A 57,671-nucleotide genomic window follows, 5' to 3' on the forward strand; every position below is an offset into this window, starting at 1 on the left:
CACGCCGCTCGCTTTCAGGATGTCGTCGACCGGATAGTTTTCGAACACGATGATGCTGTCGAACAATGCCTGCCCGCCTTCCATTCCTGCCCAGCGCTGAATATCGTAAAGCGCGACGTGTTCATGCTCGCGAGCGGCGACGCCCTGTCCCTGCACGCGTTCGAGCCACGCGGATACGGTGATCGACGGGTCCGGCAGGCCGATCACCGGGATCGTGTTGATGAACAGGCCCAGCGTACGATCCGCGCCCGGCAGCGATTCCGGACGGCCCGCGACCGTCGCGCCGAAGGCGACGGCGCGCTGGCCGGTATAGCGTTGCAACAACACGAGCCACGCGGCCTGCACGAGCGTATTCGGCGTCACGCGCCGGGACCTGGCGAAGCGGCTGAACGCGGCCGCGCGTTCGGCATCCCATGTCAGCGACCACGACCCGTTCGCGGCGGCGCGGGACGCATCGGCCGTTCGTGGCGGCTGCACGGCGTGGGCTAGCAAAGTCGGGCCATCGAGCATCGACAAGTGCTCGCGCCACCAGCTTTCGCTCGCGGCTTGCGACCGCGTGCCGAGCCACGCGATGAAATCGCGATAGCGCCCCGGCGCGTGATCGGCGGAACGCCCTTCATATGAGGCCAGCACCTCGGCCAGCAAACGCGCGGCGCTCCAGCCATCGAGCAGCGCGTGATGAAAGGTCCAGACGAAGTGATGACGCGCCGCACCGGTACGCAGCACATCGACGCGCCACAGCGGCGCACGCGTGAGATCGAAGCCTTGCGCGACCAACGCGGCGGCGTGCCGATCGAGACGCGCGTCGAGTTCCGCGCCGGCATGCGGTCCGGCATGCCAGTCCTCGACAACGAACGGCGTCGGGACGCTGCGCGCGACCCACTGACGCGGACCGTCGTCGAACGATAGAAAGCCGGTGCGAAGCACGTCGTGACGGATCGCCGCGGCCGTCCATGCCGCTTCGAATCGCGCACAATCCAGACCGTCGATATCCACGCGCATCTGGTTCACATACGCGCCGGGCTGCTGCCCGAGCAGACTATGAAACACGATGCCCGTCTGCATCGGCGCGAGCGGATAGAGATCCGCGACATCGGCCGCGCGCATCGGCAAGCGATCTAGCCGCGCCTGACCAACGCCGGCCAGCGGCACGTCCGACGGCGTCAGCCCCGACGCGCCGCTTTCGCAATGATCCAGCGCGGCGAGCAGTTCGCGGCGCACGCTGTCGGCGAGCGCGTCGAGCACGGCGTGGCCGTAGCGGTCGCCATTCGCATGCAGCAATGCGACCGACAGCGCGCCATCGTGAATCTGCGCGGCGATCTCCAGTGCGTGCGTCGCGCGATTCAGCGCGCCCGTCGCGCGGCCGCCCGATTCCGTCGCGAGCCGCCAGCCGTCGCCGTCTCCGACATGAGCGGTAGCGTCGAACTGGCCGAGATAGTTGAACAGCACGTCCGCGTGGCCAATGCCCGCGAGCGACGCGCGTTGCGACGGCGTGCCGAGATACTTCGCCATGCCGAAACTGATGCCGTCGTGCGGCACCGCGCGGCGCGCTTCCTTCACGCGCTTGAGCGCCGCGCCGGGTTCGCCGGTCGGCGCGAGTTCGAACGGATAGATGCTCGTGAACCAGCCGACCGTGCGGCTCAGATCCGCCGCGCCGAACGGTGTTTCGCGGCCATGAGCTTCGAGATCGATGCGCAACGCATCGCGCCCGGCGAAGGCGCACAACGCGCGGCCCGTGGCGAGCAGCAGTAGATCGACGAGTTGTGTGCGATACGCGACGCAGGCGTCCTGTTGCAAACGTCGCGTGGCGGCGCGATCGAACTGCACGACGGCACGGACGGCTTCGCCTGCGGCATGCGGCGAACCCGACGAACCCTCGGGCAGCGCGGCGGGGACATCGGCGAGAGGCTGCCAGTGCGTCATCGCGCGTTCGACTTCTGCTCCGCGCGCCGCTTCCTGCAACTGTCGGCCGAAGGCTTGATAGGACGTCGTCGGCTCCGGCAACGACACAGGTTCGCCCGCGCGGCGTCGCGCATAGGCGTGTTGCAAGTCGTCGAGCAGAATGCGCCACGACACGGTATCCACGGCCAGATGATGGATCGCGATGAAAACGCGCCAGGTGCCATCGTCGATGCCGAGCGCGAGCGCCCGGATCAGCGGTCCGCGTTCGATATCGAGGCTAGCTTGAAGGGCGTCGCATCGGGCTTCGATATCGGCCGCAGGAACTTGCGACACGACTTGCAGCGGCGACGCCGTCTCTGCCGCCGCGTAACGTTGACGCCAGCTATCGGTGAAATCGAAGCGCAGGCGCAACGCATCGTGATGCGCAATCGTTGCATGCAGCGCGTCTTGCAGCGCACCGGTATCGAGCGTGTGTCCGACGTTCAGCAATACCGCCTGATTCCAGTGGTTGCGCACGGGAAACGGTTCGGAGAAAAACCACGCCTGGATCGGCAGCAAGGGCACGGGTGCGTGCACATCGATACCGGCGATCGGCGTGACCGTGGCAGGCGATGTTTCATCGAGCGAGACGGAGACGGCGACGGCTGCGAGTTGCGCGACGGTCTGCTGCTCGAAAATCTGCCGCGCGCTCAGACCGACACCCGCGCGACGCGCCAGCGCGACGATCTGCAAGCCCATGATCGAGTCGCCGCCCAGCTCGAAGAAATTCTCGTGGCGGCCGATACGCTCGCGCTTCAACAACTGCGCCCAGATCGCGGCCAGCGCCGTTTCGACTTCCCCCTGCGGCGCTTCGAACGATGACGACGCGGGTTCTTCCGGCGCGGGCAGCGCGCGGCGATCGATCTTGCCGTTCGGCGTCAACGGCATCGCGTCCAGCACGATCAGCATGCCCGGCACCATGTAGTCGGGCAGCGTCGCGGCGAGTTGCGCCCGTAACGTCGCCCTATCGATACGATGTCCCGCCGACGCCGTCACGTAACCCGCCAGACGCGCGCCGTTCGGGCCGTCGAGCGCAACGACGACCGCGTCCGCGACGCCCGTCTGTTCGCGCAGCCGAGCTTCGATTTCGCCCGGCTCGATGCGAAAGCCGCGCACTTTCACCTGTTCGTCGAGGCGGCCCAGAAACGCGAGCTGGCCATCGGCGCGCCAGCGCACGAGATCGCCGGTGCAGTAGAGGCGCGCACCTGGCGTGCCGGAAAACGGGTCCGGCACGAAACGGGACGCGCTCAGTCCGGGCTGGCCGAGATAGCCGCGCGCCAGTCCCGCGCCACCCAGATGCAGTTCGCCGGGCACGCCGGGCGGCACCGGGCGCTTGCGGGCATCGAGCACCCACGCCGTGCGCGGTCCGATGCAGCGGCCGATGGGCGCATAGGGGCCATCGAACGCGGCTTCGTCGGCTTGCCAGACGGTAGGCGTGATGACGGCCTCCGACGGTCCGTAAGCGTTGAAGATGCGCTGCGGCGCGAGTTGCGCGCGTACCGCGTCGAAGCCCGCGCGCGACCACGCCTCGCCGCCGACGATGCACGTCCGCACGCGCACCGCTCCGGCCGCCGTCTGACGCGCGAAGGCATCGATATAAGTGGGCGGAAGATCGAGCGCGGTGATGCCGTGGGCGCCGATTTCATCGACGAGCCGCTCGGCGGACCACACGTCGTCGTCGCGCAGAAGGATCGCGGCCCCGCGCGTGAGCGGCATCAGCAATTGCTCGGCGGCGGCATCGAAGCTGATCGACGCGAAATGCAGGCACCGATCCGTTTCGTCGATGCCGTAGCGCGCGCCGATCGCCTCGCAATGCGCTGCCAGCGCGCCATGCGCGACAGCAACGCCCTTGGGCCGCCCGGTCGATCCCGATGTGTAGACCACGTAAGCGAGGTTGTGCGCGTGCAGCGCAGGATCGGGATCGGCGCCATGCGCGTCGGGCAGCGCGCAGGTATCGAGGTTCAGCATGGGCATGGCGCATGCCTGGCGCGCGCGCGCTTCGGACGAAGCATCCACCAGCAGCAAGCCAATGCCGCTGTCGGTCGTCATATGAGCAAGACGGTCGGCCGGATACGCCGGATCGAGCGGCACATACGCGCCGCCCGCCTTGAGGATGCCGAGCAACGCAGCGACCAGGCCGGCGGAACGCGACATCGCGAGACCGACGCGACCTTCCGGCCCGATGCCCTCGCGCACGAGAAGCGCCGCGATCCGGTTCGCCTGCTCGTTCAGTTCACGATAGGTCATGCGCGCGGCGTCGCCGATCAGCGCGGGCGCATCGGGCGTGGCGCGCGCACGCGCTGCGAAGCGCCGATGAACGAAGTCATGCGCGTCGGCCGAACCTTCGAGCGCGCCGCTCCATTCGTGCAATTGCCGCCGCTGCGCCGCGTCGAGCAATGCAACATCGTCGATGCGTTGCGACGGCTCCTCGGTCAGCGCGCGCAACATGTTCAGATAGTGACCGCCGATTCGCGCGATGCTCGCCGCGTCGAACAATTCGGCCGCGTAGATCAATTCGGCGTCCATCGCGCCGTCCGCGTGTTCGTCGATGTTCAGCGTCAGTTCGAACAACGCCGACTCGTCGGGCAAGTCATAGCGTTCGGCCGTCAAGCCGGGCAACGATTCCGTGATGCGCCAGTCGCTGCGTTGATGATTGAACATGACCTGAAACAGCGGCGTATGACTGAGGCTGCGCTCGGGACGCAGCGCGTCGACCAGTGCATCGAACGGCACATCCTGATGCGCCTGCGCGCCGAGCGTGGCCTGACGCGTCTGTTCGAGCAACGCATCGAGCGTCGTGCCGCTATCGATGCGCGCGCGCAGCACCTGCGTATTCACGAAGAAGCCGATCAACGGCTCCGTCTCCATCCGGTGACGATTCGCCACCGGCACGCCGACGCGAATATCGTCTTGTCCCGTGTAGCGATGCAACAGCGCCTCGAACGCCGTGAGCAACACCATGAACGGCGTCGTCGATGTCGCTTGCGCGCGCGCCTTCAGCGCTTGCGCGAGCGTGTCCGGCAAGCGCACACGATGACGCGCCGCGCGATACGCGGCCTGCGCCTGACGCGGTGCATCGGTGGGTAGCGCGAGCACGGCTTGCGCGTCGCCCAGCGCCTCGCGCCAGTACACGAGTTGCTTGTCCCGTTCGCCCGCATCCAGCCATTCGCGTTGCCACGCGGCGTAGTCCGCGTATTGCACATCGAGCGCGGGCAGCGTCAGCGGCTCGTTCAGCACGGCGGCGCGGTAATGCGCCACCAACTCTTCGAGCAGCACGCGCACCGACCAGCCGTCCGAGACGATGTGATGCATCGCCAGCACGAACAGGCTGCGCCCTTCTTGACCGTGATAGAGCGCCGCGCGCAGCAGCGGACCTTGCGCGAGATCGAACGGACGATTCGCCAGCGCACGCGCGGCGTCGTCGATCTCACTTGCCGCCAGCGTGGCCTCTTGCCAGTCGAGCGCGGCGTGCGCGTCGATCCATTGTTCGACCTGCCCCGCTTCATCGGCGATGAAGCGTGTGCGCAGCACTTCGTGACGCGCGACGATCGCTTCGACGCTCGCACGCAAGGCTGACGCATTCACCGCGCCATTCAGCCACAATCCGCCCGCGACGTGATACGCGCTGCTCGCAGGCGACAACTGCCACATGAACCATTGACGCTGCTGTGCATACGATGCCACGACGTGCGGCGCGCCACTGCGCGTGCGCGCGAGAATCGGAAACTGTGCGGGACTGACGCCCTGCTCGTTCATCTTTTGCCAGAAAAGCCTGCGCTTGTCGGGCGTCAACTCGCTGAAGCGTTCGGCGATGCGCCGCGCCGCGTCCTTGTCCATTGCCATGCTCAAAGCGTATCCATGAAGAGATCCAGGCCGCGAAGCGCGTCGTCCGATGGCTGCGCGGCGCGCATTTGCGCCACGGCCGCCGCCTGCGCCGCGAGCGTCGGCGCATTGAACAGCGTCGCGAGCGGCAGGCTCGTGCCCAGTTCGAGCCCGATGCGCGCGTTCAACTGCACCGCGAGCAGCGAATGGCCGCCCAGATCGAAGAATTTGTCGTGTCTGCCGATGCGCTCGATGCCGAGCAGCGTCGCCCAGATCGACGCGAGTTCGCTTTCGATGCCGTCGCGCGGCGCTTCCCACGGCGTGTCGCCGGTCGCGCGATCGAGAGCCGGTTGCGGCAGCGCGTGACGATCGACCTTGCCGTTGGCGTTGAGCGGCATCGCGGAAAGCGGCACGATGCGCCACGGCACCATGTAGTCCGGCAGCGTTCGCGCGAGGGCTGCGCGCAGATCGTCCGGGTCGAGCGCGTCGCCCGTCACCCACGCAACGAGCCGCTCGTCGCGCGCCATCACGACGGCTTCGCGCACGCCGCGCCCGATCAGCGCCGCCTCGATCTCGCCGAGTTCGATCCGCAAGCCGCGCAGCTTCACCTGATGGTCGACGCGGCCCAGACAGTCGAGCGCGCCGTCATCGCGCCAGCGCACGACATCGCCGGTGCGGTACAGACGTGCACCCGGCTCGGTCGCGAACGGGTCCGGCACGAAACGTTCGGCGGTCAGCGCCGCGCGGCCGAGATAGCCGCGCGCGAGTCCCGCGCCGCCGAGATACAACTCGCCTGGCACGCCCGCCGCCACCGGCGTCATGCGCGCATCGAGCACCCGGGTTTGCGTCGCGGCGATCGGCCGGCCGATGGGTACGGCGCGCGCGGCTTCGTCCACGCAGGTCCACGCGGTCACGTCGATGGCTGCTTCGGTCGGTCCATACAGGTTGTGCAACGCGACCGCAGGCAAAGCAGCGGCGACGCGCTGGCGCAAGTCGGCGGACAACGCTTCGCCGCTACAGACGATGCGCGTGAGCGCCTCGCCGCAGCCGGACGCCGCGCCGCTCGCGACGAACGCTTGCAGCATCGACGGCACGAAATGCAGCGTGGTGACTGCATGGCGGCGCATGGTCGCGGCCAGCACGGCGGGATCGCGATGCGCTTCCGGCGCGGCAATGGCCAGACGCGCGCCGACCATCAGCGGCCAGAAAAACTCCCAGACCGAGACGTCGAAGCTGAACGGCGTTTTTTGCAGCACGGTTTCGCCGCGACGCAGTGTGTACTCGCGCTGCATCCATTCGAGCCGATTCCACAACGCGTCGTGACGATTGCCGACGCCCTTCGGTTTGCCGGTGGAGCCTGACGTATAGATCACATACGCCAGATTCGCGCCGTGAAGCGGGACATCGAGATCGGCAGTGTCGAAGCCGCGCGTGTCGATGTCTTCCAGTGCGAAGCACGGCACGCCATCGACCGAAGGAAGCGCGACTTCGCGCTGACGCAACACCACATCCGGCCGGCTGTCCTCGATCATGAAGGCCAGCCGCTCGTCGGGATATGACGGATCGAGCGGCAGATAGGCCGCGCCTGCCTTGACGATCGCATACAGCGCGATCAGCAAGTCGAAGGAGCGCAACGCGGCGATACCCACGCGCGATTCCACGCCGACGCCTTGCGCCCGCAACCAGCGGGCAAGACGATTCGCGCGCGCGTTCAGTTCGCCGTAGCGCATCGTTTCGTCGCCGAACAGCAGCGCCGCGTCGTCCGGATGCAGGGCCGCGTGACGCTCGAACGCGCGGAACACGGGCGCGTAACCCTCGTAGCGCGTCGGGTTCACGCTCCAGCGCGACAGCGTTTCCGCTTCGATATCGTCGATCAACGCGATCTCGCCGATTCGCACGCTGGCCGCCGTATCCTGCGCGAACGCCGCGAGAATGCGTTGGTAATGCCGTGCGAGACGCGCGATGGTCGCCTCGTTGAACAACTCGCGCGCGTAAGTCACTTCCAGCGAGATGGCGCCGTCGGCGTCCTCGCGAGTATCGAGCGACAGTTCGAATTGAGCCATCGGCGCGGGCAGGCCGTAAGGTTCGATGGCAAGTCCGGGAAGTTGCTCCAGCACGCGCCAGTCGCTGCGTTGATGATTGAACATGACCTGAAACAGCGGCGTATGACTGAGGCTGCGCTCGGGACGCAGCGCGTCGACCAGTGCATCGAACGGCACATCCTGATGCGCCTGCGCGCCGAGCGTGGCCTGACGCGTCTGTTCGAGCAACGCATCGAGCGTCGTGCCGCTATCGATGCGCGCGCGCAGCACCTGCGTATTCACGAAGAAGCCGATCAACGGCTCCGTCTCCATCCGGTGACGATTCGCCACCGGCACGCCGACGCGAATATCGTCTTGTCCCGTGTAGCGATGCAACAGCGCCTCGAACGCCGTGAGCAACACCATGAACGGCGTCGTCGATGTCGCTTGCGCGCGCGCCTTCAGCGCTTGCGCGAGCGTGTCCGGCAAGCGCACACGATGACGCGCCGCGCGATACGCGGCCTGCGCCTGACGCGGTGCATCGGTGGGTAGCGCGAGCACGGCTTGCGCGTCGCCCAGCGCCTCGCGCCAGTACACGAGTTGCTTGTCCCGTTCGCCCGCATCCAGCCATTCGCGTTGCCACGCGGCGTAGTCCGCGTATTGCACATCGAGCGCGGGCAGCGTCAGCGGCTCGTTCAGCACGGCGGCGCGGTAATGCGCCACCAACTCTTCGAGCAGCACGCGCACCGACCAGCCGTCCGAGACGATGTGATGCATCGCCAGCACGAACAGGCTGCGCCCTTCTTGACCGTGATAGAGCGCCGCGCGCAGCAGCGGACCTTGCGCGAGATCGAACGGACGATTCGCCAGCGCACGCGCGGCGTCGTCGATCTCACTTGCCGCCAGCGTGGCCTCTTGCCAGTCGAGCGCGGCGTGCGCGTCGATCCATTGTTCGACCTGCCCCGCTTCATCGGCGATGAAGCGTGTGCGCAGCACTTCGTGACGCGCGACGATCGCTTCGACGCTCGCACGCAAGGCTGACGCATTCACCGCGCCATTCAGCCACAATCCGCCCGCGACGTGATACGCGCTGCTCGCAGGCGACAACTGCCACATGAACCATTGACGCTGCTGTGCATACGATGCCCGCGTCCGCCCGCGCGATGCATCGGGCAAGCGCGGAATCGTGGTTTGCCGACGCACCGGTGTATCCGCTGCTGTGGACGCTTCGTCGAGCCGCTGCGCGAGTTGCGCCAGCGTGAGTCGTTGAAACAGCAGCTTCGGCGTGAGCGACACATTCGCCTTGCGCGCTTTCGCCACGACCTTGAGGCCGAGAATCGAGTCGCCGCCCGCCTCGAAGAAATTGCATCGGCGATCGATTGCGTTCGCTTCCAGTCCGATCACATCCGCCCAAAGTCGCGCGAGCAGGATTTCGGTCGCGCCGCGCGGTGCGTCGAGATCGGCGGGCGCGGCGGCTGACGACACCGCAGGCAACCATGCCTGCAATGCGGCGCGGTCAAGCTTACCGTTCGCGTTCAGCGGCAACGCATCGACGATCACGATATCGGCCGGGACCATATAGTCCGGCAGCCATGCCGATATGCTGCTGCGCACCGCATCCGCCGAAACGTCGCCCGCGACGAACGCCACGAGCCGCGTACCGCTTTCCGCGTCGTGTGCCAGCACCGCGCCGCCGCGAACGCCGTCGACACGTTGCAGCGCGCGTTCCACTTCCGCAGGCTCGACGCGATATCCGCGCACCTTCACCTGATCGTCCACGCGGCCGAGATACTCGAGCAAGCCGTCAGCACCGATGCGCGCGCGATCGCCGGTTCGGTACAGACGCGCGCCCAGCGCGAACGGATCCGGCACGAAACGCTCGGCGCTCAGACCCGCGCGGCCGTGATAACCGCGCGCGACACCGGGTCCGCCCACGTAGAGTTCGCCCACCGCGCCCGGCTCGACCACTTGCATCGCTGCATCGAGAACATGAATGCGCGTATTCGGCAGCGCCGCGCCGAGCGGCAGATCGCGTTGCCTGTCCATGATGGCCTGCCATTCGTGCATCGCGACCCCCACGGTGGTTTCGGTCGGGCCATAGTGGTTGAAAATTCGGCACACGGGCTGAAGCGCGCGCAGACGTTCGAGTAACGCGGCAGACGTTGCCTCGCCGCCGACGATCAGCGCTTGCGTCGGCAGCACGTCACGCGGTCGCGCGGCACTCAGCAACGCGGACAAATGACTCGGCACGATCTTCAGTATGCCGATGCAATGTTCGGACATGTAGCGCGCGAATCTATCGGGATCGAATGCCAGTTCAGGCGCGAGCAGATGCAGCGTGCGCCCCGAGCACAATGCGCCGAACAAAACCGTGTGGCCGAGATCGGCCGCAGGCGTCGACACCATCGCGAAAGACGCGTGACCATCGATATTCAACGTCGACAGCATGCCTTGAACGTAATTGCCGAGCGCGCGATGCGTGACGATCACGCCTTTCGGTTCGCCCGTCGAGCCCGACGTGTAGATCATGTACGCGGCGCGATCGGGATGCGCCAAAACGGCTGATGGCGCGTGCGTCGCCCGGTCAGTGTGCGCGTCGAAGCATATCGGTAGCGCTGTCGTGTTCGTTGCGCTTAATCCGGCCGGCAAAGGCGCCGCATGCAACAGCAGTTTCGCGCCACAATCGCGCAACTGCGACGCCAGTCGTGCAACGGGCGCTCGCGCGTCGAGCGGCACCCATGTAGCGCCCGCTTTCAGTGAGGCGAGCATGCCCATCACATGTTCGATGGAACGCTCGGCCAGCACACCCACGCGCGCTTCGAGGGTGATATCGCGTGCGACGAATTGCGCCGCAAGCGCATTGGCGGCGGCATCGAGCTCGGCGAAAGTCGCACTGCGATCGCCGTCGCGCAGCGCGACCCTGTCGCCATGTCGCGCGACACTCGTGTTCCACAGGCTCAACACATCGGTTTCGGTATCGAAGCGTGATTGTGCCGGTGCGTGCTCGTTCGGAAGACGTCCGATCGGAACATCGGGCGCATCGAGCAGACGCTGTGCCGATCGCACGAACGTATTCGTCAAATGCGAGACGAAAGCGGCGTCGAACACGGCATCGTCGTAAGCGACGAGAAAATCGATTTGGCCGCCCGTATCGGTGAAGTCGAGCGCGAGATCGAAGTGCGGCGCATCGTTCGGCAAGACACGCACGGAGGCATCGAGAGGCGCGAACAGATGTTCCGCGAACGGACGCTGTTCGGTGAGCTTGACCTGGAACAGCACATCGCCGGCTTGCGCGCGTCGGGGCAACAAGGCGCTTACGAGCCGATCGAACGGCACGTCCCGGTTCTCATGCGCGCCGAGCACGGTATCGCGCGCGGCTTCGACGAGCGAGCCGAAATGCAGATCCGGCGTGATGTGCGTGCGCAAGACCTGCACATTGATGAAGTAGCCGACGATGTCCTGCGCTTCGGGCCGCAAGCGCCGCGACACCGGCGCGCCGACGCGGATATCGTCCTTGCCGCTCGATTCATGCAGCACGACGTTGAGGATCGCGAGCACAGCCATAAACAGCGACGCACGATGCTCGCCCGCAAAGTCGCGCAAGCGTGCGGCCAAATCGGACGGCAGCGCGAACGAGGTGTGGCGCTGACGACCGGCGAGCGTACCGTCCGCAGCCGGAAACAGACGTGCGGCGGCCGCCGGATCGCCGTCGGACGCGAGTTGCGCCCGCCAGTAATCGAGTTGCGCGGCCAGCGCGGCGGCACCGGTGTTGGCGCGATCCCACGCAACGTAGTCCGCGAATTGCAGACGCTGCGGCGCGTGGTCGAAGCGTCCGTGGTAGGCATCGGCGAGCGATGCCAGCAACACGTTCACCGACCAGCCATCCGCGATGACATGATGCATCGCCAGCAGCAGACGATGCTCGCGCGGACTCACGCTCACCAGATGCGCGCGGACAAGCGGCCCGCGTTCGAGATCGAACGGCGCGCGCGCGATCGTCCTCGTGATCGCGTCGAGGTTGTCGCCGGACAGCGTATGGTCCAGTCTCACGACGAGCGAGTCGTCGATCAGTTGCAACGGCTCGCCATCGTCATCGATCTCGAAGCGCGCGCGCAAGATGTCGTGCCGCTGCACGACTGCATCGAAGGCGCGTTGCAGCGCGGGCACATCGAGTTCGCCGTTCAGACGCAGTTCGCCGCTCATGTTGTACGCCGCGCTCGACGGATCGTGGTGCCATGTCAGCCACAGACCGCGCTGCGCGTCGGACGCACGCGAGCTTGCACGCTGCTTGCCGGAGAGGTGCGGAATCGGCGCGAGCGTGGCCGTGACACCTTGCGCGCGAAGCGCGTTCACGCGGATCGCGGCATCGCGTAACACAGGCGCGGAGAAAACGTCGCGCGGCGTGAAGGCGATCGACCAGTGTGCGCTCGCCGAAGCCGCGATCTGCACCGCTGCCAGCGAGTTGCCGCCTAGCGCGAAGAAACTCGCATCGGCGTTCGCCGGGTTCGATCCGGGCAGCGCGTCGGCCCACAGCGCGGCGAGTGCGTGCTCCGTTTCAGATAACGATGTATCCGCGCTCGGCGACGCTTCGTCGTTATCGATGCGTCCGCCTTGCACAAACCACGCATACGCATCGAGCGAACGTTGCGTCCAGCCGAGCGCGCAGGCCGCACGCTGCACCTTGCCGCTCGACGTTTTCGGCAGGCCGCCCGGACTGAGGAGCGCGATCGCGCTCGCGGGTTCGCCGCAAGCGAGCGCAACGGCTTCGGTCAAGGCCGCCGCGAGGTCCGCCGGCGCGACCAGCTTGCGCATCTTCGGCGACACTTCCGCCGCGATGCCGATGGCCGCACGCCCGTCGATATCGACGGAAAACGCCGCGATGCGCCCGCGCCGCACGATGTCCACATCGCGCTCGATCGCGAGTTCGAGATCTTGCGGAAACAGGTTGCGCCCGCGCACGATCAAAACATCCTTGATGCGCCCCGCGATATACAACTCGCCTTCGTGCATGAAGCCGAGGTCGCCGGTGCGCAGCCACGTCGCGCCATCGCGCTGCACGAAGGTGGCGGCGCTCGCGTCCGCGCGACGCCAGTATCCCGCCGCGACGCTCGGCCCGTTCACGCAGATCTCGCCGATCTCACCGGCCTGTAACGGCTCGCCGCGCTCGGCATCGACGATGGCGATCGCATGTCCGCTCGCGGGCCGCCCGCATGACACGATGGCGCTCGCGCGCGCGCCGCCCACGCCCACGCGCGCGCGCCTTTGCGCCACCGCCGCATCGTCGAACGACGGCGCACGCGCGCCCGTGCGACGCGCGACGCCGGTCACGTACAGCGTCGCTTCGGCGAGCCCATAGCAGGGAAACAGCGCATCGGCGTCGAAGCGTGCGGGCGAGAAGCGCGCGACGAAAGCATCGAGCGTCGGCTTGCGCACCGGCTCCGAACCGGAAAACGCCACGCGCCAGCTCGACAGATCGAGCGCATCGCGCTGGGCGTCGTTCACGCGATCCGCGCACAGACGATAGGCGAAATCGGGACCCCCGGAAATCGTGCCGCGATGCCGCGCGATGGCATCGAGCCAGCGCACCGGACGCTCGAGAAAGTATTGCGGCGACATCAGCACGAGCGGAATGCCGCTGAACACCGGTTGCGACAGCGTGCCGATCAGTCCCATGTCGTGGTACAGCGGCAGCCAGGATACGAAGACATCGTCGCGGGTCACACCCAGCCCTTCGCGGATCGCCGACTCGTTGGCCCAGAGGCTGCCGTGCGTGACCATCACGCCCTTGGGCGTCGACGTGGAACCCGACGTGTATTGCAGAAACGCGATATCCGATGCCGCCGCGCGATACGGCTCGAACGAATACGCATCGCGTTCGATATCGAGTGCGTCCATCGTCAGGCGTGCCGCGCTCGGGGCGATGGCGGCGAACGCATCGCCGAGCCTCGCCTCCAGTGCGCGCGTGGTTACGATGAACGCCGCATCCGCGTCCGCCGCGATGGCCGAAAGACGCGTCAGATGCTGCCCGCGCAAGGATTCCGGGGGATAGGCCGGCACCGCGATCGCACCGGCGTACAGGCAACCGAAAAACGCGGCCACGTAGTCGAGGCCGCTATCCATCATCAACAGCACGCGGACGCCGTTCGTCCAGCCGTGCGCGTCGCGCAGACAGCGTGCGAGCGCCGTGGCGCGGCGATCCAGCGCCGCATAGTCGTAACGCGTGTCGCCGGTCGCGTCGACGGTCACGAGCGCCGTGTGGTTCGCGCGCGAGACGGCCAGCGTCCGCAACTGCTCAATCATGTTCTCAGCCATTTCACCATCTCGTTTGCGCGTGGGCGTGTGCAAAGCAGTGACGCAATCAGTCTTCGTCGTGTTCGTGAAAGTCTCGTTCGCGATGCGGCGCGCGACGATGTTCCACCGAGTGAAGGACCGGACGCAGCGGGTACAGTGGGTTGGCCGCCGTGCTCGGACGCTGCCACCATGTCGGACGCGCGGCGGGCTTCGCGGGCGGCGGTTCCGCCGCTTCCACCTTGGCCTGGCGCTGCCGTTTCAGGAATGGACAACGGTCGTCGGCCGGCGTATTGCCGTCGTCGAGAAAGTACTGCTTCCATTCGAGGTTGCCCGGATCGCCGAAGAAGCCCAGGTCGGGGTGGGCCGGAATCTCGTCCCACGTTTCGAGGCGTTTGCGCACCTGATTGCGCGCCTCGCGGCCGATGACCTTGTTCGTGATCGTGTCGACGAATACGCTGCGCGGCTGAAACAGCAGCACCATGCCCGGGCCGAGATTGCGGCTATGACGCGCGCGGAACGACGGGCACGCGCACACGACGAAAGTCTCCACGCCCGCGAACGAAAACTCCCAGTCTTCGCTTGACGGCTCGGGTTGCGCATCCGCGTTCGGATCGGGATCGACATCGTGCAGGTGCTGAAGGATCTTCCAGAACAACGCGTGATACGCATCGTGCGACAGCGGTTCGGCATCCGGCTCGAAGAACACGGCAATATTGTTCTTGCGATACTGCGGCAGCGATACCAGTTCCGCGAAGGTCTGCATGGTCGCGGCAAGCTGGCCGATGTCCTTGCCGTTCACGTACGAATAAAACATCTCGCCGCGCTTTTCCGCCATCGTGCCGAAGAAGCACGGATAGGCCGGGTCCATCACCTGCGTGCGCAGCGTTGCATAGGATGCATCGAGCCAGGCGGGCCGTCGCACATCCGCGCCCGTCGCGCGGCCCGCGATGATGCGGCTCGTCCAGTCGCCCGGATCGAATCCCTCGGCCACCGGAGGGGCTGCCTGCGCGGTTGTCTGCGCAGCTGCCTGCGTCATCCCGGCGTCGGCGTTCGCTGCCTGATCGTCCACTTTGTCCTCTTCCCTTCGCATTGTAGATATCCTCGTTCTTCACGTGTCCGCCTGCGTCGTGCGCGGGCGAACGCCTGCGAGCCACAGGCGCTGCGGCTCGCCGATGAAAGCGTGTCCATGCGGGGAACAGGCGCCCTGTGCCGGGCGCTCTGAAATCAGCGGATCGCGGCGCGGGTGTGAGCGCGCCTGGCGTGCTTGATCAGGTCGAAGCCTTGGCGTCGAGTTCGGCGACCAGCGCCTGGACCCATTCGTCGGGAATGATCGGCTGGTGATACGTGCATTCGCCCGACACCACCGTCGACCCATGAAGCCGGCCATCGGGAATCAACACCATGTCGCCTTCGTTCATCTTGTGCTGCATGCCGACATTGCCCCAGAAGAGCATCTCGCCTTCCTGGATCGTCACGAGCCGATGATCGTTGTGGACATGGGTCGTCGAGCACATTTCATGCGGCTCGATAAACGTCTCGCGATCGATGTCCGGACACTCCGCGTCGATACGCGTGCTGATCCGGTGCGCGAACGCGACGTAATGACGAATCGACGAAAGCCACAGCAGTTGCTCGCCCAAGTCCCAGCGCGCGCGTTCGCACAGCCGCTCCGCCGCGCCGATGCCTTGCGCGGCCATCGCTTGCGCGCTTGCGCCGTAGGCCGTGCCGATCGATTGCAACGCGTGCGATGCGCGTTCCAGCAATTCGGCCTGGCGCGCTTGCGCATCGGCCGCGCCGCCCGCACCACGATTGGCGGACGTCAGATGGGCGCACGCGCGTTCCAGCGCAAGACTGAAAGCGAGCGCTTCGGCTTCGGCGGCGAACGCCGCGCCGACCAGACCGAACGCGCGATCCGGCCTGCGCGCGAGTGCATACAGCAGATTGCATTTCGCCATGCTGGTCGGCAGATAGAATTGCCAGTACGCGTGCTGCTGGCGCGTCACACCGCATGAAGCGGCGACTTTTTCGTGCAGCGCGGCATCGGCGGGAAGGTTGTCGAGCGCGGGGCGCAGTTCGACCGGCAGCATGTCGAACAAACCGCTGGCGGCCGCTCGCGCGAGCGCACGCTGCTTCGACGGCGCCAGCGACCAGCGTTGGACCATGATGAAGCGCAATCCCTCTTCCAGATAATCGTTGCGCATGAGACGGGCAAACGTTTGATCCCAGAACAGCGATTCTGCTTCGAGAATGCGCGCCAGTCCGGCTGCATCGGCCGACGGCGTCTGATCCCGCGACAGGAACTCGAACGCGTAGGCTTCGAGAAACGGCGCGATCTGCGCGCCGAGCACTTGCGCGTCGTCGCTATAGAACTGCACGAAGCGGTTCCATTCCGCTTCGTTCGCGTTGCGCGGCAACCGCGCCGTACCGAGTTCGTAGATCGACAGCAAGGTCCGGTTCGACGCCAACGCCGGCAAGCGGCTCACGTTGTGCGGGCGTACAGGTTTGGCGAACTTCAGGAACTCAAAATCTTCCGGACGCAGCGGACGGCGATGATAATCGTCGTCCAGCACCAGTTCGCTGACTTCCGCGCTGCGAAACGGCTGCGCGGCGGCGAATTGCTTGATGAGATCGACATAGCGTTCGCTCTGGCCGGCGAAAGGCGAGAAATCAAACAGCGAAGACGAGGCGTGGGTCATGGCGGTTTTCCTGCGGCTGACTCTGGGAGACGGGCGAGGCCCTGAAGGTCCTGATGGTGCGAAAGGCCCGGAATGTCGTGGTGCGTGGCGAACGATACGGCGGCATGTCAGCCGCGCGCCTCGACGATGACGAATGACGCAATCGCGTACGTGATGAGTGTGTTCATGAAACATTCAGCTATCCGAATGACATGTCGTCACACCCCCGACATACACCTGCGATACGCGCTCTAACGTAAATGAGAATTATTGGCAACTCGAAACAAATTAAAGTGCTGGGTATCGGCTGTCAAGTCTTTCCGGGGCCGCGATACATCCCCGAAACAATGCAATACGGCGACCCGCTTTCGCGGGCCTCGGCCGAGTGTCGAAGCGGCATAACTTGCTTCGACAGTAAAATCAGAAGTCCGAACGGACCGTCAGCATGACATTACGGCGCTGACCGAATTCACTGTAAAAATTGCCCGGCGGACGAATGTAGTAATCGCGATTGAAAATATTGTTCAGATTGACCGATGCCTGCAGATGCTTGTTGAACCGATAACCGACCTGCGCGTTGAAAATCGCATATGCGCCCTGTTCCACGCCGCGCAAAATGCGCGTCTGCGCGAGCATGCCGCCGCCGACCGAGATACCGCGCAACGTGCCTTGTGTGAACAGGTAGTTCGTCCACAGCTTGAACAGATGCTTCGGATCAGTGCCGGTCGTCAGATCGGGCTGATCGTTGTCGTAGTTGACGTTGAGATAGGTGTAGCCCGCGTAGACATTCCAGTTTTCGACGGGCTGACCCGCCACTTCGAACTCGAATCCCTCGTCCGTGGACTTGCCGCCCGCAATCGATCCGGTCGGGTTGTCGGGATCGGTGATCGCGCGGTTGTTGTCGTTGATGTGAAACACCGCCGCGGTGGTCGTCAGGCGGTTGTTCAGGAAGCTGCTCTTGAGACCGACTTCGTATTGCTCTCCCGAGCGCGGCGGCAGCAAGCCGCCTGTATAAGTGAGCGCGGTCTGCGCGGTCAGAAAGCGTGAATAACTTGCATAAGCAGTCAGCGAGCGCGTGATGTCGTAGACCAGACCGACGTTCGGCAGGAAACGATGATTCACCTGCGCCTGCGTCGCCCAGTCCTCGACCGCCGGAATGGTCGACTGCGACGTTTCCTGCAGGAATGCCTCGCGTGCGCCGAGTACCAGCGTGAGCGGCGTGAGCAGCTTGATTCGCGCCTGCGCATAGATGCCGTACTGCTCGGTGCGATTGTTCGAGCCGAAGGAGAACGGCACATCGGTCTTCGTGACCGCGTTCGGATCGAAGAGACTGAACGTTTGGCCGTTGAACGGGCCGTTGAGCGCGACGAAGCCCGATTCCGCCGTTCCAGTCTGGAGCGAGTAATTCGCACCGATCGTCAGCGTGTGGATCTGGCCGAACGCGCGGATCGGTCCGCTCACGTTGGTGTCCGCGCCCCACCAGTTGTATGTGTTGCGCTGGCGTTGCTCGCCGAAGTAGGACAGACCGTCGGCGGTAGCGCCGGGGCCCGCGTAGGCGTAGTCGGCTTTCGTGAGTTCGTGGCGATAGAACAGGGTCGTCTGCGATTTCCAGCCGTTCTCGAAACGATGCACGAGATTACCGTTGACTTCTTCGAGCGACGTGTACGAGTAGTTCCAACTCGGGCTGAAGTTCTGCGTGTACGAGCTTTGCAGACGTCCGAGCAGATTGCCGTCCGGATCGGTGACGCCGCTCGCGCCGTAGTCGATGCCGTTGATCGGATTGATCTGGTAGCCCGCCGACAACGACAACGTGGTCCGCGGATCGAAGTCGTAGTCGAGCGCGCCGTAGGCCATCACTTCTTTCTGACGCGTGCGATCGATCGACTGCAACGCATCGCTGCCGACGATCACCGCGCGGCCGCGCAATGAGCCATCCTTGTTGAGCGGGCCGGTCACGTCGATCATCTGACGGAAGCTGCCGAACGAACCGACCTGCGTTTCCGTCGCAACATGAAAGGTGTCCTGCGGGCGCTTGCGCACGAGGTTCACCGTGCCGCCCGGATCGGTGATGCCGTCCATCACGCCCGAAGGACCGCGCAGCACTTCGATGCGGTCGTACATCGCGAGATCGAACTGTTGCAGATACTGAAGGCCGCTCACGATGGAAATGCCATCGAACTGCACGCCCAGAAAGTTGCCGCGCGCCTTGTAGTAAGCCGTGCCGTCGCCGTAATCGACCGACTGCACGCCCGTCACGTACTTGAGCGCGTCCTGAATCGTCGTCAGATTCTGGTCGTCCATGCGTTGTCGCGTCAGCACGGACACCGATGCGGGAATCTCCTTGATGGACTGCTCCGTCTTGCCCGCGACCGTCGCCGTGCGGCCCGAATAGGAACCGCTGCCTTCGGTCGTCGCGTCCGGTGTCGCGTTCACTTCCACGGAAGGCAAGGTCGCGGCGGACGGCGACGTGCCTGTGTCCTGCTGCGCCAGCGCCGGGCTCCCCCAGATGGCGACGAGCGCCAAAGCAAAAGGCGTCAGGCCAGACCGTATCGATACCCGCTTGTCGTGCCGCGTCGAGCGGCGCAAGTCCCTATTCTTATTCATCTCTAATGTAAGTATCCGCGTGAAGTCGAAAGCCCGCACTGTCCACATTCAAAGGACACGTTTAGGTATGCTGAATGGATCGCCTGGAAAAACGGCGAAGCTACCAGGCGCGAGGAAACGGCATGGCATTCCTATTACGGTCAGGAACCGCATCCCGCATCACGGAACCAGATGGACGGATCGACGCGCGATTCGAGCGTTCCTGTTTCGAGAGCATCACTATACGATAATGATTCGCATTTGCACACTTAGCCGGAACAAATAATTTGCTTTCAAAAACCTGACGTGATACGCGCTGACCGATGCCCTTCTCAGGTCGACGAAACAGATTTGCGCAGCGTCAGCGCGATCAGATACGGACCGCCGATCAGCGTCGCGACGAGTCCGGCGGGCATCTCCTCGGGAAACATGATCTGCCGTCCGAGCCACTCCGCCAGACCCATCAGCAGCGCGCCGAACACCGCCGCGACGCACATTTGCATGGCGGGGCGTCTCGCGCCGGAATAGCGCGCCACATGCGGCGCGATCAGGCCGACGAAGGACAACGGACCGACGATCAGGGTCGATGCCGCCGTCAGCACGGACGCCAAGATCAAGATCGCGAAGCGCGCGCGCACGACCGGCACGCCGAGACCATCGGCGATGGTCGTGCCCAGACCCAGCGCTTCGAGCCAGCGCGACATCAGCGGCGCGAGCGCAAGCCCCGCTATCGCGATGGCGGCGGCCGAGTACGCCGCAGACGGTTCGACGTAGTAAGTCGAGCCGATGACGAAGTTCATCAGCAGGCCGCCGCGCGGATCGCCGCTAGCGAGCAACGCGCCGACCACGGCCTGAAACAGCGCGCTGATGGCCACGCCGATCAGCAACAGCCGTTCGGGCGCGAACGAGGCGCGCGCGCCGAGCCACAACAGCAGCGCCAGCGTCACGATCGCGCCGGCGAGGCATCCGCCGAACAGCGCGCCGGGCGTCGACGTCAAACCGGCGAACAGGACGACCACGATGCCCAGCGCGCCGCCCGAACTCACGCCGAGCAAGTCGGGGCTCGCCATCGGATTGGCGGTGACACGCTGGATCAGCGTGCCCGCGATGGCGAGCAACACGCCCGCCGCGAGCGCCGCGACGGTATGCGGCAGACGCCAGAACATCAGCGCGGCGATTTCATTTTTATCGGCGACGAACCCGCCATCCAGCCCGCGCGATACGCAAAAGCACAACGTCAGCACCACCGCCAGCGCGACGAACGCCCACGGCAGACGCCGGGCGAGCTTCGCGGGCGGCGCATGCGCGATGGCGACCGTATGCAGGTCGGGCTGCGTGCGCAGGCGCGGCAGTAACGCGAGCAGAAGCGGCACGCCCAAGAGCGACGTCACCGTGCCGGTGGGCACCAGATGGGCGGAGAACAGCTCGCCTGCGGCGATCAGCCGGACGATTTCATCGGTACACCAGAGCAGCACCGCGCCGAGGCACGGCGCCCACACCAAGCGCTGACGCAGCCGCCGCGCGCCCGCGAGCCGCGCGAGCGTGGGCGCAGCCAGCCCGACGAAGCCGATCACGCCCACCGCCGACACCACGCACGCGGTCAGCACCACCGCGATCAGCAACGCCGCGAAGCGCGTGCGCTGCAACGCGATGCCCAGACCTTGCACGGTCGAATCGCCTGCCTCGAACACGCCGAGCGGACGCACCATGAAGACGGTCGCCGCGAAGCACGCGAGCACGCTCAGGAACAAGTGCGCGCTGTCCTGCCAGGCGGTCTGGTCGAGCGCGCCGCCGCCCCAGATCATCAGCCCGCACATCAGATCGAAGTGCGCGAGCGTGATGCCGAGCGCGATCGCACCGCAATACAAGTTGACGATCATGCCGGAGAGGATCACCGCGAGCGACGACATGCGCTGCCGCCAGGCGAGCGCGAAGACGAGCGTCATCGCGAGCGCGCCGCCGCCGAGCGCCACCGCCGTGCGTCCGTCGGCAAGCAGCGACGGCGCCCACAATTCGGCGAGCATCAGCGCGAGATACGCGCCGGGAAAGATGCCGAGCGTCATCGGTTCCGCGAGCGGATTGCGGAGCACCTGCTGCGCGAGCGTGCCGGCCAGCGCCAATGCGCTTCCGCACAACAGCGTCATCGCGATGCGCGGCAACATGCTGTCGCGCACCAGCACCTGACGCAGATCGGTACGATCGGGCGCCAGGACGGTCGACCAGAACGACGCGCCGCCCAGTTCCGCGTGGATGCCCGCAATCGACAACCCGAGCGCCACCAGCCCGAGCACCCCGACCAGCGCCAGCCGATAGTCGCGCGGCGGCTGTGCGCCGGGCAATGCAGTCAGATCACGCGACACCGCCGCCTCCTTGCGCGATCAGACCGAGCGCATTGTCGATGGCGTGCGCGAAGCGTTGCATCGACACGAGTCCGCCGTAAGGCGCGATCACCGGCAGCCTGGCGACGCGTCGCGCGCGCACGGCCAGCAACGCCTGCCAGATCGCGTTGTAGCGGAGTTGCGCGACGACCGGCGCGGCGACCGGTGCCACCAGCAGCAAACTGGCCTGCTGCACGTCGACGAGCCGTTGCAGCGGCACGAGCGCCGCGCCCGCTTGCGTGGCCCACACGCGCCCACCCGACGATGGATTGACTGCGTTGCGCACGCCGAGCTTCGCGAGCATCGCGTCGAACAGGCTGCCTCGCCCGTAGACGCGCAGATGCCGGTCATCGACCAGATCCGCGACGATCACGGGCGATGCGCTCAGTTCCGGCCGCGCGGCGATCCGGGCGCGCACGGCCTCGGTCGTGCGCGATGCGTCCGCGATCAGCGCCGATGCGCGCGCCGGACGTTGCAGCCGCGCGGCCAGCCGCGCGGTATCGTCGCATAGCGCCGCATACGGCGTATCGCTCGACATATATCCGCCCAGCGTGATGGTCGGCGCGAGCCTTTCGAGCGACGGCCGCGCGGGCGCGTGCTCTGCCGTGATGACGAACAGATCGGGCGCGAGCATGCGCAGCACGTCGAAGTTCGGCTGATACAGCAAGCCGATATCGGCCACGCCCGCCGGCAGCGGCGGCTCGACGATGGTCGTGCGATACCAGTCCGGCAGCGACGTGCCCACCGGCGCCACGCCCAGCGCGAGCAGCGTTTCGGTGAGTTCCCAGTTCATCGTGACGATGCGGCGTGCGGTTGCGGCGGCGGGCGCTGGCGCGGCGAATGCGCCGGGCGCGGCGCTAACGGCGGCGACAGCGGCGAGCGTCGCGCCGAGCCAGCGGCGACGCATCGCATCGGGCGATGCCACGGCGGCGGGAACGGAACGGCGCATCATCGCGGATACCCGATCAGATGGCCGCTCAGCGAATCGGTCATGACGCCCATCGGCACACCGTAGATCGCCTGCAACACGTCGGCGCGCATGGTTCCGGCGGGATCGGTCTGCATCAGCAGCTTGCCGCCGCGCAGGGAGATGAGTTGCGTGCAGAAGCGCGTCGCCATGTTGACATCGTGCAGCACGATCACCGCGGTCATGCCGTGCTCGTCGCACAGCTTGCGCACGAGACCGAGCACGCCGAGCTGATGTCCGATATCGAGCGCCGAAGTCGGCTCGTCGAGCAACACGCAGCGGCTGTCCTGCGCGATCAGCATCGCGAGCCAGACGCGCTGCCGCTCGCCGCCCGAAAGACTGTCGACCGGACGGTCCGCGTAATGCGCGACATCGGTCCAAGCCATCGCCTCGTCGACGCGACGGCGGTCGTCCGCCGTGAAGCGGCCGAGCGCGCCATGCCACGGATAGCGGCCGAGCGCCACGAGTTCGCGCACCAGCAGCCCGTCGGTCGCGGGCGTGGTTTGCGGCAGATGCGCGACCTGCTGCGCGAAGCGCCGGTGCGGCAGGCTCGCAAGCGGCTGGCCATCGAACTCGATCGTGCCGCGCGTCGGTTGATGCAGGCGCGCGAGCAGCCGGATCAGCGAGGTCTTGCCCGAGCCGTTGTGGCCGATCAGGCCGACCACTTCACCCGCGCCGATATCGAGCGAGATATCGTGCAGCAACGGCTTGCCGCCGATTTCAAAATCGACGTGAGACAGTCTGTAGAGCGGATGACCGCCGGTTTCCTGCATGACGAATCGTTGCCTTGTGAATTGATTGGGGGAAGCGGTTCTGATGTCCGCCTGTCATCCGTCGATCAGCGCGCGCAGCCGTTCGATCACGCCCGCATGCGCCGCCGGGTGATGCACGATGCCGCTGTGCGTCGCGTCGATGCCGATCTCGTGCACCGCTGCGCTCGTCCACGGCTGCCAGTCGCGTTCGCGTTGCGCCGACGTGTCGCGTGTCGCGCGCCAGAAGCTCAGCGGCACGTCGATGCGAGGCAACGCGTGCGCGACGCGCAGCCGGTAATGCATCTCGTCGATCGACGTCGTGCGTTCGAATAGCGCGCGCAGGCGTGCGCCGTCCGCTTGTGCGTCGAGCCACGCGGACAGCGCGTCGTCGGCCGCGGACGTGGCTTCCGGCATGTCGCCGGTGTGCGTCGCGGTATCGAGCAGGCCCAGAAAGTCGACCTCGAAACCGCGCGCGCGCAACCGTGCGGCCACGGCGAACGCGAGCCTGCCGCCGAGCGACCAGCCGAGCAGCCGGAACGGTCCGCTCGATTGCACATCGAGCACCTGCCCCACGCAGATTTCGGCGAGCGCGTCGAACGAATCGGCGTGAACGCGCGCATCGCCGGCGAAGGCGGGCGAGCGCAGCGCGATCACCGACGCCACGCCCTGCAAGGCGGCGGCCAAAAAGCGGTACTCGCCGACCATCCCGAAGCCCGGGTAAAAGCAGAACAGGTTCAGCGGCGCGCCGCTCGCGTTGAGCGGCTGCACGCAGGCATCTATCGACGGACAAAGCATCGCCTCGGTGATGAAGCGCTGACGCCAGACCTCGAAGGCCCGATGCGTGTCGTCGTCGTCCGATGTGACGACGGGCGCGGCGCGCATGAGGCCGTCGAACAGCGCCAAGCCGGATGCGCGCGGCTTCGCCTCCGTCACCGCGTGCGTGTCGAGGACCTGCGCGCGCACGTGCGTATCGAACGTGGCGATGAGGCGGCCGAGCCGTTGCGCGTCGATCGTCGACGCCGCCGCGCTCCAGTCCACCTTGAGGCAACCGCCCGCGATCAGACCGTTCAGATCGAGCACGTGACGCGGCCCCGCAGCGACGCTATCGCGCGTGCCGTTGCCGCTGTCTTCCGCCGCGAATGCGAAGCGCCCTTCGCTCAGCCGCTCTTCGAAACGGCCGAGATAGTTGAAGCCGAGCGTCGTCGGCGGGAGCGCGGCCAGCGTCGCGCGCGTGGCAGGCGTCCCGGCGAAGCGGAACAGGTTGTAGTGCAGCCCGGCGGCAGGCACCGTCTGCAACGCCGTGGAGATCGCGCGGCGCGTCGCGTGCGGATCGTCCAGCGCGTTCAGCCGCAGCGGAAACTGCGTCGTGAACCAGCCGATCGTGCGGCTCAGATCGAGATCCGCGACGCGATCCGTCCGGCCATGTCCTTCCATTTCGACGACCGCGGGCATCTCCGGCAGATGTTCGGCGCACGCATGCGCGAGCGCGGCAAGCAGCACTTCGTCGATCCGCGCGCCCGACTCCGTCAGACGGCGCGTGGCCGATAAGTCGAGTGTCCAGTCGGTTGCGAGCGTCGCGTCGCCCAGCGGCTTTGCGAACGGCGCGGCGTGGCCCAGTTGCGCCTGCCACCACGCCAATTCGCCTAGATGCTCGGGCAAGCGCGCGTAGTGCGCGAGCGACGTCGTCCATTGCGCCCACGTCGTGGCGGGCGCCGGCAACGCGACGCGCGCGCCGGGCGTGCGCGCCGCTTCGTAGGCGGTCATCAGGTCGTCGAGCAGGATGCGCCACGACACGCCGTCGATCACCAGATGATGAACCGCGACCAGCAGCCGCGACCCTTCCGGCGTCGCGAGACACGCGGCGCGCAGCAGCGGGCCGTCCGCCAGATCGAGACTGCCGTGCACGCGCTCCGCGATCGCCTCGATGCGCGCGGCGGCATCGGCGGGGCCGGCGGCAGCGCGCATTTCCTCGACGAGCAGCGCATCCTCCGCCATTGCGCGCGCCGCCGACGGCGGCGCGATGGTCTGCGTCCACTCGTCGTGAATCGCGTCGTGGCGAAAGCGCGCGCGCAACGCGTCGTGCGTGGCGAGCAGCGCGGCGAGCGCCGTGCGCAAGGCGCCGACATCGAGCGTGTCGGCGCAACGCAGCAGCACCGCCTGATTCCAGCGCGACGGCGCGGCCGGGAAGCGTTCGAAGAACCAGTGCTGCATCGGCGCGAGCGGCGCATCGACCGGCCCGGACAACGTCACGCTCGACGCGGCTTGCGCGTCGGCTGCGCGCGCCACGCGGGCCAATGCGCGCACGGTCGGATGTTCGAATACCTGCCGCGCCGTGACGGTCCATCCCGCGCCGCGCGTCTGGGCGATCACGCGCAGGCTGGAAATCGAATCGCCGCCGAGTTCAAAAAAATTATCCGTGACGCCGATATCCTGCCGGCCCAGCACGGTACGCCATACCGCGAGCAGCGCGCTCTCCCGCGCGCCGTCCGGCGCATCGGAACCAGTCTCCAACAGCCCATCGGGATCGGGCAGCGCGCGGCGGTCGAGCTTGCCGTTGTGCAGCGTCGGCAACGCATCGAGCCGCATGCAGACGGACGGCACATGCGAGGCAGGCAACGCGCCTGCGAGCGTGGCGCGTACGCGATCCGGCGGCGCATCGCCCGTGAAATACGCGACCAGCCGCTTGCGATCGCCCTCGCCGCGCACGTCGGCAATCGCTTCGCGCACGCCATCGACACGACGCAGCGCGACTTCGATTTCACCCAGTTCGATGCGATGCCCGCGCAGCTTCACTTGCTGATCGATCCGCCCCAGAAAGTCGATGACGCCGTCCGTGCGCGCGCGGCACAGATCGCCGCTGCGATACGTCCGCGAACCGGGTTCGCCGTACGGATCCGGCACGAAGCGTTCGGCGGTGAGCGCGGCGCGGCCGAGATAGCCTTGCGCCAGCGTCGCGCCACCGATGCACAGTTCGCCGGGCGCGCCATCGGGCGCGCGATTGCCGTCGGCATCCGCCACATACGCGTGGCGCGACGGATAGCATTGCCCGATCGCGACGATCGCGTGCCCCGTGTCGCCGTGCGTCACCGGATGATGCAGCGCCGCGACCGTGGTTTCCGTCGGCCCATAGAGATTGTCGATGGCCACGTGCGCGAGCGGGCCTTCGAACCAGCGCTGCAACGCGTCGCCCGGCAGGCCTTCGCCGCCGACGGTGATCTGGCGCAGCGCGATCTCGGCGGCCGGCGGCAGCGCGATGCGCCATTGCTGCCACAGCGCGGTCGGGATACGCGCGAAGCTCACGCGCTCGTCGATCAGCGTGCGGTTCAGCGTCTCCAGTTCCCACGCGCGCGGGCCGCGCATCACGACGCGGCCGCCCGCGATCAGCGCGGGCAACAGCTCATGCAGCGCGACGTCGAAATTGATGGTCGACGATTGCAGCACGACGTCCGTCTCCGCGATGCGGTGATCGTGCAGAAAATCTTCCAGATGCAGCGCGAGCGAGCGATGCGAAATGGCGACGCCCTTCGGCGTGCCCGTCGAGCCGGAGGTGTAGATCACGTAGGCGAGCGCGTCCGGCCAGAGGGTCCATGCGCGGTCGTCGCGCGCCGACAGGTTCGTCGCCGTGCGCGCGGCGGGCGCGGATATCGGCCGCAGCGGCGCGAGCAGGTCGCGCCAGCGTTCGCGCGTCGTCTCGTCGACGACGATGCGGGTCACGCGGGCGTCGTCGATCATCGCGCGCAGACGCGCTTCCGGATACTCGGGATCGAGCGGCACGAACGCGCCGCCTGCTTCAAGCACGCCGAGCAACGCCGCCGGCAGCGCGAGCGAGCGTTCGAGCATCAGACCGATGCGCTCGCCCGGCGCGATGCCATCCGCGCGCAACGTCAGCGCGATGCGCCCTCCCCAGCCGGCCAGTTCCGCATACGTGAGCGACGCGCCTTCGCAGCGCAACGCGATGCGCGCCGGACACAGCCGCGCTCGTTGCGCGACACGCACATGCGCGGGCGTCGTGCTGCGCGCGAGCGAATCGGCGCGGCGCGGCGGCATCCCGCGCGCGGCCAGATCGCCGATGCGCCGCGCGGGTTGCGCCGCGATCTGTTCGAGCAACGCGGCGTAGTCGTCGAGCATGCGCTGCGCGGTCGACGCGACGAAGCGGTCTTGCGCATACGTCAACGCCAGATCGATACCGCGTCCCGCGCCGCGATCGCGCGCGTTCAAGGCCAGATCGAAGCGCGCGGTGACGGCCTTGTCGCCGATCGATTCGACCCGCAAACCGGGCACGCTTTCCGGCTCGGCGGAATCCGGCGCATCGACGGCGAGATCGAACATCACCTGAAACAGCGGCGAGCTATCGAGATGGCGTTCCACGCCCAGCGCCTCGACCAGCTTCGCGAACGGCACATCCTGATGCGCCTGCGCGTCGAGCACGCGTTCGTGCAGACGCGTGAGCATCGCGTCGAAGGCGTGCGCGCCGTCGAGATCGGCGCGCACGATCAGCGTGTTGACGAAGAATCCGACGACCTGCTCCAGTTCCGAGCGCGCCCGCCCGGCCGTCGGCACGCCGACCACGACCGTTCGTTGCCCGGAATATCGATACAGCAGCACGTCGAACACGGCGAGCAGCACGGTAAACAACGTCGTGCGCCGCTCACGCGCGATGCGGCGCGCCACGTCGGCAAACGCGGGCGGCAAGTGCACGCGCGCGAGTCCGCCATCGTGCGAACGTGTCGCGCGCGGCGGCACGTCGCGCGGCAAGGTGAGCGCAGCGGGCGCGCCGTCGAGCCGTTCGCGCCAATGGACGATCTGCTCCGCGAGCCGTTCGTCCGCGCCCCACTCGCGTTGCCAGAGCGCGTAGTCGGCCAGTTGCACCGGCAGCGGCGGCAAGGCGCACGCAGCGCGTTCGATGCCTTCATCGCGTTCAGCGCGATAGAGCGTGAGGAGATCGCGGAACAGGACGTCCATCGACCACGCATCCGCGACGATGTGATGCACGACGAACTGAAGCACATGCCGATCGCGGCTCGTCTCGAACAACGCGACGCGAAGCAGCGGCCCGTGCTGGAGATCGAACGGCGCGCAGGCGAACGCGCGCAACGCGTCGTCGAGCGACGCGCCTTCGTCCGCGACACGCGTCTGCTCGAAGCGATAGTGGGCGTCGCCGGTCACGGTTTGCACCGGCACGCCGTCTTGCGCCTCGAAGCGCAATCTCAACGCCTCGTGACGCCGCACCAGTTGCGCGAGCGCGCGCTGCAATGCCGCGATATCCAGGCGACCGGTGAGCCGCAGCGTATGCGCGATGTGATAACCCGCGTGATGCGGATCGAGACACCAGAGAAACCACAGGCGTTCCTGCGCGGGCAGCAACGGAAAACGCGCCGGGCGTGGCGCGAGCGGCACGACCGGCAGCGCGCCCGCATCCAGTTGTTGCGCACGGGCGCGGGCGCGGAACAGCGCGCGTTTGTCCTCGGCAAGCGACGCGTACTGGCGCGCGAGATGCATGGCGTCGGGACGGCGCGACGCGGCGTCGGCGCGCGGCGAGCGGGAGATCGTGTCGGTCATAGCGAGTCCAGCAAATCCTGCAATGCGTCGAGCGTGTGAGGGCCGGCGGCGTCGCCGGATGCGGGCGCGTCGCGGTCGAGTCGTTCGGCCAGATCGGCGAGTACCGGATGCTCGAACAACGACGTCAATTCGATCTTGCGGCCCAGCGCCTCGCCCATCCGCGCCGCCACGCGCACAGCGAGCAGCGAGTGACCGCCGAGCACGAAGAAATCGTCGTCGATTCCGACGCGATCCACGGCCAGCACGTCCGCCCAGACGTCGCACAAGAGCGTCTGCGTCGGCGTGACCGGCGGCTGATAGTCGTGCGACGCGCGCGAGGTCAGCATCGGCAGCGCGCGGCGGTCGAGCTTGCCGTTCGAGGTCAGCGGCAAGGCATCCAGCCGCACGATCTGCGCGGGCACCTGCTGCGGCGGCAGACGGCTCGCGAGCCATGCACGCAGCGTGGCCGGGTCCGGCCGCCCGGCATCGCCCGTCACGAACGCGACGAGGCGGCGCGCCGTGCCTTCGCCCTGAATCTGACAAGCGGCATCGTCCACGCCGTCGAGCGCGCGCAACGCGGCCTCGGTCTCGCCCAGTTCGATGCGAAAGCCCCGCAGTTTGGTTTGCTGATCGGCGCGGCCGAGATAGTCGAGCGCGCCGCCACGGCGCACGCGACACAAATCGCCCGTGCGATAAAGACGCGCGCCCGGCGCGCCGTGCGGATCCGGCATGAAGCGCTCGGCGGTGAGTCCGGGCCGACGTGTATATCCGCGCGCGAGATTGTCTCCGCCGATGCACAACTCGCCGATGCCGTTCTCCGGCACCGGATTGCCGTCGGCGTCGAGCACCATCAGCGTCGTGTGTTCGAGCGGCGCGCCGAGCGTGATCGATGCACCGGCTTCGAGTCGCGCGGCGCTCGACCAGATGGTCGTTTCAGTCGGCCCGTACAGGTTCCACAGTTGCACGCCGCGCGCATGGAGCGCGTCGGCAAGATCGGCGGGCAACGCTTCGCCGCCGCACAGCGCACGCATCGCACGCGACGGATTCGACGGCATGGCGGCGGCGCGCCGATTCGTCCAGCCGCCGTCGAGCAGGACGCGCCAGCCCATCGGCGTCGCCTGCATGACGCTCGCATTCGAGCGTTCGATCAGCGTCGCCAGACGACGGCCATCCGCGATCGTTTCGCGCGTCGCCAGTTCGATCGTGCCGCCCGTCAGCAGAGGCAGATACAGTTCCAGCGCGGCGATGTCGAAGGACAGCGTCGTCACGGCGAGCCACACGTCGTCGGCGTGCAATTGCAGGCGCGCCTGCATGCTGTCGAGAAAACGCGTGAGTGCGCCGTGCGATACAGCGACGCCTTTCGGCTTGCCGGTCGAGCCGGACGTGTAGATCACGTAGGCCGACTGCGCTGCGTATATTGGTGCAAACGTCGGCGCAAGCGGGGCATCGTCCGCGGGCTCGTCCCGCTCGACGTCGACGAGCACATGAGCGCCCGCGATTTCCGCCAGACGGTCGCGGCCGGCGGCATCGGCGAGCGTGCAGACGAGTCGCGCATCTTCGGCCATGCCCGCGAGATGCGCGACCGGATAGCCCGGATCGAGCGGCACGTAGGCCGCGCCGGTTTTCATGACGGCGAGCGTCGCGACCAGCATCAGCGGCGAACGCGCGATGCAGACGCCCACTTGCGTTTCCGCCGTCACGCCCAGGCGTCGCAGACGATGTGCGAGGCGGGTCGCCCGCGCGTCCAGTTCGGCGTAACCGAGCGCCGCGCCGTCGCATCGCACGGCGATGGCATCCGGAGTGCGGCGCGCCTGCTCCGCCACGCGCGCGTGAACCGGCACGAACGGCACGAACGGCACAAGCGGCACGAGCGGCACGAGCGGCAAATCCGCGCTCGCGCCGCGTTGCGCGACCGCTTGCGCCTCCAGTTGGAAATCGCGCAGACGCGGCGCATCCGACCGCACGATATGCCGCAACACGCCGACATAATCGCGCAGCACGCGTTCGACCGTCGCCCGGTCGAACAGATCGGCCGCATAGCTGAACGACAGCCCGATGCGCGCGCCGACCGTGACGTTGAGCGTCAGATCGAATTGCGCGGCCTTCCGCCCGGCTTCCAGCGCGGACCAGCGCAGACCCGTGCCTGGCATGCCGTTCGAGCGGCGCGGCCGGCACGTCGAGATTGAACATCGCCTGGAACAGCGGCGTATGGCTCGCCACGCGCGCGGGTTGCAACGCATCCACGATCCGGGCGAACGGCACGTCCTGATTTGCGTGCGCGTCGAGGACGTGTTGCCGCACTTCCGCCAGCAAATCGTCGAACGCGACGCCACCCGACATGTCCGCGCGCACCACGGCCGTGTTGACGAAGAAACCGATCAGCGGTTCCGTCTCGATCGGCTCGCGCCCGCCGAGCGGAATGCCCACGCGGATATCGCGCTGGCCGCCGTAGCGATGCAGCAGCGCGTGGAACGCCGCCAGCAGCGTCATGAACAAGGTCGCATCGTGAGCGCGCGCGTAGGCTTGCAGCGCATCGGCGAGCGACGGATCCAGCGGCGCGTCGACCTCGCCGCCATGCGCATCGCGCCGGGCGGGACGCGGCCGGTCCGACGGCAGTTCCAGCACCGGTTGTTCGTCGCCCAGACGCACACGCCAGTAGTCGAGCTGCCGGGCGAGCGCCGCGCGGTCCACTGACTCGCGCTGCCAGACGGCGAAATCCGTGTATTGAACCGGCAGCGGCGCGAGCGCGGGCGCAGCGCCGTGACGCAGCGACGCATACGCCGTGAGCAGTTCGTCGATCAGCAGATTCATCGACCAGCCATCCGCCGCGATGTGATGCACCGTCAGGCCGAATACGTGGGAGTCGTCGCGCAGTCGCGCGAGTTGCGCGCGCAGCAGCGGGCCGCGCGCCAGATCGAAGGGCCGCGTCGCGCCGTCGTGCAGCCAGGCCGCGAGCGCGGGATGCGGGTCGGCGGCGCTGGTCGCATCGGTCGCATCGGTCGCGTCGGTCGCGGCCGTGGGGAAAGTCGCCTCCGACCACTCGCCGCCGAGCGTTTCGTCGACGATCAGCCACGGCGCGCCGTCGCGTTCCTCGAATCGGCTGTGCAGCATTTCGTGACGTTCGATCACCGCATCGAACGCGGCATGCAGCGCGCAAGCGTCGAGCGCGCCGTCGAGCGTCACGGCGAAGTTCAGATGGTAGGCCGGGTTGTCGGGCGTCAGACGCCACAGGAACCACAGACGCTCCTGGCCGTGCGTCGCGTGCACTTCACGTCGATGCAGACGGCGCAACGGCTCGCGGCGAGGCGCATCGGCCCGAGGCACGGGCGGCTGTTCGAGCGCGGCGGCGAGCGCATTCAGCAGCGGATGATCGAATAGCAGGCGCAGCGCAATCTCGCGGCCGAGCGTGCGTTGCAGTCGTGCCGCCACTTGCAGCGCGAGCAGCGAATGGCCGCCGAGCGCGAAGAAGTCGTCGCGGGCGCCGACGCGCGCGACGCCGAGCACCGTTTGCCAGATCTCCGCAACGGTGGACTCGATGCCCGCCGCCGGCGCGACATAGGCGCGGTGATCCGTATCGATGTCCGGCAAGGCGCGGCGATCGAGCTTGCCGTTGGGCAGCGTCGGCAGCGCGTCGAGCACGGCGATGGCCGACGGCACCATATACGATGGCAGCACGCCCGCGAGCGCTTCCAGCAACGCCGCTTGCTCGACGCTTGCGCCGGCTTCGCGCACGACATAGCCCAGCAAGCGCCGCGCTTCCTGTTCGCCGCGCACGATCACGACGGCTTCGACCACGCCGGGCCGCGCGCGCAATGCCCGCTCGACCTCGCCCGGTTCGATGCGATAACCGCGCACTTTGACCTGCTCGTCGATCCGGCCGAGGAACGCCACGCTGCCGTCCGCGTGCCAGCGGCACAGGTCGCCCGTGCGATAGAGGCGCGCGCCCGGCGCGCCCGCCGGATCGGGGATGAAGCGCTCGGCGGTCTGCGCGGCGCGGCCGAGATAGCCGCGCGCGAGCGTCGCCCCGCCGATGCAGAGTTCGCCGAGCCCGCCCTCGGGCACCGGCTCGCCGTCCGCATCGACGATGCAATAGTGACGCGACGCCCACGGCCGGCCGATCGATACCGAAACGCTACGTGCGTCCGCGACGCCCACGCGTTGCCCCGAGGTCGTCACGCTGGCTTCGGTCGGGCCGTAGGTGTTGACGAGCGTGCAGTCCGCAAGCGGTCCCGCGAACCAGCCCGCGAGCGCCGCGCCCGGCAGCGCTTCGCCGCCGACAGTGACGCGGCGCAGCGCGAGATCCGCCGTATCGGCCGGTAGTTGTTGCGCCCACTGCTTCCAGTAGCCGGTCGGCAGATCCGCGATCGTGATGCGGCGCTCGCGCAGCACGCGGGTGAATTCGTCACCGGTCCACAACACCGGACCGCGCACTTCCAGCGACGCGCCCACCGCGAGCGTCGCGAAGACATGTTCCACCGCGCCGTCGAAATTGATGGTCGCGAACTGCAGCGCGCGATCGTCCGCGCTCAGACCGTTCTCCGCGATGAAATCGTCCAGATGCAGACTCAGCGCGCCGTGGCCGATGCCGACGCCCTTGGGCTTGCCCGTCGAGCCGGAGGTGTAGATCACGTAGGCAAGCTGCGCCGGATGCAACGTGCATGCGCGAGCGGTGTCCGGCACGCCTTCGGTCTCATCGACCCGGATGCGCGCAACGTCCAGTTCCACGTGCTTCGCATGCGTGCTCGCGTCGGTGAGCAGGGCGGCGAGTCCCGCGTCGTCGACCATGTCGCGAAGCCGTTCGCGCGGATATGCGGGATCGAGCGGCACATACGCGCCGCCCGCCTTCATCGCGCCGATCAGCGCCGCGATCATCGCGGCGGAGCGTTCGACGAACACGCCGACGCGCGCTTCATGCCCGACGCCCGCCGCCGCGAGCCGATGCGCGATGCGATTGGCCCATGCATTGAGTTCGCGATACGTCAGCGTCACGCCATCGCAATGGACGGCAGGCGCGTCGGGCCGCGCGCACACTTGCGCATCGAAACGCGCGACGAACGGCCGGTAGGCGTGCGCTTCCCCGCCGTCCGCCTTGCCGCGCACCGCTTCGCGGCCCGGTACGCGAAGCGTGCCGAGCGGCCTCGCGTGCGCCGCGCCATCGGCCAGTTGCCGCAGCAGCGCCGCATACGCGTGCCGCACGATATCGAGCGTCGCATCCGGCAGACGCCGCGCATCCCAGCTCCATTCGAGCGCAATGCATTCACCCGGCACGATGCCGAGCGTCAACGGGTAATGCGTCCGCTCGAACGATGCCGACGCGCTCACGCTCAGGCCGAGCGAACCATCGTCGAGCGCCGGATCGACCGGAAAGTTTTCGAACACCAGCAGGGAATCGAACAGCGCGCCGAAGCCCTGCCCCGCCCATCGCTGAATCGACGACAGCGGCGTGTGGCCCGACTGACGCAGTTCGACATTGGCGCGCTGCAAATCGCGCAGCCAGTCAGCCACGCTCTGGCCGGACGGCACGTCGACCCAAAGCGGCAAGCTGTTGATGAACAAACCCTGAATGGCTTCCGCGCGCGGGAGGTCCGCCGGACGCCCCGCCACCGTCACCCCGAACGCCGCCTGACGACGATTGCCGAAGCGCGCGAGCAGCAGCGCCCACGCGCCCTGAATCAAAGTATTGAGCGTCACGCCGCAGCTCTGCGCGGCATGGGCGAGCGCGGCACCGAGCGCCGCATCGAGCGATTCGTCGCGATGATGAAACTCGCCGGACACGTCCGCCGCATGCACGGCCGGCACGCTGTCGAGCAACAGCGCCGGACGATCGGCGCGCGCCAGCCGAGCGCGCCAGCCATCTTCCGAATCGGGCTGTGCGCGCAGCCATTCGATATAGGACCGATACGGCACGACCGGGTCGAGCGCGGGCGATTCGCCCCGGCTCAGCGCACGGTAGGCGCGGGCCAGTTCGCTCAGCAATTGCGCGCTGCTCCAGCCGTCGGCGAGCGCGTGATGATTGATCCACGCGAGATCGTGCGCGCCGTCGGGGCGCCTGAACAACGCGACGTGCAGCAAAGGCGCGGCGTTCAGATCGATCAGCGCCGGCGCGCGCTGGCCGAACCAGTCGGCGAAGGCCGATGCGTAGTCGTCGCGATTGCGCCAGTCGTGGACGGCGAAGAATTCAGGCACGCGCGTCTGCACGATTTGCAGCATCTCGCCGCCATGCGCGCGAGCGAAACGCGTGCGCAACACCGCATGCCGCGCGACGACGATGTCCCACGCCGCGCGCATCGCGTCGATGTCGAGCGCGCCGTGCAAGGTCAGACGCTTGCGGTTCACATACGCGCCGGGGTGCATCAGGCTGTGGAACACGAGCCCTTGCTGCAACGGCGTCGCCGGATAGATATCCTCGATGCCGCTCGCCGGCAAATCGAGCGCGTCGAACGCGTCCTGCGCGATGCCGGCCAGCGGGAAATCGCTGGCGGTCGGGCGCGGGCTCGCGTGCGCGCAGTGCTCGACGAGCCGCGCCACTTCGGCGTCGAACGCCTGCATCAATGCGTGAACCTGCGTCTGCGGCAAGACGGCGAGATCGTAACGCCAGCCGAACGACAGGCATCCGTCGACGATCATGCCGTTCAGGTCCAGCGCATAGACGAGCGCTTCATGATCCGGTTGTGGATCACCCGCGTTTTCGTGGGCGAAGCCGAACGCGCCGTCGGCGGCGAGGTTTTGATCGAACTGGCCGAGGTAGTTGAAGCTGATGCGCGGCGCGGGCAAGCGGCCCAGCGCGTCGCGTGCGGCTTCGTCGCCCCAGGCGTGCAGCCAGCCCCACGACGCGCCATCGTCGGGCAGCGTGCGCAAGCGTTCCTTGGTCGCGACGAGCGTCGCGGCATCGTCGGAAAAAGCGCGCAGCCAGACCGGATAGCGCGTCGTGAACCAGCCGACGGTCCGGCTCACGTCGATGGCCTGAGCGGCTTGCGTATCGCGTCCGTGTCCTTCCAGCGCGAGCAATGCGCCCGTGCCGCCGAACGTGGCAGCGACGGCGCGCGTCAGCGCGGCCAGCAGCAGTTCGTCGATGCCGAGCCGATACGCACGCGGCGCGGCGTGGCGCAATCGCTCGGTTGCCGCCGCGTCGAGCCGCCAGTCGAGCACGCGGCTGGTGGCGGTCGTGCCGCGCGCGGATTCGAGCGTCGGCTGCGCGTCTTGCAAGGCCTCGCGCCACGCGGGCAGCGCCGCGTGTAAACGCTCGTCCGTCACTGCCGCGCGCTGCGCGACCACCCACGCGCCCCACGGCGTCGCCGCATCGAGCGCGGGGGCGCGGCCCTCGCCCAGGGCGAGCATGGCGGCCTCGATATCGCCCAGCAGAATGCGCCACGACACGCCATCTACCGCGAGGTGATGAATCACGAGCAGCAGCCGGCCGCGCGCGGCGCCCTCTTCGTGAGCGGGAATGTTGAAGTAGACGGCCTGTAGCAGGCGGCCCGCCTGCAGGTCCAGTCGGCGTTGCGCGCGCTGGCCCTGCGCGGTCAGCGCCGCGATCCATTCGTCACCGCGATCTCGCAGATCGCTCACGGTCATCAGATCGTCCGGCACGTCGCGGCTCACCTGCTGCCGCCAGCCGTCGGCGCGGCGCTCGAAGCGCAGACGCAGCGCGTCGTGACGGGCGACGACCGTATGCAGCGCGCGTTCGAGCGCGTTCGTATCCATGTCGCCGCGCACGTCGAGCAGCACCGACTGGTTCCAGTGTGGCTCGCCTTCGGGATAGCGCGAGAAGAACCATGTCTGTATCGGCGTGAGCGGTAACGGCTCCAACACTTCGGCCATCGCGCGATGCGACTCCAGCGGCTGCATCACCGCCGCCAGACGGGCGATGGTCGGCTGCTCGAAAACCTGTCGCGGCGTGAGCAGCCAGCCCTGCGCCCGCGCCCGCGCGATCAGTTGCAGGCTCAGGATCGAATCGCCGCCGACGGCGAAGAAATTGTCGTCGATGCTCAGTTCGTCGCGGCCCAGCACCGACGTCCACAGCGAGAGCATGATGCGCTCCGGCTCGTTGCGCGGCGCGATGCGCTCGTCCGTCGTGACGATGCCGACCGCAGGCAAGGCCGCGCGGTCGACCTTGCCGTTTTGCATGACCGGCAATGCGTCGAGCACGGCGAACGCCGCGGGCACCATATGCGCCGGAAGTTCCTGCGCGAGCGCCCGTTGCAGCGCCGCCCCGTCGAGCGCGACAGTTTCGTTTCCCCGACGCTTTCCGACGACATACGCGACCAGACGCGGCGTGCCCGAATCGGTGGCGAGTACGACGACCGCAGTCGCGACGCCGGGCTGGCGACGCAATGCCGCCTCGATCTCGCCCGGTTCGATACGGATGCCGCGCAGCTTGATCTGCTGATCGAGCCGCCCCAGAAAATCGATCGCGCCATCCGCGCGACGCCGGCACAGATCGCCGGTGCGATACAGCCGCGCGCCGGGTGCGGACCGATCCGGCACGAAGCGGTCGGCCGTCAGCGCGGGCCGGTCGAGATAGCCGCGCGCGAGCGTATGCCCGCCAATGCACAACTCGCCCAGCGCGCCGACGGGCGCATCGTTGCCATTGTGGTCGAGCACCCGTGCCGTGCGCGATGCATACGGCACGCCGATCGACACGATCGCATGCGTGACATCGTCGGCGGTCGTCGCGCGAAACATGCAGGCGACGGTGGTCTCCGTCGGGCCATAGAGATTAGCGAGACCGATATGCCCGAGCGGCCCGTTGCGCCATTGCGCGAGCGCGTCGCCCGGCAAACCTTCGCCGCCGACGGTGATCTGCCGCAACGCCGCCAGCGACCCGGCAGGCGGCGGCGAGCGCAGCCACTGCTGCCAATAGGCGGTCGGCAGGCGCGAGAACGTGACGCGCGCGTCGATCAGATGGCGGCTGGTCGTGTCGATGTCCCACGGCTGCTGGCCGCGCATCTCGACCTTGCCGCCTTGCAGCAGCGCGGGCAGCAATTCGTGCAGCGCCACGTCGAAATTGATGGTGGAGGATTGCAGCACGGTATCGTCCGCGCCGATCCGGTGCGCCGCCATGAAGTCATCGAGATGCGAGGCGAACGCGCCGTGGCTGATCGCCACGCCCTTGGGCCGCCCGGTCGAGCCCGACGTGTAGATGACATAGGCGAGTTGTTCGGGATGCGGCGTGTGCGTGGGCGCGGGCGCGTCCGACGTTTGCGCGCCGGGCGCGCCTATGTCGAGCGCCGTGCGGCCTTCGAACAGCGCGCCGCATAGCGCGAGCGCGCTGGCATCGGTCAGCACGACGCGTACACCGGCGTCGTCCATCATCATCGCGAGACGCTCAGCCGGATACGCGGGATCGAGCGGCACGAACGCGCCGGGCGAACGCAGCGTGCCGAGCAGCGCGGCGACCATCGCGACGGAGCGCGTCATGCAGATGCCGACGCGATCGTCGCCGCGCACACCCGCCCGCACGAGCCGCCGCGCGATGTGCGCGGCCCACGCGTCGAGTTCGGCGTAGGTCACGCGCTCGCCTTCGCAGTGCACGGCGAGCGGATCCGGTTGGCGCGCGACGCTCTGCGCGAAGCGCGCGGACACCGGCACGAAGGCCTTCTTCGGCGGCAACGCGGCATGCTCGCGCGTCAGTTCGAATGCGCCGAGAGATCGGGTGACGTCGCTTGCGATCTGCTCCAAAAGGCAGACGTAGTGATCGAGCATCTGGCCGATCATCGCGGCATCGAACAGATCGTCCGCGTAGACGAACGCGATTTCGAGTCCATGCGCACGTTCGCGCGCTTCGAGCACGAGATCGAAGCGCGCCGTCTGCGTGACCACTTCATGATTCGCAACATCGAGTCCCGGCAGTTGCAGCGTGTCGCGATCCGCGCCGAGATAGTTGAACATCGCTTGAAACAGCGGCGTATGGCCGAAGCTGCGCTGCGGCTGCAAGGCCTCGACGAGCTTCGTGAACGGCAAATCCGCGTGATTCTGCGCTTCGAGCACGCGCTCGCGCACGCGCGCCAGCAGTTGCGCGAAGCTCGCCACGCCGGCGAACGCCGTGCGGATCACCAGCGTGTTGACGAAGAAGCCGATGATGCCCGCCGTTTCCGCGCGATCGCGTCCCGCGACCGGCACGCCGACGCGGATATCGTTCTGGCCGCTGTAACGCGCGAGCAGGAGATCGTAGGCCGCGAGCAATGTCATGAACGGCGTGGCATCGGCCGCAAGCGACACGCGTGTGAGCGCGGCCTGCAACGCGGGCGATACCACCCGCGCGAGCCGCGCGCCCGCGCCGCTGCGCATGCCGGCGCGCGTGCGCGAATGCGGCAGTTCGAGCACCGGATGATCGTGGCCGAGCCGTTCGCGCCAATAGTCGAGCTGACGCGCGAGGGTGTCTTCGTCGAACCACTCGCGCTGCCATTGCGCATAGTCGACGTATTGCAGCGGTGCGGGGTCGACGGTTGCTTGATGCACATCGCGTTCGCGCGCATCGGATGCTTCGCGATAGGCCGAGGCCAGCGCCGCCACCAACACCTCGATCGACAAGCCGTCCGCGACGATGTGATGGACCGCGATATGCAGCATCCGGTCGTCCGGTCCGAGCGCGATCAGCGCGACGCGCAGCAGCGGGCCGCTTTCGAGATCGAACGGCAGCGCCGAACGATGGGCCAGCGTGGCGTCGAGATTGCCGGCGTCGTCGAGATCGAACGCTTCCCAGCCGTACTCGCACGGACCGGTGCGCTGAAACGGCACGCCATCGGCCTCGCCGAATCGCTGGCGCAGACTCTCATGGGTCGCGACGACGCGCTCCAGCGCACGACGCAACGCCGCCGTGTCGAGCTTGCCGCGCAATCGCACCGCGCCGGTCACGTTGTACGCCGCGCTCGATGGATCCAGACGCCACAGGAACCACAAACGCTCCTGCGCGTGCGACAACGGAAAGCGCCGGTCGCGATCGGGATAGCGCACGATCGGCAGACGCGCCGCGTCGATGCCGCCCTTCTTCAGCCGTTCGCGAAACGCTTCGCGCTTGTCCGGCGGCAGGGCAACGTAGGCGGTCGAAATGGACAACAGTTCTTTCGACACTTCGCGGGCGATCTCGGTCATGAATGGTGTGAATTCGAAGGGGTTCGCGGCGGCGCGGGCATGCGCCTGCGTGTCCGGCTGGAAGCGCCGGCAGGTTCAGGCGCTCATCGCGACCAGCACGCGGCGCTTGCCGGAAAACGGTGCGCGGCCATGCGACATCAGGAGGTTGTCGAGCACCAGCGCATCGCCGGCTTGCCACGGGAACGCGAGCATCGTGTCGCGATAGACCGCGCGGATCTCGCCGAGCATGGAAGCGTCGATCGGCGAGCCGTCGCCGAACAGCGTATTGCGCGGCAGCCTGTCTTCGTCGACGACCTCGAGCAACGCTTCGCGCACCGCGTCCGGCAGGCCGGAGACGTGGAACAAATGCGCCTGGTTGAACCAGACCATCTCGTCCGTCAGCGGATGGCGCAATTCCGACTGGCACACCTGACGCGTGCGCAACGCCTCGCCATCGTCGAGCCATTCGTAGTCGATCCGGTTCGCACGGCAATAGCGCTCGACTTCGGCGCGATCCTCCGTGCCGAACACCTGCTCCCAGGGCACATCGAGGCCGTTGCCGTAGTTGCGCACGTACATCACGCCGTGCTCGGCGAAACGCCGGCGCAGCGCCGGGTCCAGCCGTCGATACACGAGACGGCTGTCGGCGACCGGCGTCGACCCGCCCGTCGCGGCGGCGATATCGCAATAGAACCAGATCGAGCCCGGCCATTTGAGCGTGTAGGATTGCTCGTTATGCTGATCGATCCACTGGTCGGCCGGATATTCGGTCGACGAGTACACGTCCTTTTCGATGCGGCTGCGCGGCGTCGATGCGAATTCGTAAGAAAGCAAAGGTTTGCCGAAACTCGCGGTGAACGCATTGAAGGCGCCCGCGTCCAGCGGCGCGAAACCGCGCAGCAGCACGCCGCCGAACTGCCTTTTCGCGGCGTCGACGCGCTCGCGCAACGCGGCCGGCAAGGCGGCATCCGCACCGTTCGCGGGTTCGATCACAAGCACGCGTGTACCGTTTTCCTCGATCACGCGCTCGCGGAGCGTCGCTTCGCTGTTGCTCCTGCTGCTGATCATTGCATCCATGCTTCACCTCTTGCACCAGTCGGCACGTGCGCCGGCGTGCCGTGCGAAAGCGCATCGGCGACGTTTTGCAGAACCGCGACCGGCGATACATCGAGATAGAAATGACCGCCGTCGAAACGGCGATGAGCGAACGCACCGCGTGTTTCGTCCCGCCAGCGCGCGACATCGTCCGCGCGCGCGGTGGCGGGATCGTCGCGGCCCGTGAACACGGTGAGCGCGCAGTCGAGCGGCTCGCGCGTGCCCGCGACCGCGTTCGCGCCGCATCCCGGCGCATACGTGCCGCACAGATGAAAGTCGGCACGCAGTGTCGGCATCAGAAATCCGATCAGATCGCGATCTTCGAGCAGCGCGTCCGGCGTGCCGCCGAGCGTGCGCAGCTTGTCGATCATCTGATCGATGGTGCTGTCGAGCCAATGCGTCTCGCGAACGCGGCAAACCGGCGCAACCGATGCAGACGCCCCGAACCAGCGCGCCGCGCCCCAACCTCGCGCGCGCAACGCATGGAGCAGTTCGAACCCGATCAGCGCACCCATGCTGTGCCCGAACACTGCGAACGGCAGCGACGGGTCACGCGCGCGACGCCACTCGTCGCACACGGCGTCGATCAGCGCGGGCCATTGCACATGCGCCGGCGTATCGCGGCGCGCGCCGTGCCCCGGGAGTTCGAGCGGCACGACCTGCACCTGTGCGGGCAGAACCTGCGACCATCGCCGATACCGCGAGGCAGCGCCGCCGGCATGCGCGAGACAGAAGAGTTGCAGCGCCGGCGCGTGCACGCCGGCCGCGGCGGCGACCGTCATGCGTCAGGCAGCCGAATCGGCCTGGCTCCGGGCGGCGGTATCGGCGTCCATCGCGCGACGCAGACTGAGCGGACGCATGTCGGTCCAGACTTCGTCGATATGCGCGAGGCATTCCGCCTTCTTGCCCGACTTGCCTGCCTGCCGCCATCCGGCGGGAATTGTTTTGTAGTCCGGCCAGATCGAATACTGCTCTTCGTCGTTGATGACTACGTGGAAGTTGGTGTCGTCGTCGCCCCAGCTCATTGATCGCTCCGATGGAACTGCAGCCGAGCGGCTGCCACGGGTAAAGGACGCAATGAATCTCATCTGGCCGCTCGATGCGCAACGGCTTTTCGCAGTGGTCGCCGAACGCCGCTGCAGCATGTATAAATGAGAATCATTGCTGTTTGGAAGTGGTACTTTGAGCGTCGAGTCCGGCTTTGTCAAGCGGCTGAAGATCGATCGCCGCTCCTTTAGCACATTGAAAGAATGACGCAAATATCTTGGATCGATGCTTCGCCCGTATGCATCCGATGGATCGCTTCATTAGATCAAATGCGAATCATTTGCATTGCAACAGAAAGTCCGCCATCATGACGGCCGTCTATCTTCCCGCTCGAGAAAGCGATGAATTCGCCGATTCCCAACGCCGCGCTCACCGACAATATCAACCGTTCGCAGGTCGTCCTCGACTCGCTTCTGACGCGCCAGTCGCACTGGCCGCTCGCCGAGCCGGGACCCAGCGACGCCGAACTCGCGCAGATCTTCGATGCCGCGTTGCGCGCGCCGGATCATGCGCGTCTGCGTCCCTGGCGTTTCGTGCTGGTGCGAGGCGAGGCGCGCGGCGCGCTGGGCGACGTGCTCGTCGATCTCGCCTGCGCGCGAACGCCCGATGAACCGCGTTCGGCGCATGCGCATCGCCGTCAGAAGGCGTTCGCCGCGCCGATGGTAATCGCGCTGGGCGCAGCCGTCGACGACACCTCGCACGTACCGGAAATCGAGCAACTGATGTCCGTGGGCGCGGCGACGATGAACCTGCTGAACGCGATTCATGCGCTCGGCTACGGCGGCTTCTGGGCGACCGGCGACGACGCCTACGAACCGGCGATGCACGCGGCGCTCGGTTTCGGTCCCGCCGAGCGACTGCTGGGCTTTCTGTTCGTCGGCACGCCGCAGCGTTTTTCCGGACGTGGCGCGGCGCGTCCCGAGCGCGCCGGGTTCGTGCGCGAATGGACCGCCCCGGCCAGCACCGGCGCGTCCTGATTCATCCTGACTTGCGCGGGGCGCGTCGAGCGCGACGCAAACGTTGCGATCGCGGGCGTCAATACAAAGCAAAGAGCGAGGTCGCGCGTGCGCCCGCCGCCGAGGCCGACTCATCACGCTTCAATGAGACAACCCATCAAACTTTCCCCGCGCGTCGCCGTTTTCGCCGCCATCCTGCTGCTGATCCTGTTCGTGTTCTGGGCGCTGCTGTTCAGGACGGTCGAGCACATCGACACGGTGCCGATCGCGCGCGGCGACATTCAGGCGAGCGTCACCGCGCTCGGCACCTTGCAGCCGCATAGTTATGTCGATATCGGTTCGCAGGCGTCGGGAGAAATCCGCCGTATCACGGTGCAGCCCGGCGACGCGGTGAAAAAGGGGCAACTGCTGGTCGAGATCGATCCGAGCGTGCAGCAGGCCCGTTACGATGTCGATGCATCCGCGCTCACCAGCCTGCGCGCCAAGCTCCGCGGCGAGCAGGCGAAGCTCGACTTCACGCAGCATCAGTACGAGCGTCAGCGCCGCATGATGTCGGAAGGCTCGACGCGCGATGAAGACCTGCAAAGCGCCCTCTCCGTATGGCAATCCTCGCGCGCGACGGTCGCGGACCTGCAGGCGGAAATCGACGGCGCGCGCGCCACGCTGCAAGGCGACGAAGCCCAGCTCGGCTACACGAAAATCTATGCGCCGATGTCCGGCACCATCGTCACGCTCGACGCGCGGGAAGGGCAGACGCTCAACGCGACCTATCAGACGCCGATCATCCTGCGTATCGCCGATCTTTCGACGATGACCGTCTGGACTCAAGTGTCCGAAGCCGACGTGCTGAAGGTCAAGCCGCGCATGCCGGTTTGGTTCACGACGCTCGGCACGGACAAGCGCTGGAACGGCACGGTGCGGCAGGTGCTCCCTTCGCCGCCGAATGCCGCCGCGCCCGCCAACGGCGAGCAGCAGGCGGCACCCGCCGCCAATGCGGCCAACGCGGGGAAGGTCGTGTCCTACACCGTGTTGTTCGACGTGCGCAACGAGGACAACCAACTGATGCCGCAAATGAGCGCGCAGGTGTTCTTCATCGCGGAGCAGGCCCGCGACGTGCCCATTGCGCCATTATCCGCGCTGGTCGCGGTAGCCGGTTCGAACGACCGGTACAGCGCTCGCGTGCTGGTCGACGGTCATATCGTGACGCGCGACGTGCGCGTCGGCATACGCGACCGGCTCAATGCCGAAGTGCGCGTGGGTCTCGCGCCGGGCGATCGCCTCGTCACCGGCATCCGCCGCGTGCGTGGCGCCGACGGCAAATTCGAATGGTGACGCCCGTGTCCTCCGCCGGCGCGCCGCTCATCGACGTGCGCGACCTGCGAAAATCGTACAGCGGCCATGACGGCGAGCCGCCGGTCGACGTACTGCGCGGCGTGACGCTATCGATCGCGGCGGGCGAGTTCGTCGCCATCGTCGGCGCGTCCGGCTCAGGCAAATCCACGCTGATGCATATCCTCGGCTGCCTCGACCGGCCATCGTCGGGCAGCTATCGCTTCGCCGGGCGCGATGTCGTCGAACTCGGCCCCGACGAACTCGCGTGGTTGCGTCGCGAGGCGTTCGGCTTCGTGTTTCAGGGCTATCACCTGATCGCGACCGAGACTGCGCGCGAGAACGTCGAGTTGCCCGCAGTGTATTCGGGCATGTCGCCGGACGCGCGCCGCACCCGCGCGACGGAACTGCTGACGCGGCTCGGCTTGGCGGCCCGGCTCGATCATCGGCCGCATCAGTTGTCCGGCGGACAGCAGCAGCGCGTGTCGATCGGTCGCGCGCTGATGAACGGCGGACATATCGTGCTGGCCGACGAACCGACCGGCGCGCTCGATTCCAGGAGCGGCATCGAAGTGATGGCGCTGCTCGCCGATCTGTCGGCGGCAGGCCACACAATCATCCTCATCACGCATGACCGGCAGGTGGCCGCGCAGGCGCGCCGCGTGATCGAGATTCGCGATGGCGAGATCGTCGCGGATTCGGGACGCGCGGTCACGCAGGCGTCACCGCCTGAAGGCGCAGCGGCACACGCGATGCTCGACGCGATGTCGCACGGCGCGACGCACACCGCATCGTTCGCAGCGGACGCGCAGGAAGCGTTGCGCGCCGCGTGGCGCGTGGTCTGGATCAATCGCTTTCGCACGCTGCTGACGCTGCTCGGAATCATCATCGGCGTGGCGTCGGTGATCGTCATGCTGGCGATCGGCCGAGGCACGGAGCGCGAGGTGATCGCCAAAATGGCGAGCTTCGGCACGAACCGCATGTATGTGACGCCCGATGGTCCGAGCGCGCACGCGCTGGGCGGCACGCTCTCGGTGGCGGATGTCGAACTCGTGTCGCGCGTGCCGAATGTCGAATTCGCGATGCCTTTTTTGACCGGCAACATAACCGTGCGTTACGGCAATCAGGACGCGCGCACCTCGCTGTGGGCGGTCGGCCCGCAAGGCTCGCGCGTGCTCAACTGGAAGCCGGCGCGCGGCATTTTCTTCGATGAGAACGACGAACACAATCTGGCCACGGTCGCGCTCGTCGGCAAGCGTCTGCGCGAGAAGCTGTTCGGCAATGCGAATCCGGTCGGCAAGTACGTGCTGGTGAACAACGCGCCCTTCCTCGTCATAGGCGAACTGGAAGAAAAAGGCGCAACCTCGGGCGATGCGGACGACGACGACGTGCTGCTGATCCCGTACTCCACCGGAAGCCGCCGCGTGCTCGGCACGACCGATCTGTCGTGGATCTCGGTTCTGGTCCAGCGGATCGGGCTGTCGTCGCAGACGGCGGCCGAGATCGGCGCGGTGCTGGAGCAGGCGCATCATCTGCACGATTTCCACATCTACGATCGCGCCGCGTCGGTCAAGGCGCAATCTGAGACGCAGGACACGCTCACGCTGATGCTCGGGCTGATCGCGGGCATCTCGCTGCTGGTGGGCGGCATCGGCGTGATGAACATCATGCTGATGACCGTCAAGGAACGCACGCGCGAAATCGGCATTCGCATCGCGACCGGCGCGCGGCAACGCGACATCATGCGGCAATTTCTTACCGAAGCGATGCTCGTGTCGGGCATCGGCGGTGCGCTCGGCCTGATCGCGGGCATGCTGATCGGCGCCGTTCTGATCGCGGCGAACATGCCGGCGATTTTCTCGGTGCGCGCCATCATCGGCGCATTCGCGTGCGCGTTGCTCACCGGGCTCGTGTTCGGCTTCATGCCCGCGCGCAAGGCCGCACGCCTCGATCCGGTGATCGCGCTGGCGAACGAGTGAGGCCGACATGAAACGATGCCCGTCCCTTGCTTCACTCACGTTCCTCACGGCCGCCGCCACGTGCGCCCTGCTCTCCGGATGTCTGAGCCGTCCGCCGCTGCCGACAGCCGATGTCGCGACGCCCGCCGCGTATCGCCATGCATCGTCCGCCGCCGGCGGCGATATCGTCAGCGCCGACTGGTGGCGCAGTTTCGGCAGTGTCGAACTGGATCGGCTGGTCGCACAGGCATCGGCGCGGAACAACGATCTTGCCGCCGCCGTCGCACGGGTGAAGCAGGCGCGCGCCAGCGCGACCATCGCGGGCGCGGCGCGGCTGCCGTCGGTCACCGGTTTCGCCGATGCGAGCCGCGTCGGCGGCTTTATGATCAACGACAATCTGCCTAGCGGCAGCGCGTTCGACCTCGGCCTGTCCGCGAGTTACGAGATCGACTTCTGGGGCAAGAATCGTGCGACGCGCGATGCCGCCATCGAGCGCGTGCGCGCCTCCGCTTTCGATCGCGCGACCGTGCTGATGACACTGACCGCCGACGTCGCCGATGGCTGGCTGCAGACCGTCGCGTTGCGCGAACGCGAGACGCTCGCCGAGCGCAATCTGCACACCGCGCGCGAGATTCTGCGCACTGTCGAATCGCAATTTCGCGCGGGCTACGTGACCGCGCTCGATGTCGCGCAGCAGCGCACGCTGGTGGCGTCGCAACAGCGCACGGTGGCGTCGCTGCATCAACAGGCCGATGACAGCGAGGCGCTGCTCGCCACGCTTCTCGGCGTTCCGGGCGACGGGTTTCGCCGTCGCGACGCGCACCCTCGACTCGGTCGGCGCGCCCGATGTGGATGCAGGCGTTCCGTCGTCCTTGCTCGTGCGCCGTCCGGATGTCGCGTTTGCGGAAGCGCAGCTTGCGGCGGCCCACGCGGATGTCGCCGCCGCCCGCGCGGCAATGTTTCCCAGCATCACGCTGACCGCGTATGTGGGCACTGGCGGCGACCAGGTCCGGCGCATCTTCGACAACCCTCTCTACAGTCTCGCGGACGGCTTTACGGCACCGATCTTCGAATGCCGGCGCACTCGCGGCCGGGCGCGACCTCGCGCTCGCGCAGGAGGAAGAACTGCTCGCGGCATACCGCCAGGCCATCGTGACGGCATTTGCAGATGTCGAACGCGCACTCAACGCGATAGCCGGCGCAGACGCCCAACATCGCGCACAGGACGACGAACGGCACGAAGCGCAACACACGCTGGAACTCGCAAGAAGTCGATATCAAGCAGGCGCGCAGACCGCACTTACGGTTTTGGATGCACAGCGCACGCTCTACAGCGCCGACGACGAGCTCATCCAGACGCGTCTTGCGCGGTTGCTGGCTGCGGTTTCCATGTATCGGGCGTTGGGCGGCGGCTGGCACGCTGACAACGCGCGCACGCGACATTCAATTCATTCTGACTAAGCGACGACCGGGCTGACGGGTTTTTGCATTACATAACGAAATGAGAAGTGTTGCATTTACGACCAACTTCATTAATCATGACCACTTTTATGGAATGCTAAGGGTCGAGCTCATGACGCCCGGAATAGCACAGAGACCAATCCATTTATAGGAAACTATGGAGACCCCGCAATGTATTCGATGAGGAACTCCCCGGCAAACGATGCGATTGCAGGATATTGCGACACCGGCGAGCAAATCACGATTGATGCGGTTCGAGCTTGGTCCCCTCCGCTCTGCGACGCCATGCGTCGCAGAGCGACATAGCGTGCCGTGGCTTGCAAACTTTCTTCACAGGCTGCGGCGTCTCTTAACGACACGGAATCAACATTTTTCGCGCCCGCAGTTACGTTTACCTATCATTAGGGGGAGTGACAAATATGACACCATTAACACAAATCTATTTGTTACGCGAAAGAGTTGGCGGCGAGAACGACTTAGAACTCGAAACGATATTGGCGACGAATAAGAACATGATCGCTACCCTAACCTATGTAATCGGCTGACGATAAGCCGGCCAAGTTTGGCATTCGATCTTCCAACCGATCTTTTGAAGATCGTCGCATCCCATTTATATAACACGTAACGAAACTCAGCTCATTCATCCAGCTCGACGTAGATTTTGAGATATCCAGTTCGATAGGCTTCCCCCTCTCTCTGCGCATTGAAAGCGCCGGCGTGTACGCGTCTTCTATATTTAAAGGATAACCAAATGTTGCTCGAGACTCATGGACGTTACCGGAAGTCGAGCCCAAGCAGAAGACACCCAGCTTTTTATATTAATGGGCTGGACTTCATAGCACGTCCCGCAAAGTTCAAGTATGCCGCCTGCATCGATCTTCCGGTACGAGGAACCTTGACTTTGTGGCGTTTTCGCGCTGAATGGCTGTCAACCTCTCGGGAGCAAGCCTACTCTTGGCTTTCCGCGGCAGAGCTGAGACGTGCAAAGAATTATCCTAATTCAGCTCTTAGCAAGCGTTACCTGGTCGGACGCTCGATGCTGCGACTCATTCTATCGCGCATGCTCGACTGTGATCCCAAAAGTGTCGTTTTGGCGGACGGGACCGACGGGCAACCAGTCATGACATCTCCGCAAGCACGTGGAAAAGTGCGTATTCATGTCGCGAATGCCGGCATATGGATGATCGTTGGCTTAAGCCAAACCGATCTTGGAATCGGCGTAGTGTTTCCTGGATCAACTTCCCAATCCGACAGAACATCTTCCATGTCGTTCTGGACTGGCACACCGATAACTCTCTCCGATGGAAATTTTTCAGCGCATGAATGCTGAACCTAGGCAACAAGAGGCGCGTTATGCAAGTCTAGCCAAACTCGCGTCAATTGGTGTTTTCACATCTAACCCAGCAAGTGCAAGTGAAAGCGGAGCAGCCACAATTATCAAAAGCGGCGCGGGCCACAAGTTTCACGTCATCGACCTGCCCATGCCCGGAAATATCGCCGCTGCCGTTTCTACACCACAGATCATCACCCGAGTCGATGCTTTTGGTTGGACCCGAAACTAAGCCTTATCTTCGAAGGCGTACATACCCCACTTGTGACGCCGTTTGAATATGCATTCGATCAAACGGAGGGCGAAATTTTACTGCCTACAAGCAGAGCCTGCCAACCGTCTCCATGTTCGGCCATTCGACCTAATGCAGCCTATCCCACAGCCTTCAGGGGCAAAGCAGCCAATCCGAATGCTTTGTTGTTCGGATTGGCCATTATTAAGCTCCTACGGCGTTCAAAGATAAGCCCGTTCGATCAGACGGTTTTCAGCTTCGATCCGAGCCAAAGCACGACGGCGAAATGTCCCCCAGACGAAGCCGCCTGCGCAAATTGTGGGAATCAACTCTTCCGCCTATTAGCCGCTGCAGACGCCCCGCAGGCATCAGCATTCAATTGATGCCTGCGGTGGACAACCGAAAACTGGGCAAATGCACCAATCCAAGACGTCCTCATCTTTATACCTTGATTCGATTTCTAGGTTTCTGCGCGACCTGCGCACGAAGACGATTCGATTCGTGCGGAGTTAAGGACGGTCTGCAGAACACGGTTTAAAATGCCTGTGCACCATGTAGACGTTGGAGCAGTTTTTTTATCCAGCTCGGTCCATCAATGACAGAGGCGATGGGCCCAATTGTGCCCTCAACGAGGGTGCGGGGCGAGTTCAACCTGCGGTGTCTTTTACGCTTTGCGCAGCGCCTTGCGCACCATCCATAAATTGCCCAACGCAAATAATGTGGTGATCTGTGCGGTGTTCTTCGCCAGCCCCCGGTATCGCGTCTTCAAATAACCAAACTGTCGCTTGATGATTCGGAACGGATGTTCGACCTTTGCACGAATCCCGGCCTTCAGTCGTTCTATCTTGTCGTATATCGCATCGAGAGGATTCTTCAAGTTCAATTTCCTTCGCTTGCTGGGCCGCATCGCAATATGCCATCGAGCCGAGCCCGTTTGCTTACGTTTTTCGATGCCTTGGTATCCAGCGTCAGCGTAAACATCCGTTTCTTCACCGTGCAATAGCGCAAGGGCCGCGTTGATGTCGTGCTCGTTAGCCGCCGTGCCGATGACCGTGTGAACGAGGCCTGATTCTGCGTCCACGCCTATATGCGCCTTCATGCCGAAGTACCAATTCCTGCCTTTCTGGGTCGACTGCATCTCCGGGTCACGTGTGCCCGACCCGTTCTTGGTCGAACTGGGCGCTGCGATCAACGTAGCATCGACAGCCGAACCGGCTTTAAGCATCAGTCCCTTTTCATTCAATATCTCATTGACGACCGCAAGAATCTGCGCAGCGATGCCATGCGCTTCGAGCAGGTGCCGAAACCGCAAGATAGTCGTTTCGTCTGGAACACGGGTCATCCCTCCATCGAGGCCTGCGAATTCGCGATACAGCGGGACATCATAGACGGCTTCTTCCATCGCTGGATCCGACAGACCAAACCATTGCTGGAGGAAGTGAATTTGCAACATCGTCGCTACCGGAAATGGCGGCCGACCGGTCTTCCCCTTCGGATAATGCGGCTCGATCAATGCAATCAGCCTCGACCATGGCACCACTCGTTTCTCGTCCAGAAACTCCCGCTTACGCGTGCGCTTGGTTGACAGGTCCAAGCCGAGATGAAGCTGCGTCATCGTGATGCCTCCAAGTCGCTTGTTTACTAATAGTATTCCTTATTGTAACCACAAGAAGGAGTTCTGCAGAGTCTCCTTAACGAACCTCTTTTGCCATGGCCGCTCTGACCAAGTACGTTGAAGCGATCCATCCCGCGATCTGAACCTATACCCGCGCAGTACATAGTTTGGTCCGAGGCCGTAAAACGTTTTGCGGGTTGGTCTGTGGATAACTCCATTTCGATGTATGCGTACATCGAAATACATCGTAAGCAGTCGTTCAAGGGCTCTCGCCGATCACGAGTTCGTGTCCGCTGCGCCAAGAGTTTTGAGAAGTCGGCAATGCTCCGCCTTCTGACCGTGGCAGTCAGCGACCTGTCGAAGCGCGCGCCGCATTCGCTGTAGATCCCGGATTTTGGCTTCTATAGCCTCAAGGTGACTGCGAGTCATACGGTCCGCATCCGCGCAAGGTTGATTGGGGTGATTCGCGAGCGCGAGGAGTTCGCACATCTCATCGATCGTGAAGCCGAGTTCGCGCCCGCGCCGGACGAACGCAAGTTGCTCAACAGAGGCATCGTCGTACTGTCGATATCCGTTGCTCGTACGATTTGCGGCAGGCAACAGTCCGACTTTTTCGTAGTAGCGGATGGTTTCAATATTGACACCGGAGAGCTGGCTCAGCGTACCTATGGAGTAGGTGTCGGACATAGCTTGACCCTGTAGTAGCTACAGGGTTCAGGATACCTCCTTCAGCATCTACTGGAGAGCGCTATGCCCGGACACTGTTGTGACCACTGCGAGGATGACCGGATTCGGCCAAGCGAAGGCTATCGCAAGCTGCTCTGGATCGCGTTGGCCGTTAATTTCCTAATGTTCGCGGTCGAGGTGTTGTCAGGCTTTCGCGGGAAATCTGTTTCACTGTTGGCGGATTCGCTCGACTTTCTCGGCGACGCAGCCAACTACGGAATCAGTCTGATCGTGCTAGGCATGAGCATGGCCGTTCGCGCACAGGCTTCGCGGCTGAAGGCGGCTTCCATGTTCGCGTTCGGCATTTGGGTGCTGGGCATAGCGTGCTGGCATTTCCACACTGGTGGTTTGCCGAGTGTGACTACGATGAGCGTCGTCGGAGTTTGCGCACTCTTGGCGAACGCTGCGGTAGCGGCGCTTCTCTTTCGGTACCGGGAAGGAGACAGCAACATGCGCAGCATCTGGCTGTGTACCCGTAACGACGTGCTCGGAAACGTCGCAGTCCTGCTTGCGGCCTTCGGCGTATTTGGAACCGGATCTGCGTGGCCCGATCTGATCGTTGCTGCAATCATGTCAACTTTGGCGCTGACCTCGGCAGTGCACATCCTGCGTCAGTCGAGGGCCGAATTGCGCGATGGCACAAACAGACACCCCGCTTAAGGCGTACTAAAAGACATCCTTTCGTTTCTTGTCGCGTCAGGTCCCCAGGATTTTGCGTATCGCGCGTGCGAAGCCGACGTCAAAGACGGTTCGACCATGTTCGTTCAAGATCTCTCCGTGGGTGCCCTCGCGCAATCCTTGGCGTTTCAAGTAGTCGGCCGAGACGACTTTCTCCAGCGCCTCGCGTTCGGACGGCGTGAGCTGTGTGTTGAGGCCACCTCGCGTCGGAAGCACGATGACTGGACCAGGATTGCCGGCACCGACTGGGCGTCGATCCACAACAACCTGCATGTTGGCCTTCAACAGGTTGACCTCGGCCTTCAGCTTGTCTCTCTCCGCGATGACGGCCTGCATGACCGAGCGGATGGCAGGATCATGAATCCGCGTCAGATATTCGTGGCTTGCCAGGAGCTTCGACGACTGCAATATGGCCGGCCCGACATACGCGGCCCAAGCGGATATCAGCTCTCGGTAGTCCACCGACTGCGTCTTGTAGAGGGCACGCCCCTTCAAAATACCTTCAGCCTCAAGCAAGCGACCGATCGTAGGAAACGAAAAATCGCGTGAGCCCGACGCTTGATGCCGACGGCAAATCTCATGCGTCGCTTTGAGTCTGGTTCGCCGATGCGCGCGGCCGCCCTTGGCAAGCAGCGCGTCGAGCACAACGCTCGGATGTTCTAGCGTCGTGTCACTCATCCGCCTGCCTCTTTGATGGATCGAGGTCTGCGCACCGGTGTTCCACTGGCATCCCATTTGGGCAGCAGCGCGGCGAGATCAATGCCGAACCGCTTGCTCAAGCTCTCACCCGCGTCCATCACGTTAATGACCTGCCGCGATCCGAGAACCGGGTTGCTGGGATTCATCTGCTGCGCGAGGCGACGCATAAACGCGTTCCCCGCGCAGAGTTGTTCTCCTTCACTAAGTAGCATGAACATGGGCGCCACGTTGTCGCGGTACAGCACCGCATCGAGCAACTGACTGCGCCGAAATACAGCCTTTCCGGCATCAAGATCCGGATAGAGCTCAACGTTCTCGCAAACACCAGCGAGTTGCAACAGTTCCGATTCGGTTTCTTCGAACGCGATGTGTACATCACTCGCGGTGCCGACGGCCAACAACTGTGTCGCGGTACCGCCGTCCGTTTCGAGCGCAGCTTTGCAGCGCTCAATGAGCCGCCAACAAGCCGCCAGATCCTCAGCGAAGTCGTTAAATCGCTTCAGTGAGCCTTCCCATACCCGTTCCGCTTGTCGATACGCGTCGAGAGAGAGAAATACCTGATCAGAGTCTTCGGCTTCAGCCTTTTCCTTCTTCAGATCGAGTAGCACCGTCTCGCTTACGAGGCATGCGTTGCGTGCTTCGTCGAAGTGGTAAGCGATAGTGTTGAAGTGCGCCGCGAGCGCCGGCAAATAGTGCGGCTCCGTCACGAACCAGCGGCACCGCACGCAGTTACGATTTCCTCCCGGGACGGGGGCGTGCTTCGCGTTGCCGAAATTCGTACCTGGAAAGATCTCCGGTCCTCCGTTGTGGCATCCACCTACGGCTCGATTCTCCGTCGTGTCGCTCGTGTTGCCGCCAACAATACAGACGCCGTGATGCATTGGCATCCAGCCAAGCGGATTTCGTGCCGCCGGATGTTCCGGAATCGCGCTCGCAACGCTGGCCACACTGTTACAGATTGCTGATTCCAGGAGCGCATCATGCGTAGTGTCGAGCAGAAAGTTCTGGATACTCGCGTCTTTGTTCGCCTCCAGGCGTGCCGCCGCATCGAGAAGCACATTGTGAATATGGGTCGGGCCGGGCTTGGTGTAGTACAACGTCATGACCAGACGACTATGGCCGGCAAGCTTCTGCAACACTGGAAACGGCACTTGGCCTTCGAGCGCGAGCGCTGTAATCAACGAGACTCGCAAGCTATGCAGCGGAAATAGCGTTCTCTTCGTTGATTCGGGTGGGAGCAGGCGAATGGCCATGCCATTGTGGTGTGTCTCAGCACGCGCGGCTAGACGCGATTCAAAGGCTTTTGCAGATGAAACCAGCATGTGTTGAGTGCTTGATCCTGAAGCGGGAAGTTGCGCATCCGCGCGGTAGGATACTCTGGCAACCGGAACAGAAAACACGCATCGGGGCAGTCGGCTAACTGAATCTCCGTCTTGACCATGATGTGTCGTCGATCCAGTTCTGCCCACGAGGTGCGACGCAAGATAGGGTTGTACTTCTCTTGCCAGTTACGGAGCTTCTCGAGCCAGTAAAACACGTTCTGATGAACGGCTCCGCCGTGAACCCACGGCAGCAGATACCCTTTACCTGCTCTAGTCTTCGAGATATCAGCCGTCTTGTTTGTGTTGATGTAAAGGACCGTCGACTCGTCGCCCGTGCGATCAACGGTGCGCCGGAACACGCCCTGTTGCAAAGGCCGAGATTCGCTACCTTCAGAAATCTCGCCTCTGTTGAGGCCCCAATGACCTGCCGTGTAGCGCCAAGTATCAGCTTCGCCCGAGTCAAGCACGCGAACCTGGCTGGTCCGCAGCGGCAGGATGAGCTTCACGAGCAATGCGACCCATCGGACGGGGCTCCACATTTGCAGCGCCTGGCCATTACGATAGCCGCGACTGTATTTGCGTACTCGCCAAACGCAATCCGGGTCTTCGTGGTCGATCCGGTCCTCAGAAATATCGAACCAGTCCGGCGCGCCCGCGCCGAAATGCCCGATCTTCGATCCGAGCGCGCTCTGAGCCCACTGCCAATCACAAAAATGAGGCCCGGCTGCCAGCATCTGTCGTAGTTGATCGATATAGCCATACGGAAGCGGGGAATGGACGCTCTCATCGCGCTTTGGCATTCCCTTCTTCGACAAGTGCAAGATCGGGTTGTGGTAGCCCGCAGTAACGACGGGCATGTTGCCTTCACCTATCTCACTGAAATTCCGCATCAACACAAATTGCAGGAAGCCGCGGACAACGTTGTTTGCGCTGATACCCCACGGAGAGTTCGGAACCGCAGAGCGAAAGTCCGGAAGACACGTAGTCCGTAGAAGAAAAACGGTTGGATCCAACGGCAAGCTCTGGCCGACGAGATAACGCTCGAAGAAGTAGGACAGCGCCTGCAGCCGTTGGGGGAGACCGCTCGGCTCGCCCCGCAGCCACTCTACCGCCAACATTTGCCATTCCGCAAGTTGTGGGTAGAGTTCTGTCACCCAGGTCAGGGTTGCGTCCGAGTCACGGCGCAAACTGCACTCGAGCCGTGCTGCCTTCCGGCGGCGCTTGCGTATGAGTGGAGAGGTCGCTTCCATAGGACTCGCTCGAATGCCTGTTCAAGTAAACGGGCCAAACTTCGATAGCGGCACAGCTTGATCGCCTTGAAGTCGCTTTACCGCTGCGTCGAGTGCGTCTCGGATCTCACGCAAGCCCGCTCGTGTGTAGATCTCTTGGCTCTCGATGCACGAGTGATGCATGAAACGGCGGATCAGTGACTTCTCAACGCCTGCGCGCTTCAGACGCTGCCCATAAGCATGCCGGTGCCCGTGGGGTGTTGTGCCGAGCGTCTTTCCAACTTCGAGCCCGATGCGCTTGCACGCGGCCGCGTGAGCCTTGTTGTATTGAGTGAGCGTGTACATTGCGCCGTACGGCTCGCGCTTGAGGTTGATGAAGGCGAATGGATGGTCGCGGTCAAATCGCGCGACCTGCTTCAGATAGCAGTGCCATAGCTCGAGAAACCACTCGCCGTAATGCGGCACGAACCAGTACGCCTGTTTGTAGAAAGGGGCGTCGTGCATGCCGCCCTTCCAGCCGGCGTGACGTCGATCGAGCAAATCCGTGCGCGGCACGAGACCGAAGCGTTGACCGAGGTAATCCGCCCGATTCGACTTGCGCGTGCGTCCCAGCTCGTCGCACCAGTCCGCAGGTGCGGCGCCGTATCGAGGATGGTGAATGAGCACCTTGGCTTGGCGAGGATTCTGTGAATCAGAAAATACGTCCTGTACGTAAACATGAAACGGCTCCGACTCTCGAAAGCCCGCTCCGTGCAGCAGCAACGTGATCAAGATGCCGCGATAGTCGTATTGGCCACCGTGGCGAAAGCCTTTAAATAGCAGCGCTTCGAAGTGGTGTTCGGGAAAGGCAGGTGGCTCGCTTTGAGCGATCTTCGGCAGGCTTCGATATCGAAGCCGATACCCTGAGTATCGTGGGGTCGGGTTCGACGCCCAGATATGTCCGAGGAACGCTTTGCTTCTACGATACTGGTAAGCTTCCTCATCAGTCTGTTGATCGAAGGCGCTACTTGCGTACCGCGGATTGACCATCAATGCTTCAGGACGAATCTCCCCAAGCCAACTGAAGAAGTCGCTCAGGAGGTGGATGATGATGCGCGCCGCGTCGTTCGGCGAGCGAGGTAGCCAGCAGAGTCCGGTCGCGTCCAACCCCGTCTCCCGATCAAACGTACCTGTATAAAGACGCTGCGCGAAATTCTGAAACAAGCGGTGAGCGTCGCGTTCAGACGGATTGACCTGGATGTACTCCAGAAAAAGTCTGATCGAACGTGTGACCTTGCGCATCCATTCGAGACTTCGATCATGGCTGCGGTGAAGAAAGTAGTCGACCAGCGGCTCGAGGACGCCGCTTGCAGTGAGCAAGGCGGGGATCTCGGTGTAGACGTTGGTCTCGTCTGTCAAAACCTTCGCTTTGATGTTGACGAACATCGCGCGGAAATAGCTATACGCTACGCACGATTCAAGTCAGTTCGTTGACCGTGGCGACGTCATCGTCAGGCGTCGACTGTTGCATATGGCTGCTATTCTGACGAAAGCGTCACGGCGACAAGAGAAGCAGCGCGCTTATACGCCCCGGCCGTCGCGAGCGGTCTGAGACTTCATTCGACTTCACTGCCGTCAGTGTCGGCATTCTGTGTGCGGTGTTCATGACTCATCGCAGCGCTTGCGAGCGCCGCAATAGATGCTGGAGTCTTCTCCTTACGTTCGCTATAACGGTCGTTAAGGTACTCCGAGCGGTCGCGCACGAGCAGCGTGAATTTGTAAAGCTCTTCCATCACGTCGACGACTCGATCGTAGTAGCCCGATGGCTTCATGCGACCGTCTTCGGCGAACAAACGGCTATAAGAAGTCGGGCGCAGTGAGCCGTACAGCAACAAGACGCGAGGCGGATGCTGTGATATCGCTCGGGGTTCCAGCTTGCGAAGATCGGGCGTATCAAGATGCGGAAGACTGACG

The 57,671-nt window shown here is 65.2% G+C and carries 27 protein-coding genes and 3 pseudogenes (2 of these 30 only partly in view); 9 read left to right on the top strand and 21 right to left on the bottom strand.

The window, feature by feature from the left end:
• From P9292_RS01075 to P9292_RS01140, 14 genes and pseudogenes are all read right to left on the bottom strand, one after another.
• Nucleotides 1–5,784: the 5' portion of a non-ribosomal peptide synthetase gene (locus tag P9292_RS01075; protein ID WP_309936340.1), read on the bottom strand. 2,160 nt of this gene lie to the left of the window's left edge; the window shows 5,784 of its 7,944 coding nt (coding positions 1–5,784); it begins with the start codon at nucleotides 5,782–5,784; its stop codon lies beyond the left edge, outside the window.
• A gap of 2 nt (nucleotides 5,785–5,786) precedes the next feature.
• Complete coding sequence (locus tag P9292_RS01080) at nucleotides 5,787–14,096, bottom strand: non-ribosomal peptide synthetase (protein ID WP_309936341.1); 8,310 nt, start codon at nucleotides 14,094–14,096, stop codon at nucleotides 5,787–5,789.
• A gap of 46 nt (nucleotides 14,097–14,142) precedes the next feature.
• Nucleotides 14,143–15,111 (bottom strand): YqcI/YcgG family protein, encoded by a 969-nt coding sequence (locus tag P9292_RS01085; protein WP_309852011.1) that lies wholly within the window; start codon nucleotides 15,109–15,111, stop codon nucleotides 14,143–14,145.
• 232 nt (nucleotides 15,112–15,343) lie between these two features.
• Complete coding sequence (locus P9292_RS01090; protein ID WP_309851966.1) at nucleotides 15,344–16,771, bottom strand: peptide synthetase; 1,428 nt, start codon at nucleotides 16,769–16,771, stop codon at nucleotides 15,344–15,346.
• A 399-nt stretch (nucleotides 16,772–17,170) separates the two neighbouring features.
• Nucleotides 17,171–19,354, bottom strand: coding sequence for a TonB-dependent siderophore receptor (locus P9292_RS01095; RefSeq protein ID WP_309851969.1), 2,184 nt, complete (start codon nucleotides 19,352–19,354; stop codon nucleotides 17,171–17,173).
• Nucleotides 19,355–19,665: 311 nt separating this feature from the next.
• Nucleotides 19,666–21,693 carry a Fe(3+)-hydroxamate ABC transporter permease FhuB gene (gene fhuB / locus P9292_RS01100; protein ID WP_309957812.1) on the bottom strand — a complete coding sequence of 676 codons (2,028 nt, stop codon included), beginning with the start codon at nucleotides 21,691–21,693 and terminating at the stop codon, nucleotides 19,666–19,668.
• Nucleotides 21,683–22,663, bottom strand: a complete 981-nt coding sequence (locus P9292_RS01105; protein WP_309957814.1) for an ABC transporter substrate-binding protein — start codon at nucleotides 22,661–22,663, stop codon at nucleotides 21,683–21,685. The genes fhuB and P9292_RS01105 overlap by 11 nt, the downstream gene beginning before the upstream one ends.
• Nucleotides 22,660–23,451: an ATP-binding cassette domain-containing protein gene (locus P9292_RS01110; RefSeq protein WP_309851978.1), complete on the bottom strand. Its 792-nt coding sequence runs from the start codon at nucleotides 23,449–23,451 to the stop codon at nucleotides 22,660–22,662. Before P9292_RS01110 ends, P9292_RS01105 begins: the two co-directional genes overlap by 4 nt.
• Nucleotides 23,452–23,505: 54 nt before the next feature.
• Nucleotides 23,506–28,989 carry a non-ribosomal peptide synthetase gene (locus tag P9292_RS01115; RefSeq protein WP_309851981.1) on the bottom strand — a complete coding sequence of 1,828 codons (5,484 nt, stop codon included), beginning with the start codon at nucleotides 28,987–28,989 and terminating at the stop codon, nucleotides 23,506–23,508.
• Nucleotides 28,986–31,208 (bottom strand): amino acid adenylation domain-containing protein, encoded by a 2,223-nt coding sequence (locus P9292_RS01120; protein ID WP_309957913.1) that lies wholly within the window; start codon nucleotides 31,206–31,208, stop codon nucleotides 28,986–28,988. The genes P9292_RS01115 and P9292_RS01120 overlap by 4 nt, the downstream gene beginning before the upstream one ends.
• Nucleotides 31,201–40,062 (bottom strand): annotated as a pseudogene (locus P9292_RS01125) (amino acid adenylation domain-containing protein); the annotation flags it as partial. The gene P9292_RS01120 and the pseudogene P9292_RS01125, both read right to left, overlap by 8 nt.
• Nucleotides 40,063–40,137: 75 nt before the next feature.
• On the bottom strand, nucleotides 40,138–41,118 hold the full coding sequence (locus P9292_RS01130) for a TauD/TfdA family dioxygenase (RefSeq protein WP_309851986.1): 981 nt from the start codon (nucleotides 41,116–41,118) through the stop codon (nucleotides 40,138–40,140).
• Complete coding sequence (locus P9292_RS01135) at nucleotides 41,106–41,918, bottom strand: alpha/beta fold hydrolase (protein WP_309851989.1); 813 nt, start codon at nucleotides 41,916–41,918, stop codon at nucleotides 41,106–41,108. Before P9292_RS01135 ends, P9292_RS01130 begins: the two co-directional genes overlap by 13 nt.
• Before the next feature lie 3 nt (nucleotides 41,919–41,921).
• Nucleotides 41,922–42,161 carry an MbtH family NRPS accessory protein gene (locus P9292_RS01140; protein WP_309851991.1) on the bottom strand — a complete coding sequence of 80 codons (240 nt, stop codon included), beginning with the start codon at nucleotides 42,159–42,161 and terminating at the stop codon, nucleotides 41,922–41,924.
• A 363-nt stretch (nucleotides 42,162–42,524) separates the two neighbouring features.
• Here P9292_RS01140 and P9292_RS01145 point away from each other — a divergent pair, with 363 nt between their 5' ends.
• From P9292_RS01145 to P9292_RS01175, 8 genes and pseudogenes are all read left to right on the top strand, one after another.
• Nucleotides 42,525–43,160 carry a nitroreductase gene (locus P9292_RS01145; protein WP_309851994.1) on the top strand — a complete coding sequence of 212 codons (636 nt, stop codon included), beginning with the start codon at nucleotides 42,525–42,527 and terminating at the stop codon, nucleotides 43,158–43,160.
• 123 nt (nucleotides 43,161–43,283) lie between these two features.
• Nucleotides 43,284–44,471, top strand: a complete 1,188-nt coding sequence (locus P9292_RS01150; RefSeq protein WP_309851997.1) for an efflux RND transporter periplasmic adaptor subunit — start codon at nucleotides 43,284–43,286, stop codon at nucleotides 44,469–44,471.
• A complete protein-coding gene (locus P9292_RS01155) occupies nucleotides 44,465–46,447 on the top strand; it encodes a MacB family efflux pump subunit (protein WP_309957816.1) in 1,983 nt (660 codons plus the stop codon). The genes P9292_RS01150 and P9292_RS01155 overlap by 7 nt, the downstream gene beginning before the upstream one ends.
• Before the next feature lie 7 nt (nucleotides 46,448–46,454).
• Nucleotides 46,455–47,153: pseudogene (locus P9292_RS43065) on the top strand (TolC family protein); the annotation flags it as partial.
• Between the two features lie 25 nt (nucleotides 47,154–47,178).
• Nucleotides 47,179–47,451 (top strand): annotated as a pseudogene (locus P9292_RS43070) (TolC family protein); the annotation flags it as partial.
• Entirely contained in the window at nucleotides 47,411–47,887 is a 477-nt protein-coding gene (locus tag P9292_RS01165) for a TolC family protein (protein ID WP_409015110.1), read from the top strand. The pseudogene P9292_RS43070 and the gene P9292_RS01165, both read left to right, overlap by 41 nt.
• Before the next feature lie 751 nt (nucleotides 47,888–48,638).
• The gene (locus P9292_RS01170) at nucleotides 48,639–49,217 is read left to right on the top strand and encodes a hypothetical protein (RefSeq protein ID WP_309852004.1); all 579 of its coding nucleotides are present in this window, start codon (nucleotides 48,639–48,641) and stop codon (nucleotides 49,215–49,217) included.
• Entirely contained in the window at nucleotides 49,207–49,449 is a 243-nt protein-coding gene (locus P9292_RS01175) for a hypothetical protein (protein WP_309852007.1), read from the top strand. The genes P9292_RS01170 and P9292_RS01175 overlap by 11 nt, the downstream gene beginning before the upstream one ends.
• A gap of 664 nt (nucleotides 49,450–50,113) precedes the next feature.
• Here the strand turns inward: P9292_RS01175 and P9292_RS01180 are convergent.
• Together P9292_RS01180 and P9292_RS01185 are read right to left on the bottom strand one after the other, a co-directional pair.
• Nucleotides 50,114–51,064, bottom strand: coding sequence for an IS5 family transposase (locus tag P9292_RS01180; protein WP_309957820.1), 951 nt, complete (start codon nucleotides 51,062–51,064; stop codon nucleotides 50,114–50,116).
• Nucleotides 51,065–51,340: 276 nt separating this feature from the next.
• Nucleotides 51,341–51,751 carry a helix-turn-helix domain-containing protein gene (locus tag P9292_RS01185; RefSeq protein ID WP_309852664.1) on the bottom strand — a complete coding sequence of 137 codons (411 nt, stop codon included), beginning with the start codon at nucleotides 51,749–51,751 and terminating at the stop codon, nucleotides 51,341–51,343.
• Between the two features lie 63 nt (nucleotides 51,752–51,814).
• Between P9292_RS01185 and P9292_RS01190 the strand changes: the two genes are divergently transcribed.
• Nucleotides 51,815–52,450: a cation transporter gene (locus P9292_RS01190; RefSeq protein WP_309852667.1), complete on the top strand. Its 636-nt coding sequence runs from the start codon at nucleotides 51,815–51,817 to the stop codon at nucleotides 52,448–52,450.
• 36 nt (nucleotides 52,451–52,486) lie between these two features.
• Here P9292_RS01190 and gmtX read toward each other — a convergent pair whose 3' ends face one another.
• The 5 genes from gmtX to P9292_RS01215 all read right to left on the bottom strand — a co-directional run.
• Complete coding sequence (gene gmtX / locus P9292_RS01195) at nucleotides 52,487–53,146, bottom strand: gamma-mobile-trio protein GmtX (RefSeq protein ID WP_309852669.1); 660 nt, start codon at nucleotides 53,144–53,146, stop codon at nucleotides 52,487–52,489.
• A complete protein-coding gene (locus P9292_RS01200; protein WP_309852672.1) occupies nucleotides 53,143–54,489 on the bottom strand; it encodes a hypothetical protein in 1,347 nt (448 codons plus the stop codon). The genes gmtX and P9292_RS01200 overlap by 4 nt, the downstream gene beginning before the upstream one ends.
• Nucleotides 54,450–55,739 (bottom strand): integrase family protein, encoded by a 1,290-nt coding sequence (locus P9292_RS01205; protein ID WP_309852676.1) that lies wholly within the window; start codon nucleotides 55,737–55,739, stop codon nucleotides 54,450–54,452. The genes P9292_RS01200 and P9292_RS01205 overlap by 40 nt, the downstream gene beginning before the upstream one ends.
• Before the next feature lie 21 nt (nucleotides 55,740–55,760).
• Nucleotides 55,761–57,143 (bottom strand): gamma-mobile-trio recombinase GmtY, encoded by a 1,383-nt coding sequence (gene gmtY / locus P9292_RS01210; RefSeq protein WP_309852679.1) that lies wholly within the window; start codon nucleotides 57,141–57,143, stop codon nucleotides 55,761–55,763.
• A gap of 170 nt (nucleotides 57,144–57,313) precedes the next feature.
• Nucleotides 57,314–57,671: the 3' portion of a hypothetical protein gene (locus P9292_RS01215; RefSeq protein ID WP_309852682.1), read on the bottom strand. Its footprint extends 20 nt past the window's final position; 358 of the gene's 378 nt are visible here — the last part of the coding sequence; its start codon lies off the right edge, out of view; its stop codon occupies nucleotides 57,314–57,316.

This window comes from Caballeronia sp. LZ001 (assembly GCF_031450875.1).
Taxonomy (GTDB): Bacteria; Pseudomonadota; Gammaproteobacteria; order Burkholderiales; family Burkholderiaceae; genus Caballeronia.

Bases quoted from the DNA above. Each gene is read 5' to 3' on its own strand.
- P9292_RS01080 (WP_309936341.1), bottom strand. From the start codon at position 14,096: ATGGCTGAGAACATGATTGAGCAGTTGCGGACGCTGGCCGTCTCGCGC.
- P9292_RS01085 (WP_309852011.1), bottom strand. From the start codon at position 15,111: ATGACGCAGGCAGCTGCGCAGACAACCGCGCAGGCAGCCCCTCCGGTG.
- P9292_RS01090 (WP_309851966.1), bottom strand. From the start codon at position 16,771: ATGACCCACGCCTCGTCTTCGCTGTTTGATTTCTCGCCTTTCGCCGGC.
- P9292_RS01095 (WP_309851969.1), bottom strand. From the start codon at position 19,354: ATGAATAAGAATAGGGACTTGCGCCGCTCGACGCGGCACGACAAGCGG.
- P9292_RS01105 (WP_309957814.1), bottom strand. From the start codon at position 22,663: ATGATGCGCCGTTCCGTTCCCGCCGCCGTGGCATCGCCCGATGCGATG.
- P9292_RS01110 (WP_309851978.1), bottom strand. From the start codon at position 23,451: ATGCAGGAAACCGGCGGTCATCCGCTCTACAGACTGTCTCACGTCGAT.
- P9292_RS01115 (WP_309851981.1), bottom strand. From the start codon at position 28,989: ATGACCGACACGATCTCCCGCTCGCCGCGCGCCGACGCCGCGTCGCGC.
- P9292_RS01120 (WP_309957913.1), bottom strand. From the start codon at position 31,208: ATGCGTTGCAACCCGCGCGCGTGGCGAGCCATACGCCGCTGTTCCAGG.
- P9292_RS01130 (WP_309851986.1), bottom strand. From the start codon at position 41,118: ATGGATGCAATGATCAGCAGCAGGAGCAACAGCGAAGCGACGCTCCGC.
- P9292_RS01135 (WP_309851989.1), bottom strand. From the start codon at position 41,918: ATGACGGTCGCCGCCGCGGCCGGCGTGCACGCGCCGGCGCTGCAACTC.
- P9292_RS01140 (WP_309851991.1), bottom strand. From the start codon at position 42,161: ATGAGCTGGGGCGACGACGACACCAACTTCCACGTAGTCATCAACGAC.
- P9292_RS01145 (WP_309851994.1), top strand. From the start codon at position 42,525: ATGAATTCGCCGATTCCCAACGCCGCGCTCACCGACAATATCAACCGT.
- P9292_RS01150 (WP_309851997.1), top strand. From the start codon at position 43,284: ATGAGACAACCCATCAAACTTTCCCCGCGCGTCGCCGTTTTCGCCGCC.
- P9292_RS01155 (WP_309957816.1), top strand. From the start codon at position 44,465: ATGGTGACGCCCGTGTCCTCCGCCGGCGCGCCGCTCATCGACGTGCGC.
- P9292_RS01165 (WP_409015110.1), top strand. From the start codon at position 47,411: ATGTGGGCACTGGCGGCGACCAGGTCCGGCGCATCTTCGACAACCCTC.
- P9292_RS01170 (WP_309852004.1), top strand. From the start codon at position 48,639: ATGTTGCTCGAGACTCATGGACGTTACCGGAAGTCGAGCCCAAGCAGA.
- P9292_RS01175 (WP_309852007.1), top strand. From the start codon at position 49,207: ATGAATGCTGAACCTAGGCAACAAGAGGCGCGTTATGCAAGTCTAGCC.
- P9292_RS01180 (WP_309957820.1), bottom strand. From the start codon at position 51,064: ATGACGCAGCTTCATCTCGGCTTGGACCTGTCAACCAAGCGCACGCGT.
- P9292_RS01185 (WP_309852664.1), bottom strand. From the start codon at position 51,751: ATGTCCGACACCTACTCCATAGGTACGCTGAGCCAGCTCTCCGGTGTC.
- P9292_RS01190 (WP_309852667.1), top strand. From the start codon at position 51,815: ATGCCCGGACACTGTTGTGACCACTGCGAGGATGACCGGATTCGGCCA.
- gmtX (WP_309852669.1), bottom strand. From the start codon at position 53,146: ATGAGTGACACGACGCTAGAACATCCGAGCGTTGTGCTCGACGCGCTG.
- P9292_RS01200 (WP_309852672.1), bottom strand. From the start codon at position 54,489: ATGCTGGTTTCATCTGCAAAAGCCTTTGAATCGCGTCTAGCCGCGCGT.
- P9292_RS01205 (WP_309852676.1), bottom strand. From the start codon at position 55,739: ATGGAAGCGACCTCTCCACTCATACGCAAGCGCCGCCGGAAGGCAGCA.
- gmtY (WP_309852679.1), bottom strand. From the start codon at position 57,143: ATGTTCGTCAACATCAAAGCGAAGGTTTTGACAGACGAGACCAACGTC.